This window comes from Streptomyces sp. WM6378 (assembly GCF_001279695.1).
GTDB lineage: Bacteria > Actinomycetota > Actinomycetes > Streptomycetales > Streptomycetaceae > Streptomyces.
The window spans coordinates 112,717-167,812 of the sequence record NZ_LGDD01000001.1 but is presented as its reverse complement, the minus strand read 5'-3'; the positions used below and the strand labels follow the sequence as shown (position 1 = coordinate 167,812).

The 55,096-nt window shown below is 71.6% G+C and carries 55 protein-coding genes and 1 tRNA gene (2 of these 56 running past the window's edge); 26 read left to right on the top strand and 30 right to left on the bottom strand.

The genetic code is table 11. The features are described 5' to 3' along the window. The 4 genes from mshC to ADK54_RS00770 form a co-directional block, all read right to left on the bottom strand. A protein-coding gene (mshC, locus tag ADK54_RS00785; protein WP_053723478.1) for a cysteine--1-D-myo-inosityl 2-amino-2-deoxy-alpha-D-glucopyranoside ligase crosses the window boundary here: on the bottom strand, positions 1–157 show its 5' end (the start). It extends 1,073 nt beyond the left edge of the window; only the first 157 of its 1,230 coding nucleotides appear in the window; it begins with the start codon at positions 155–157; the stop codon falls past the left edge of the window. 493 nt (positions 158–650) lie between these two features. Beyond that, positions 651–1,472 carry an SCO1664 family protein gene (locus tag ADK54_RS00780; RefSeq protein ID WP_053723477.1) on the bottom strand — a complete coding sequence of 274 codons (822 nt, stop codon included), beginning with the start codon at positions 1,470–1,472 and terminating at the stop codon, positions 651–653. After that, the gene (locus tag ADK54_RS00775) at positions 1,436–2,026 is read right to left on the bottom strand and encodes a DUF3090 domain-containing protein (protein ID WP_053723476.1); all 591 of its coding nucleotides are present in this window, start codon (positions 2,024–2,026) and stop codon (positions 1,436–1,438) included. The genes ADK54_RS00780 and ADK54_RS00775 overlap by 37 nt, the downstream gene beginning before the upstream one ends. Before the next feature lie 68 nt (positions 2,027–2,094). After that, positions 2,095–2,781, bottom strand: a complete 687-nt coding sequence (locus ADK54_RS00770) for a histidine phosphatase family protein (protein ID WP_053723475.1) — start codon at positions 2,779–2,781, stop codon at positions 2,095–2,097. Positions 2,782–2,840: 59 nt separating this feature from the next. Between ADK54_RS00770 and corA the strand changes: the two genes are divergently transcribed. Beyond that, positions 2,841–3,836 carry a magnesium/cobalt transporter CorA gene (gene corA, locus ADK54_RS00765; protein WP_107090432.1) on the top strand — a complete coding sequence of 332 codons (996 nt, stop codon included), beginning with the start codon at positions 2,841–2,843 and terminating at the stop codon, positions 3,834–3,836. On the opposite strand, the gene ADK54_RS00760 is transcribed toward corA, so the two are convergent. Both ADK54_RS00760 and ADK54_RS00755 read right to left on the bottom strand, forming a co-directional pair. Next, entirely contained in the window at positions 3,837–4,625 is a 789-nt protein-coding gene (locus tag ADK54_RS00760) for a hypothetical protein (RefSeq protein ID WP_053723473.1), read from the bottom strand. Between the two features lie 216 nt (positions 4,626–4,841). Beyond that, the gene (locus tag ADK54_RS00755; RefSeq protein WP_053723472.1) at positions 4,842–5,897 is read right to left on the bottom strand and encodes an LLM class F420-dependent oxidoreductase; all 1,056 of its coding nucleotides are present in this window, start codon (positions 5,895–5,897) and stop codon (positions 4,842–4,844) included. Positions 5,898–6,068: 171 nt separating this feature from the next. Between ADK54_RS00755 and ADK54_RS00750 the strand changes: the two genes are divergently transcribed. After that, a complete protein-coding gene (locus tag ADK54_RS00750; protein ID WP_053723471.1) occupies positions 6,069–7,052 on the top strand; it encodes an aldo/keto reductase in 984 nt (327 codons plus the stop codon). After that, a complete protein-coding gene (locus ADK54_RS00745) occupies positions 7,049–9,364 on the top strand; it encodes a helix-hairpin-helix domain-containing protein (protein WP_053723470.1) in 2,316 nt (771 codons plus the stop codon). The genes ADK54_RS00750 and ADK54_RS00745 overlap by 4 nt, the downstream gene beginning before the upstream one ends. A gap of 69 nt (positions 9,365–9,433) precedes the next feature. On the opposite strand, the gene ADK54_RS00740 is transcribed toward ADK54_RS00745, so the two are convergent. Further along, the gene (locus tag ADK54_RS00740) at positions 9,434–10,108 is read right to left on the bottom strand and encodes a hypothetical protein (RefSeq protein WP_053723469.1); all 675 of its coding nucleotides are present in this window, start codon (positions 10,106–10,108) and stop codon (positions 9,434–9,436) included. 47 nt (positions 10,109–10,155) lie between these two features. Here ADK54_RS00740 and ADK54_RS00735 point away from each other — a divergent pair, with 47 nt between their 5' ends. Next, positions 10,156–10,344, top strand: a complete 189-nt coding sequence (locus tag ADK54_RS00735) for a DUF5703 family protein (RefSeq protein ID WP_018535088.1) — start codon at positions 10,156–10,158, stop codon at positions 10,342–10,344. Positions 10,345–10,422: 78 nt separating this feature from the next. Here the strand turns inward: ADK54_RS00735 and ADK54_RS00730 are convergent, their stop codons facing one another. The 3 genes from ADK54_RS00730 to ADK54_RS00720 form a co-directional block, all read right to left on the bottom strand. Further along, positions 10,423–11,235 (bottom strand): chaplin, encoded by an 813-nt coding sequence (locus tag ADK54_RS00730; protein WP_053723468.1) that lies wholly within the window; start codon positions 11,233–11,235, stop codon positions 10,423–10,425. A 137-nt stretch (positions 11,236–11,372) separates the two neighbouring features. Further along, entirely contained in the window at positions 11,373–11,606 is a 234-nt protein-coding gene (locus ADK54_RS00725) for a chaplin (RefSeq protein ID WP_053723467.1), read from the bottom strand. Positions 11,607–11,789: 183 nt separating this feature from the next. Then, complete coding sequence (locus tag ADK54_RS00720; protein ID WP_053723466.1) at positions 11,790–13,121, bottom strand: M20/M25/M40 family metallo-hydrolase; 1,332 nt, start codon at positions 13,119–13,121, stop codon at positions 11,790–11,792. A gap of 187 nt (positions 13,122–13,308) precedes the next feature. Here ADK54_RS00720 and ADK54_RS00715 point away from each other — a divergent pair. Continuing rightward, positions 13,309–13,396: transfer RNA gene (locus ADK54_RS00715), tRNA-Leu, on the top strand. 81 nt (positions 13,397–13,477) lie between these two features. Here the strand turns inward: ADK54_RS00715 and ADK54_RS00710 are convergent. After that, the gene (locus ADK54_RS00710) at positions 13,478–15,004 is read right to left on the bottom strand and encodes a beta-ketoacyl-[acyl-carrier-protein] synthase family protein (protein ID WP_053723465.1); all 1,527 of its coding nucleotides are present in this window, start codon (positions 15,002–15,004) and stop codon (positions 13,478–13,480) included. A gap of 194 nt (positions 15,005–15,198) precedes the next feature. Here ADK54_RS00710 and ADK54_RS00705 point away from each other — a divergent pair, with 194 nt between their 5' ends. The 4 genes from ADK54_RS00705 (at position 15,199) to ADK54_RS00690 (ending at position 18,362) form a co-directional block, all read left to right on the top strand. Next, on the top strand, positions 15,199–16,149 hold the full coding sequence (locus tag ADK54_RS00705; protein WP_053723464.1) for a pseudouridine synthase: 951 nt from the start codon (positions 15,199–15,201) through the stop codon (positions 16,147–16,149). A 91-nt stretch (positions 16,150–16,240) separates the two neighbouring features. Further along, positions 16,241–17,185, top strand: a complete 945-nt coding sequence (locus tag ADK54_RS00700) for an aldo/keto reductase (RefSeq protein WP_053723463.1) — start codon at positions 16,241–16,243, stop codon at positions 17,183–17,185. Continuing rightward, the gene (locus ADK54_RS00695) at positions 17,182–17,496 is read left to right on the top strand and encodes an L-rhamnose mutarotase (RefSeq protein WP_053723462.1); all 315 of its coding nucleotides are present in this window, start codon (positions 17,182–17,184) and stop codon (positions 17,494–17,496) included. The genes ADK54_RS00700 and ADK54_RS00695 overlap by 4 nt, the downstream gene beginning before the upstream one ends. Further along, the gene (locus ADK54_RS00690) at positions 17,493–18,362 is read left to right on the top strand and encodes an amidohydrolase family protein (RefSeq protein WP_053723461.1); all 870 of its coding nucleotides are present in this window, start codon (positions 17,493–17,495) and stop codon (positions 18,360–18,362) included. The genes ADK54_RS00695 and ADK54_RS00690 overlap by 4 nt, the downstream gene beginning before the upstream one ends. 63 nt (positions 18,363–18,425) lie before the next feature. On the opposite strand, the gene ADK54_RS00685 is transcribed toward ADK54_RS00690, so the two are convergent. The 4 genes from ADK54_RS00685 to ADK54_RS00670 all read right to left on the bottom strand — a co-directional run bounded on the left by ADK54_RS00685 (position 18,426) and on the right by ADK54_RS00670 (position 23,411). Then, complete coding sequence (locus ADK54_RS00685) at positions 18,426–19,061, bottom strand: MBL fold metallo-hydrolase (RefSeq protein WP_053723460.1); 636 nt, start codon at positions 19,059–19,061, stop codon at positions 18,426–18,428. Next, a complete protein-coding gene (locus ADK54_RS00680; protein WP_053723459.1) occupies positions 19,061–20,146 on the bottom strand; it encodes an S-(hydroxymethyl)mycothiol dehydrogenase in 1,086 nt (361 codons plus the stop codon). Before ADK54_RS00680 ends, ADK54_RS00685 begins: the two co-directional genes overlap by 1 nt. A gap of 66 nt (positions 20,147–20,212) precedes the next feature. Further along, positions 20,213–21,856: an amidohydrolase gene (locus tag ADK54_RS00675; RefSeq protein ID WP_053723458.1), complete on the bottom strand. Its 1,644-nt coding sequence runs from the start codon at positions 21,854–21,856 to the stop codon at positions 20,213–20,215. A 61-nt stretch (positions 21,857–21,917) separates the two neighbouring features. Then, a complete protein-coding gene (locus tag ADK54_RS00670) occupies positions 21,918–23,411 on the bottom strand; it encodes an APC family permease (RefSeq protein ID WP_053723457.1) in 1,494 nt (497 codons plus the stop codon). Between the two features lie 117 nt (positions 23,412–23,528). Here ADK54_RS00670 and ADK54_RS00665 point away from each other — a divergent pair, with 117 nt between their 5' ends. Continuing rightward, positions 23,529–24,236, top strand: a complete 708-nt coding sequence (locus ADK54_RS00665) for a TetR/AcrR family transcriptional regulator (RefSeq protein ID WP_053723456.1) — start codon at positions 23,529–23,531, stop codon at positions 24,234–24,236. Positions 24,237–24,294: 58 nt separating this feature from the next. Here ADK54_RS00665 and ADK54_RS00660 read toward each other — a convergent pair whose 3' ends face one another. Both ADK54_RS00660 and ADK54_RS00655 read right to left on the bottom strand, forming a co-directional pair. Further along, positions 24,295–25,752 (bottom strand): amino acid permease, encoded by a 1,458-nt coding sequence (locus tag ADK54_RS00660; RefSeq protein ID WP_053723455.1) that lies wholly within the window; start codon positions 25,750–25,752, stop codon positions 24,295–24,297. A gap of 252 nt (positions 25,753–26,004) precedes the next feature. Then, on the bottom strand, positions 26,005–26,706 hold the full coding sequence (locus ADK54_RS00655; RefSeq protein WP_053723535.1) for a FadR/GntR family transcriptional regulator: 702 nt from the start codon (positions 26,704–26,706) through the stop codon (positions 26,005–26,007). A 160-nt stretch (positions 26,707–26,866) separates the two neighbouring features. Between ADK54_RS00655 and ADK54_RS00650 the strand changes: the two genes are divergently transcribed. Next, complete coding sequence (locus tag ADK54_RS00650) at positions 26,867–27,376, top strand: gluconokinase (protein ID WP_053723454.1); 510 nt, start codon at positions 26,867–26,869, stop codon at positions 27,374–27,376. Between the two features lie 12 nt (positions 27,377–27,388). Continuing rightward, entirely contained in the window at positions 27,389–28,795 is a 1,407-nt protein-coding gene (locus ADK54_RS00645) for a gluconate:H+ symporter (protein WP_053723453.1), read from the top strand. On the opposite strand, the gene ADK54_RS00640 is transcribed toward ADK54_RS00645, so the two are convergent. The 4 genes from ADK54_RS00640 to ADK54_RS00625 form a co-directional block, all read right to left on the bottom strand. Then, positions 28,781–29,446: a cytochrome b/b6 domain-containing protein gene (locus ADK54_RS00640; RefSeq protein WP_078966042.1), complete on the bottom strand. Its 666-nt coding sequence runs from the start codon at positions 29,444–29,446 to the stop codon at positions 28,781–28,783. The genes ADK54_RS00645 and ADK54_RS00640 overlap by 15 nt on opposite strands. Then, a complete protein-coding gene (locus ADK54_RS00635; protein ID WP_053723452.1) occupies positions 29,388–30,119 on the bottom strand; it encodes a molybdopterin-dependent oxidoreductase in 732 nt (243 codons plus the stop codon). The genes ADK54_RS00640 and ADK54_RS00635 overlap by 59 nt, the downstream gene beginning before the upstream one ends. A gap of 83 nt (positions 30,120–30,202) precedes the next feature. Continuing rightward, positions 30,203–31,792, bottom strand: a complete 1,590-nt coding sequence (locus tag ADK54_RS00630) for an APC family permease (RefSeq protein ID WP_078966041.1) — start codon at positions 31,790–31,792, stop codon at positions 30,203–30,205. A gap of 74 nt (positions 31,793–31,866) precedes the next feature. Continuing rightward, entirely contained in the window at positions 31,867–32,817 is a 951-nt protein-coding gene (locus tag ADK54_RS00625) for a hypothetical protein (RefSeq protein WP_053723451.1), read from the bottom strand. Positions 32,818–33,006: 189 nt separating this feature from the next. Between ADK54_RS00625 and ADK54_RS00620 the strand changes: the two genes are divergently transcribed. After that, positions 33,007–33,447 (top strand): ASCH domain-containing protein, encoded by a 441-nt coding sequence (locus ADK54_RS00620; RefSeq protein ID WP_053723450.1) that lies wholly within the window; start codon positions 33,007–33,009, stop codon positions 33,445–33,447. Here ADK54_RS00620 and ADK54_RS00615 read toward each other — a convergent pair. Beyond that, positions 33,444–35,099: an FAD-binding dehydrogenase gene (locus ADK54_RS00615; RefSeq protein WP_053723449.1), complete on the bottom strand. Its 1,656-nt coding sequence runs from the start codon at positions 35,097–35,099 to the stop codon at positions 33,444–33,446. The genes ADK54_RS00620 and ADK54_RS00615 overlap by 4 nt on opposite strands. 166 nt (positions 35,100–35,265) lie before the next feature. Between ADK54_RS00615 and ADK54_RS00610 the strand changes: the two genes are divergently transcribed. The 6 genes from ADK54_RS00610 (at position 35,266) to ADK54_RS00585 (ending at position 39,826) form a co-directional block, all read left to right on the top strand. Then, complete coding sequence (locus ADK54_RS00610) at positions 35,266–36,162, top strand: DMT family transporter (protein WP_053723533.1); 897 nt, start codon at positions 35,266–35,268, stop codon at positions 36,160–36,162. Positions 36,163–36,200: 38 nt separating this feature from the next. After that, on the top strand, positions 36,201–36,716 hold the full coding sequence (locus tag ADK54_RS00605; protein ID WP_053723448.1) for an NUDIX hydrolase: 516 nt from the start codon (positions 36,201–36,203) through the stop codon (positions 36,714–36,716). Between the two features lie 38 nt (positions 36,717–36,754). Beyond that, the gene (locus ADK54_RS00600; protein WP_053723532.1) at positions 36,755–37,147 is read left to right on the top strand and encodes a YidH family protein; all 393 of its coding nucleotides are present in this window, start codon (positions 36,755–36,757) and stop codon (positions 37,145–37,147) included. Next, on the top strand, positions 37,147–37,467 hold the full coding sequence (locus ADK54_RS00595) for a DUF202 domain-containing protein (RefSeq protein WP_053723447.1): 321 nt from the start codon (positions 37,147–37,149) through the stop codon (positions 37,465–37,467). Before ADK54_RS00600 ends, ADK54_RS00595 begins: the two co-directional genes overlap by 1 nt. 112 nt (positions 37,468–37,579) lie before the next feature. Next, positions 37,580–38,602: a phosphotransferase family protein gene (locus tag ADK54_RS00590; protein ID WP_053723446.1), complete on the top strand. Its 1,023-nt coding sequence runs from the start codon at positions 37,580–37,582 to the stop codon at positions 38,600–38,602. Positions 38,603–38,611: 9 nt separating this feature from the next. Further along, the gene (locus ADK54_RS00585) at positions 38,612–39,826 is read left to right on the top strand and encodes an acyl-CoA dehydrogenase family protein (protein ID WP_053723445.1); all 1,215 of its coding nucleotides are present in this window, start codon (positions 38,612–38,614) and stop codon (positions 39,824–39,826) included. 12 nt (positions 39,827–39,838) lie between these two features. Here ADK54_RS00585 and ADK54_RS00580 read toward each other — a convergent pair whose 3' ends face one another. From ADK54_RS00580 to ADK54_RS00570, 3 genes are all read right to left on the bottom strand, one after another. Beyond that, positions 39,839–40,435, bottom strand: coding sequence for a TetR/AcrR family transcriptional regulator (locus ADK54_RS00580; RefSeq protein ID WP_053723444.1), 597 nt, complete (start codon positions 40,433–40,435; stop codon positions 39,839–39,841). Between the two features lie 73 nt (positions 40,436–40,508). Continuing rightward, positions 40,509–42,161: a class I adenylate-forming enzyme family protein gene (locus ADK54_RS00575; RefSeq protein WP_053723443.1), complete on the bottom strand. Its 1,653-nt coding sequence runs from the start codon at positions 42,159–42,161 to the stop codon at positions 40,509–40,511. Next, a complete protein-coding gene (locus ADK54_RS00570; RefSeq protein WP_053723442.1) occupies positions 42,158–42,931 on the bottom strand; it encodes an SDR family oxidoreductase in 774 nt (257 codons plus the stop codon). Before ADK54_RS00570 ends, ADK54_RS00575 begins: the two co-directional genes overlap by 4 nt. 276 nt (positions 42,932–43,207) lie before the next feature. Here ADK54_RS00570 and ADK54_RS00565 point away from each other — a divergent pair, with 276 nt between their 5' ends. Together ADK54_RS00565 and ADK54_RS00560 are read left to right on the top strand one after the other, a co-directional pair. Beyond that, positions 43,208–44,431, top strand: a complete 1,224-nt coding sequence (locus tag ADK54_RS00565; RefSeq protein WP_053723441.1) for an exo-beta-N-acetylmuramidase NamZ domain-containing protein — start codon at positions 43,208–43,210, stop codon at positions 44,429–44,431. Positions 44,432–44,538: 107 nt separating this feature from the next. Further along, positions 44,539–45,855, top strand: a complete 1,317-nt coding sequence (locus ADK54_RS00560) for a serine-threonine protein kinase (protein ID WP_199826832.1) — start codon at positions 44,539–44,541, stop codon at positions 45,853–45,855. Positions 45,856–45,873: 18 nt separating this feature from the next. Here ADK54_RS00560 and ADK54_RS00555 read toward each other — a convergent pair whose 3' ends face one another. Beyond that, positions 45,874–48,708: a penicillin acylase family protein gene (locus tag ADK54_RS00555; RefSeq protein WP_078966040.1), complete on the bottom strand. Its 2,835-nt coding sequence runs from the start codon at positions 48,706–48,708 to the stop codon at positions 45,874–45,876. A 553-nt stretch (positions 48,709–49,261) separates the two neighbouring features. On the opposite strand from ADK54_RS00555, the gene ADK54_RS00550 reads away from it, so the two are divergent. Next, positions 49,262–49,873, top strand: a complete 612-nt coding sequence (locus ADK54_RS00550; protein WP_053723440.1) for a hypothetical protein — start codon at positions 49,262–49,264, stop codon at positions 49,871–49,873. Positions 49,874–50,022: 149 nt separating this feature from the next. After that, on the top strand, positions 50,023–50,730 hold the full coding sequence (locus ADK54_RS00545) for a 3-keto-5-aminohexanoate cleavage protein (protein WP_053723529.1): 708 nt from the start codon (positions 50,023–50,025) through the stop codon (positions 50,728–50,730). Positions 50,731–50,796: 66 nt separating this feature from the next. Here ADK54_RS00545 and soxR read toward each other — a convergent pair whose 3' ends face one another. Beyond that, a complete protein-coding gene (gene soxR, locus ADK54_RS00540; protein ID WP_053723439.1) occupies positions 50,797–51,258 on the bottom strand; it encodes a redox-sensitive transcriptional activator SoxR in 462 nt (153 codons plus the stop codon). Between the two features lie 198 nt (positions 51,259–51,456). Between soxR and ADK54_RS00535 the strand changes: the two genes are divergently transcribed. Next, positions 51,457–51,918, top strand: a complete 462-nt coding sequence (locus ADK54_RS00535; protein ID WP_053723438.1) for a MaoC family dehydratase — start codon at positions 51,457–51,459, stop codon at positions 51,916–51,918. Here the strand turns inward: ADK54_RS00535 and ADK54_RS00530 are convergent. The 3 genes from ADK54_RS00530 to ADK54_RS00520 all read right to left on the bottom strand — a co-directional run bounded on the left by ADK54_RS00530 (position 51,906) and on the right by ADK54_RS00520 (position 54,173). Beyond that, entirely contained in the window at positions 51,906–52,544 is a 639-nt protein-coding gene (locus ADK54_RS00530) for a TetR/AcrR family transcriptional regulator (protein ID WP_053723437.1), read from the bottom strand. The two genes, ADK54_RS00535 and ADK54_RS00530, sit on opposite strands and share 13 nt — an antisense overlap. Positions 52,545–52,651: 107 nt before the next feature. Continuing rightward, the gene (locus ADK54_RS00525; protein WP_053723528.1) at positions 52,652–52,939 is read right to left on the bottom strand and encodes a YiaA/YiaB family inner membrane protein; all 288 of its coding nucleotides are present in this window, start codon (positions 52,937–52,939) and stop codon (positions 52,652–52,654) included. A gap of 76 nt (positions 52,940–53,015) precedes the next feature. After that, entirely contained in the window at positions 53,016–54,173 is a 1,158-nt protein-coding gene (locus ADK54_RS00520) for an acyl-CoA dehydrogenase family protein (RefSeq protein WP_053723436.1), read from the bottom strand. Positions 54,174–54,230: 57 nt separating this feature from the next. On the opposite strand from ADK54_RS00520, the gene ADK54_RS00515 reads away from it, so the two are divergent. Both ADK54_RS00515 and ADK54_RS00510 read left to right on the top strand, forming a co-directional pair. Further along, entirely contained in the window at positions 54,231–54,911 is a 681-nt protein-coding gene (locus ADK54_RS00515) for a TetR/AcrR family transcriptional regulator (protein ID WP_078966039.1), read from the top strand. A gap of 81 nt (positions 54,912–54,992) precedes the next feature. Then, positions 54,993–55,096 carry the 5' portion of a DMT family transporter gene (locus ADK54_RS00510; RefSeq protein ID WP_053723434.1) on the top strand. The gene runs 904 nt beyond the window's last position, so the window shows 104 of its 1,008 coding nt (coding positions 1–104); the start codon lies at positions 54,993–54,995; its stop codon lies off the right edge, out of view.

Below are 55,096 nucleotides of genomic sequence, written 5' to 3'. Positions count from 1 at the left end.
TGTGGGTCGCGTCGTACGGGGTGATCCCGCAGACGTAGATACGGGCGACGGGACCGGGGTCGAGGGTGACTCGACCGCCGGTCGCGGTGTCGTGGATCCGGAGGTCGCGGCCCTTGCCGGGCAGGGCGGGGACCTCAGAAGCGGGCCAGGCATGCATGTCTTGAGCGTAACCGGACGCGGCTTCCGGATACGAACCGGATCCCGCGCTTGGCCGAATCGACCCTCTTGCGCCCCAGCGCCGGGAGGTGCTAACCAGCCTCCCCCTGCTGGGGCTCCGCCCCAGACCCCGGGAAGCCCCACCCCACCCCACCCCTTCCCGAAACCCTCCGGGGGTGGGGTGGGGTGACAGTGGCTCCTGGGGCCCCGCCCCCAGACCCCCGATCGCGCCTTAAGGGCGCTCGTCCTCAGACGCCGGACGGGCTGGGTGTTCCTGCTGAGCGGCACTCACGAAGCCGGTCGGGCCGGGGATGCCTGGTGGGCGGCGCGCAAGCTGCCGGACGGGGGATGCACCCTGGTCGAGCCAATCCTGCTGGGGGCGCGGGGAACTGCGCGACCAGCCACGCACGGTCCGCGGCCGACCGACGGCACACGGCACCCCACCCTCTCCCGTCCGCCGGAGGCTTTCGGGAAGGGGTGGGGTGGGGGAAAACTCAGACCGGCGGCCACGGAATGGCCGGCCACTCCCCGGAGGGGGCGGGGTGAACCCCGGTGGTCAGCAGGGCCTCCACCCGGGAACGCACCGCGTCCAGCTCCGCCGCCGTGATCAACCCGCCCAGCCGGACGGCCAGCGGCTCCAGGGGTAGAAGGGCCTCGGCCAGGCCCTTCAAGGCGCCCACCGCCTCCGAGGTGAGCGGCTCGCCCGCCCACCCCCACAGCAGCGTCCGCAACTTGTCGTCCACGTTGAACGTGACCCCGTGATCGATCCCGTACAGCCGCCCGTCGGGCGCGGGCAGCAGATGCCCGCCCTTGCGATCCCCGTTGTTGATCACCGCGTCGAGCACCGCGAGCCGCCGCAGCCGGGCATCGTCCGCGTGCACGAGGAGCGCCGTGCGGCCCTCGCCGACCTCCGCGAGCGCGACCGCCTTCCAGCCCTCGGCAGGCTCCTCGTCGTCGACGAGCGCGAGCAGCCCGGGGTCCCCCTCGACGGGCGCGATCCACAGCTGGACCATGCCCTCGCCGTAGGGCCCGTCGCGCAGCACGGTGGGCGGCACGAGGTCCCAGCCGGTCGCCCGCGACACCTCGTACGCGGCGACCTCGCGCTGGGCCAGCGTGCCGTCGGGGAAGTCCCACAGCGGCCGCTCGCCCGCGACGGGCTTGTAGACGCACTCCGCGCTGTCGTCCCCGTACGCGACGGAGCAGTACAGGACCGCGTTGGACGCCTCGCGGATCCGCCCGAGGACGGTGAGCTCACCCTTGGCGAGGAGCTCGGCGGAGGTCAGGCTCCGCGGCGGTATCCGTTCTGGCGCGGGCATACGTGTCCTTCCGGGTCGAGCGGCAGGCTGCACAGCGGGCACGGCGGCCGGCCCGCGTTCACGACGTCCAGCGCGCGCTTGGCGAACGCCCGGGCCTGGGCTCCGGTCAGGCGCACCCGCAGCATCGGCGGGCCGTTCTCCTCGTCCTGGAGCATCCGCTCCTCGGCCTCGGCGAGGTCGTCCTCGGTGTCCGCGTCGAGCTCGACGAGGGCCTGCGCCTCGATGATCATGCGCTGTTCGTCGCCGTCCCAGGCCAACGCCATGGTGCCGACCCGGAACTCCTCCTCGACGGGCGAGTCGAGCGGCGCGGAGTCCGTGACGTCGGGCGGGGCGACGGCAGGCACAGGAGCGTTTCCTCCGGTCCTGCGCACGACCTCGTCCAGCAGCTCGTCGATCCGCTCGGCAAGGGCCGCGACCTGAGTCTTCTCCAGGGCGACGCTGGTGGTGCGGCTGCCCGCGGACGCCTGGAGGAAGAACGTACGGCGCCCGGGCAGCCCGACCGTGCCGGCCACGAAACGGTCCGGCGGGTCGTAGAAGAACACCTGACGGGACACGTTCTGGTCTCCCTAGTTCGGAGTTGGAGCAGCGGTTTTCGGCGCGTCCACCCTACTGCGCGCGGCGATCACGGTGCTCCCGCACCGCCACCGACCTCGGCCTGTTCGTCGGGGGCTTTCTCGCGCGGGGCGAGCGAGGCGAGGTCGCCGGTGTCCCCGAGGCGTACGAGGAAGGGCCGCAGACGGGTGTAGCGGATGACGGTGAGGGAACACGGTTCCACCGAGATCCGCTGGAAGAGGTCGAGATGCATACCGAGGGCGTCCGCCACGATCGACTTGATGATGTCGCCGTGCGAGCACATCGCGTACACCGCGTCGGGGCCGTGCTCGGTCTCGATCCGGGTGTTCCAGTCCCGTACGGCCTCGACGGCCCGGGCCTGCATGGCGCGCATCGATTCGCCGCCGGGGAAGGCCGCGTTGGAGGGGTGTTGCTGCACGACCTCCATGAGCGGTTCGGCGGAGAGCTCGGAGAGTTTGCGGCCCGACCAGTCGCCGTAGTGACACTCGCCGATCAGGTCCTCGGGGTGCAGCGGCAGGCCGGGGCGGGCGTCCAGGAGCGGCTGCACGGTCTCGCGGCAGCGCTGAAGCGGGCTGGTGACGACGGCGGCGAGCGGCAGGGAGGCGAGCCGGGCGGGCAGGGCGGCGGCCTGGGCGCGGCCGCGCTCGTCGAGGGCGACACCCGGCGTCCAGCCGGCCAGCACCCCCGCCGTGTTGGCGGTGGAGCGTCCGTGGCGTACGAGGATCAACGTGGCCATGTGCGCCAGCCTAGGCGCCCGGCCGCCCTCGGGTGCGGTCGGCTCCCGATCAAGGGACAATGCCCGCAATGATCGTCGACTGTGCCATCTATCGCGAGGGGCGCCGCATCGAGGGCCCGAGGGACTTCTCGGACGCCCTCGACCAGGCGCGCGCCATCGGCGACAGCTTCCTCTGGCTGGGGCTCTACGAGCCGACGGAAGAGGAATTCGAGCTGGTCAGCAGCGAGTTCGGGCTGCACAGGCTGGCCGTGGAGGATGCCTTGAAGGCGCATCAGCGGCCGAAGCTTGAGGTGTACGACGACTCGCTGTTCATGGTGTTGAAGCCGGTCGTGTACGAGCCGCAGAGCGACACCGTGACCTCCGGCGAGCTGATGCTCTTCGTGGGCGACTGCTTCGTGGTGAGCGTCCGGCACGGCGAGGGCGCGCCGCTCAAGGCGGTGCGGCGCAGGCTGGAGGCCGAGCCGGAGCTCCTCAAGCACGGGCCGACGACGGTCCTGTACGCGGTGAGCGACGCGGTCGTCGACCACTACACGGACGTGGCGGCGGAGCTCCAGACCGACCTGGAGGAGCTGGAGGCGCAGATCTTCTCGCCGACCGGCGGCGGCGACACGAAGAACACCGCGTCGCGGATCTACACCTTCAAGCGGCAGCTCCTGGAGTTCCGCCGGGCGACCGGCCCGCTCGCGCAGCCCGTGCAGCGCCTCGCGAGCGCGGGCGTGCCGTTCGTGAACGCCAAGTCGCAGCCGTTCTTCCGCGATGTGGACGACCACCTGATGAAGACCAACGAGGCGGTGGAGGGCCTGGACCGCCTGCTCTCCGACATCCTCTCGGCCCATCTCGCCCAGGTGAGCGTCCGCCAGAACGACGACATGCGGAAGATCTCGGCGTGGGCGGCGATGGCGGCGGTTCCCACGATGGTGGCCGGCGTCTACGGCATGAACTTCGACCACATGCCGGAACTCCACTGGTGGTGGGGCTACCCGGCGGTGATCCTGCTGATGGTGGTTCTCGAAATCTCCCTGTACCGCCTGTTCAAGCGGCGGGGCTGGCTGTAGTCAGGCGTATCCGGGCGCGGGCACGGCGGGCCCGCCCAGTGCGTCGCGCCGCTCGGGCATGGTGAGGCTGACCATCCGCCGCCATCCGCCGAGCCGTTCGTAGGCGTACACCGCGTGGATGCCTGCCGCGAGGACCGCCGTCTTGGCGCGCGGCCAGGCGAGGATCCGCCCCATGTGGGCCATCACGGCGAGGCTGACGTCGCGGTACACGCGGATCTCGGCGAGCGCGCACTCGCGCAGTACGCGCTGGATCGTGGGGCCGTGTCCGGCGCGGGCCAGGCGCAGCAACTCCTCGTGGCAGTACGCCAGATGGTTGTCCTCGTCGTCGGAGATCATCCGCACCGCCCGGCCGATGTCGGGGTCCAAGCCGAAGTGTCGGCGCAGCAGCTCCATCTGTTCGGAGGCGCGCTGCTCGGTGACCCGGCTGTGGGCGAGGTAGATGACGACGTCCCGTTCGGTGAGGGGCGCCTCGCCCCGGAGCTGTTCGTGGCCGAGTCCGATGCCGTGCTGTTCGAGCAGCATCGTGTAGTCGGTGTCGGGCGGTACGTCGACGGGGCTCAGGCAGCGCCTCTTCAGCAGCGCGTTGAAGATCCGCCCGTGCTTGTCCTCGTCGGCGCCGTGCCGGGCCACCTTGGGGGCGAGCGCACGGCAGCCTTCGGGCAGGAGGGCGGCGATCCGGCCGTTCTCCCAGCCTCCCTGGGACTCGCCGCTGGCCGCGATGGAGCAGAAGAGCCGGAACGACTCGTCGTGGTCGAGGATCTCCTGGAACAGGCTCTTGGCCGAGAGCATCGCCGTACCTCCGGGGTGCGCACAGTGACCATGCGAAACCGAGTCAAATGCGGCAGACCACCGGCGGCAACAGGGGTCCGGCACCACTGGGCCGAACGAAGGAATGTGCGGTGCCCACACCGCCGTAACCGGGCGGCGTGTCGGGGCGTTGTCAGACATGACGGCCGTGGCGGGGAAGACCCCCGAGCCCCCACCACGGCCGCGGAGACGATCCCCTCAGACGAGGCGCGCGCGCTCCAGCGCCTCGGTGCCCGCGCGCAGCGAGGCGAGCCGCTCGTCGAGCGTGAAGCCGGCCGGGGCCAGGGTCAGCGTGGTGACGCCGGCGGCGGCGTAGGCCTGCATGCGGTCGGCGATCCGCTCGACCGAGCCGAGCAGCGTGGTCGAGTCGATGAGCTGCTGCGGCACCGCGGCGCCCGCGCCCGCCTTGTCGCCGGACAGGTACTTGTCCTGGATCTCGGCGGCCTCCTTCTCGTACCCCATGCGCTGTGCGAGCTGGTTGTAGAAGTTCTGCTTGCGGCTGCCCATGCCGCCGACGTACAGCGCGGTGTACGGGCGGAACATGTCGGCGAGGGCGGGCACGTCCGCGTCGGCGCCGAGCGAGATCGGCAGCGTCGGGCAGACGTCGAAGCCGTCCATGGTCAGGCCGGCTTTCTCGCGGCCCGCCCGGATGTGGGAGATCGCGGTGGCCTCGATGTGCTCGGCGGCCGGGAAGATCAGCAGCGCGCCGTCGGCGATCTCGCCGGTCTGCTCCAGGTTCTTGGGGCCGATCGCGGCGATGTAGAGCGGGATGTGCTCGCGCTCGGGGTGCACCGTGAGCTTGATGGGCTTGCCGGGGCCGCCGGGCAGCGGCAGCGTCCAGTGCTCGCCCTCGTAGGAGAGCCGCTCCCGCGTCATGGCCTTGCGGACGATCTCGACGTACTCCCGGGTACGGGCGAGCGGCTTGTCGAACTTGACGCCGTACCAGCCCTCGGAGACCTGCGGCCCCGAGACGCCGAGGCCGAGGCGGAAGCGGCCGCCGGAGAGCGAGTCGAGGGTGGCGGCCGTCATCGCGGTCATGGCGGGCTGGCGGGCCGGGATCTGGAGGATCGCGGAGCCGACGTCGATGCGCTCGGTCTGGGCTGCGACCCAGGCGAGGACGGTCGGCGCGTCCGAGCCGTAGGCCTCGGCCGCCCAGCAGACGTCGTAGCCGAGCCTGTCCGCCTCTTTGGCGACGGCGAGGTTGTCGCCGTCCATTCCCGCGCCCCAGTAGCCGAGGTTGATGCCGAGCCGCATGGCCGAATCCCCTTACTCGTCGGGACGCGTGGGTACGCGCCCGCACTCGCGTCTTACTCATGAGTAACGTTCCTGTGCCGGGGACTCTAGCGCGCGTGGGCGCGATGCGGCAGGGCCGAGTTGTCCACAGGCTCTCTCCCCGTGGGCCCTTGGCCAGTAATCTCAGCGCCCATGGAGCAGAGGCATCTCGGCCGCACGGGCCTGCGCGTATCCCGGATCGGGCTCGGCACCCTGACATGGGGCCGGGACGTCGGCGAGCAGGATGCCGCCGAACTCCTGAAGGCGTTCTGGGAGGCGGGCGGCACGCTGATCGACACGGCGGACGTGTACGGCGGCGGGGACGCGGAGTATCTGCTCGGGCAGTTGACGGAGCGGCTCGCGCCGCGCCGGGACCTGGTGATCGCGACCAAGGCGGGCAGCGTGCCCGACCCCGACCGCCGCTTCGACGGCTCGCGCGGCCATCTCCTGAGCGCCCTCGACGCCTCCCTTGAGCGCCTCGGAACCGACCACGTCGACCTCTGGCAGGTGCATGCCTTCGACTGCGGGACCCCCTTGGAGGAGACCCTCCAGGCCCTCGACATCGCGGTCAGCAGCGGGCGGGCGCGCTATGCGGGCATCTCCAACTTCAGCGGCTGGCAGCTCGCCAAGGCCGCGACCTGGCAGCTCGCCGCGCCCGGGGTACGCACCCGGCTCGCCAGCACCCAGATGGAGTACTCGCTGCTCCAGCGCGGGGTGGAGCGCGAGGTCCTTCCGGCCGCACTGGACCTGGGGGTCGGTCTGCTGCCCTCGTCGCCGCTCGGCCGGGGCGTGCTGACCGGGAAGTACCGGCACGGCACGCCGGCGGACTCGCGCGGCGCGTCGGAGGGCCTCTCGGCGTTCGTCGCGCCCTACCTCGACGACGCGGCGAGCCGGATCGTCGACGCCGTCTCCATAGCGGCCGACGGACTCGCCGCGACACCGCTTCAGGTGGCGCTGGCCTGGGTGAGGGACCGTCCGGGAGTGGTGGCGCCGATCGTCGGCGCGCGCAACGCGCAGCAGCTCGCGGCGGCATTGTCAGTGGAGGCCCTTAGTCTTCCTGACGAGATCTGCCAGGCGCTCGACGATGTGTCGGCGCCCGTGCACCGCTATCCCGATCAGGACTGGAGCACGCTGTGACTGCGCTTCCCCAGGGCTCGGCCCCTGGATCCACGGCCGACGAATCCGCCGAGGCGGAGGTGGCGCCCGAGCCCGCGGAGGGCACCGCCGCCGGCGACCTCTCGGTGGATGGCGCGGAGGCCGCGGCCACGGGCGACCCCGGGACGGCGACCGCCGATGAGCCCGAGCCGGAATCCCCCGGCGACTCCGAGACGCCCGACGCGAGCGCCCAGGAGACCGAGCCGGCTGCCGAGGAGTCCGAGTCCGGCAGCGAGACCGGGACCGCCGTGGCGACCGCCGAGGAGTCCGAGTCCGCCGCCGGTTCCGAGGCCACCGATGCCAAGGCCCCCGAGATCTCCGAGGCCGCGGCCGAGCTCGCGGCCCAGCGGGAGCTGCGGGCCAGGATCGAGCAGCGCAAGGCGGAGAAGGAGGCGCCGATCCCGGCCGGCACCAAGCTGAGCGGGCAGGCCGCCGACCTCCTCGCCGCCGTACGGGCCGTGGAGAGCGGCGAGAAGCCGGGCGCCGCGTTCTTCGGCGGCCCGACCCCCGCCCCGCGCAGGCCCGCCCCCGCCCAGCAGGCCGCTCCGGTACGTCCCAGGGCGCCCGAGCCCGCCCAGGCGCCCGCCACTTCGGCCGAGGCCCTCGCCTCCGTACGTGACGTGCTGGCCCGGGGCGGCGCGCCCGAGGCGCTGGCCGCCCAGGTCACCGGCGCCCTCGGCGAGCAGGCGGCCGAGCGGCTCGGCGCGGACCCCTGGCAGCTCCTCGCGGTGCCCGGGGTGCGGCCCGAGCAGGCCGACGGCTTCGCCCGGGCACTGCTCGGCGCCGAGTGCCGGCCGGACGACGAACGCAGGGCGGCCGCGCTGGTCGGCTGGATCCTGGAGCAGGCCGCCGCGCGGGGGCACACCGCGCTGACGGCCGACGACGTGCGCAAGGCCCTGGCCGCGCGCTCCGTTCCCGACCCGGACGAGGCGGTGCAGCAGGCCATCGCCGAGGGCGTGGTGCTGGTCTTCCAGGACGGCCTGGCGGACGAGCCGGAGCCCTCCGAAGATGCCGAGGACGCCGAAGAGGCGGCCGAGCCCGCGGAGCCGGTCGAGGTCCTGCTCGGGCTCGACCGGTACGCCCTGGCCGAGGAGAGCCTGGCCGACGGGCTCGCCCGGCTGCTCAACTCGCCGGTGCGGGACGACGGTTCGGTGTGGCCGGAGGGCGGCGAGCTGGTCCGCGCGGTCGCGGGCGGCGGCCTGGTGGCGCACACCGGCGGCGAGGCCGCGCGCGCCGAGTCGGCGGCGGTGGTGACGGCTGCCGCGGCGGCCGGACTGCGCGCCGCGGGCGCCGCGCACACCGCGGACGGCCGGCGCCGCCTGGCCCAACTGACCGGCCCGCTGGCCGCGTTCACCGTCGCGGGCCTGCTGTCCGGCGAGGGCCCCGGCCGGGATGCGGACGGGGCGCTCGCCCTCGACGTCCTGGTGGTGCAGGACGCGACACAGCTCGACGTGGAGACCGCGGCCGTGCTGGTGGAGTCGCTGCCCGACGGCTGCCGGCTCGTACTGAGCGGGGACCCCGGGGTGCTCGGCCCGGCGGGTGCCGGCCTGGTCTTCAACGACCTGCTGGCCGCCCGGGTCTGCCCCGTGGTGGCGTCGCGGCTGCCCGACCCCGGGCCGGTCGGCGAGCTGGTCTCGGGCATCGGCATCGGCGAGCTGAACCAGGTCGAGGCCCCCGGCAAGGAAGTCGTGATCGTCCCGGCGCGGGACGCGGGCGAGGCCGTGCACCGCTGCGTGCAGCTCCTCGCCGACTCGATCCCCCGGGCGATCGGCATCCCGCCGGAGCAGACCCAGGTGATCACGGTGGGCCACGGCGGCTCGGCGGGCACCCGCGCGCTGAACGCGGCGCTGAAGCAACGCCTCAACCCCGGCCCCGGCCGCTTCGGCGGCTTCGACCCGGCCGACAAGGTGGCGTACGCCGAGGCCCCGGGCCGCACGGTGATCGGCACGGTCGTCGGGGCGGACGCAGAAGGCCTGCGGCTCGACTGCGCAGGCACCCCCGTCCTCGTGCCCAAGGCGCGGGTCGAGTCCACGCTGCGGCACGGCTGGGCGCTGACCGCGCACCAGGCGGTCGGGATGCGGTGGCCCGCGGTGGTCGCGGTGCTGCCCGGAGACGCGGCGCAGGGGCTCAACCGGGCCTGGGTCTACACGGCGTTCGGCCGCGCGGAGCGGCATCTGTCCGTCGTCCACGGCGTGGACCAGGCGCTCCCCCGGGCCGTCGCGGAGATCCTCCCGGCGCCGCGCACGACCCGCCTGACGCCGCTGCTTCACGGCCTCCTGAAGACCGCCGAGTAGTACGTCGCACACGGCGGAGGCCGCGCACCCCCATGGGCGGGGTGCGCGGCCTCCGCCGTGAAGGCAGGGTCAGGGGGCCGGCCGGAGGTCCTCCTCGTCGAGGTCGTCCTCCAGGTCCTCCTCGTCGAACACGGCGCTCACATCGAAGCGGCACACCACGCGCTGGGGGTCGGCGTGGTCGAACGGCGTGCTCAGCCACTCGCCCGGCTCCGGGAGCTCGTCGGCGGCCGACACCCACAGGGTTGAGTCGCCCTCCTCCAGGCCGAACTCCTTGTGCCGGGAGGCGATTTCGTCCGGTTCGTACTCTCCGAAGAGCACACCGAGCGCGGCGTGGACACTGCCGCCGACGACCGGGGCCGTGCGCTCGCCCTCGTCCGGCTCCTCCGCCTCGGGGTCGAGATCGGTGATCCGCTGTGCCTGGGCGAGCAGTCGCTGGGGCTCGGCCACGGCGTAGTCGCGCCGGATGAGCACGCTCAGGGCGTTGGGTTCCTCGGGGCCCGCGTAGGGCGGCAGGGAGTCGTCGGCGCCGGGGATCTCGAAGGGGGTCACCTCGTCGTAGCGGTCGTAGAGCCGCTCGTCGTACGCCTCGGCGGCCGCCGCGAGTGCGTTGAACGCCTCGTACACGTCGGGATCGTCGTCCCCCGTGCGGCGTTCCACCGCATCGAGGTGACGGTCCAGCGCGGCTTTGACCGCCTCGGCGGCGGCACGTACCTCGGCAGCGGTGGGCTGCGCAGCATCAGACATAGTGCAGACGCTATCCGTACCGGGCCTCTGCTTGCACAATAGATGCGATGCCGGAATACGAATTTGTCGACGTGTACGTCCCGCGCGGGGTGTCCCGCAAGGAGGCGACGCGCCTGCTGACCGACCATGCCGAGTACGGACACTGGGAGTTGGACCGACTGAGTCTGCGCCGCGACGGCAGCCGCAGAGTGCGGCTGCGCAGGCGGATCATCCGCCAGGTGCGGGCCACATGGTGAGCCCGCGGTGATGACGGAGCGGGCCCCGCACCTGTGCGGGGCCCGCTCCGTCATGACAGCCGTGCGCGACGGCTTCGACTACTGCTGCGCGGCGCGTCCGCGGCGGTAGAGCACCGCTCCGCCGAGCACGAGACCGGCGGCGGCCGGGACGGCGAAGCCCATGCCCTCGGAGCCGGTGTGCGCCAGCGCGGCGGCCGGGGCCTTCGGCGCGGTCACGGTCTGGGTGACCGGGGCAGCGGGCTTGGCGGGCGCGGCGGGCTGCGCGGGCTTGGCCGGCTGGTGCGCGATCGGGCTGACCGGGTTCTGCGGAACCCCGGGGTGCCCGGGCTGCTGGGGGTGGTCCGGCTGCTCGGGCGGACAGGGCTTGTGCTGGCCCGGGTGGTGCGGCTTGCCCGGGTGGTGGGGCTGGCCGGGGTGCTGCGGGTGTCCGGGGTGGCCCGGGTGGTGGGGCTGGCCGGGCCGGCCGCTCTCGTCGTTGACGCAGTCGTTGCCGAACACCGGGTTGCCGACACCCACCACGTTCACGCTGTTCCCGCAGAGGTTCACGGGTACGTCGATGGGAGCCTGGATGGTGTTGCCGGAGCCCACACCGGGCGAGTTGCTGGTGTGGCCGGTCGCCATGGACCCACCACCCTGATGCCCGGCGCCGCCCTTGTTGGCACAGCGGTTGCCGAACGCCGGGTTGAGCGCGCCGATCACGTCGACGGTGTTGCCGCAGGCGTTGACCGGCACGTGCACCGGCACCTGGACGGCGTTGCCGGACAGTACGCCCGGCGAGTTCGTGGCACTGCCCTGCGCCGCCGAGTCGGCGTGCGCGGCACCGCTGCCCATGGCGATGACGCCGGTCGCGGCCGCCATGGTGATCAGTCCCTTGCGGGTGACCTGTCGCATAGATTCGTTCCTTGCCTTCTGCCTTCCGGAAAGCCCGGATGCCGTTGCGCCCGGGCTGAGATGCCCGGCGGCCCCGGAGTGCATGGCGCGCACTCCGGGGCCGCCCGGCTCAGACCCTCACGGGTTGAGGCACAACGTCACTTGTTGACGCAGGTGTTGCCGAAGGCGGGGTTCAGCAGCCCGATCACGGAGACCGTGTTGCCGCACACGTTCACCGGGATGTGGATGGGCGCCTGGATGACGTTGCCGGACGCGATACCCGGGGAGTGCACAGCAGCACCCTGGGCGCCCGCGTCGGCGACAGCCAGGCCCGCACCCGCGAGAACCAGACCACCAGTGACAGCCGCAGCAGCGACGACCTTCTTGATCATTACTTCCTCCTTGTTGGCAAATGTGCGGTCCCAGCCGCGGACCGCACACCCTGTAACGAGGAGGAAGTTATTGGGCTACGAGCATATGAGTGCATTCACTCTTCTCAGTCGGATACGTACGTTTAAACGATTAATGCAGCGTCGTTTCGGCACGCACCCGGTGCCCGGAGGCCGTTGCCGACCTCAGGACGCGTCGATGAACCGGTCGAGGACCCGCACGCCGAACTTCAGGCCGTCGACCGGCACCCGCTCGTCCACACCGTGGAACATCCCGGCGAAGTCGAGCTCCGGCGGCAGCTTCAGCGGCGCGAAGCCGAAGCCCCGGATGCCGAGGTCGTCGAAGGACTTGGCGTCGGTGCCGGCCGAGAGCATGTACGGCACGGCGCGCGCGATGGGGTCCTCGGCCTGCAGCGCGACCTGCATGGCGTCGACCAGGGCGCCGTCGAAGGTGGTCTCCAGAGCCTTGTCCGCGTGGACGTCCTCGCGCTTCACGCGCGGCCCCAGGATCCGGTCCAGATCGGCGAGGAACTCCTCCTCGTACCCCGGCAGGAAGCGCCCGTCGACATGGGCGGTCGCCTGCCCCGGAATGACGTTGACCTTGTAACCGGCGCCCAGCTGGGTCGGGTTGGCGGTGTTCTGGAGGGAGGCGCCGATGAGCTTGGCGATGCCGCCGAGCTTGGCGAGCGTCTCGTCCATGTTCTCGGGGTCGAGCTCGGTGCCGAGCGCGTCCGAGAGCTCGTCGAGGAAGTGCCGCAGCGTCTTGGTCACCCGCACCGGGAACTTGTGCCCGCCGAGCCGTGCCACCGCCTCGGACAGCTCGGTGATGGCGTTGTCCTTGTGGATCATCGAGCCGTGCCCGGCGGTGCCGTCCACGGTCAGCTTCATCCAGTGCATGCCCTTCTGGGCCGTCTCCACGAGGTAGAGCCGCAGCTTCTCGTTGACGGTGAAGGAGAACCCGCCGACCTCGCTGATCGCCTCGGTGACGCCCTCGAAGAGCTCGGGGTGCTTGTCCACGAGGAAGCGCGCCCCGTACGTGCCGCCGGCCTCCTCGTCGGCGAGGAAGGCGAGGACGATGTCGCGCGGGGGCTTGCGGCCGTTCCTGAGCCGGTCGCGCACGACCGCGAGGGTCATCGCGTCCATGTCCTTCATGTCGACGGCGCCGCGGCCCCACACACAGCCGTCCGCGATCTCGCCGGCGAAGGGGTCGTGGGTCCAGTCGTCGGCGTTGGCCGGTACGACGTCGGTGTGGCCGTGGATGAGCAGCGCGGGCCGCGACGGGTCCTCGCCCGCGATCCGGGCCACGGTGGAGGCGCGGCCCTTGTGCGACTCGAAGATCTTCGGCTCCAGGCCGACCTCGGCGAGCTTCTCCGCGACGTACTCCGCGGCCGCCCGCTCACCGGGTCCGGAGTGGTCGCCGTAGTTGCTGGTGTCGATCCTGATCAGATCGCGACAGAGGTCGACGACCTCGTCCTGACCGGTCACGCCGCCGGTCCGGGTCGTGCTCGACTCGCTCACGCTGCTTCCTCCCGCTGTCGCTCCGTGTGGTCCGCCCCCATCCTGCCCCCGCGCCCCCTCGCCGCCCAAGGGCGGCTTCCCGCCGACATCCCGTGTTCACGCAGGCCACGGGGGTGATCGAGCACCCCCGGATGTTTGCTATTGTTTTCCACGTCGGAACGGGCACGGCCCGCGAGACAGACACCTTGTCCGGGTGGCGGAATGGCAGACGCGCTAGCTTGAGGTGCTAGTGCCCTTTATCGGGCGTGGGGGTTCAAGTCCCCCCTCGGACACCAGTAGGAACCCCACTTCGGTGGGGTTCTTTCGCGTTTCCGGGGTGGTGGGCCGCCGGGTCGGCGCCGAGGGGCCCGCGCGGTTCACACCCGCCGGAACGCCACGACCGCGTTGTGGCCGCCGAAGCCGAAGGAGTTGCTCAGGACTATGTCGCCGCACGGCGGCAGCGGGCGGGGGGTGTCGCGGACCACGTCCAGGCCCAGGCCCTCCTCGGGGTGGTCGCAGCCGACGGTCGGGGGGATCAGGCCGTCGCGCAGGGTCAGGATGGTGGCGACGGCCTCCACCCCGCCCGCGCCGCCCTGGAGGTGGCCCAGGGCGCCCTTGTTCGCGGTGACGGGGATGTCGCGGGTGTGGCTGCCGAAGAGGCGGCCCAGCGCGCGGGCCTCGGTGCGGTCGCCGTCGACGGTCGCCGTGGCGTGCGCGTTGACGTGGGCGACGTCGGCGGGCGTGGCCCCGGCGTCCGCGAGGGCGGAGCGCAGCGCGGCCTCGACGCCGCGGCCTTCGGGTTCGGGGGCCGCCATGTGGAAGGCGTCCGCGGACAGGCCCCAGCCGGCCGCCTCGCAGTAGATGCGGGCGCCTCGCTCCCGGGCGTGCTCCTCGTCCTCCAGGATCAGTACGCCCGCGCCCTCGCCCAGCACGAACCCGTCGCGCGCCTCGTCGAACGGCCTTGACGCCCCGGCCGGTTGGTCGTTGCGGGTCGAGACCGCCCGCATCGCGGCGAAGGCGGCGAGGATCTCCGGGGTGATCACGGCTTCCGTGCCGCCTGCGACGACGAGGTCGACGCGGCCGGCGCGGATGGCGTCGATGGCCTGCCCGATCGCCTCCGTACCGGACGCGCAGGCGGAGACGAAGGTTCGGGCCTCGCCGCGGATGTCGAGGTCCTTGGATATCTGGGCGGCCGAGGCGGACGGCACGGTCATGGGCGTGGTGTGCGGGGAGACCGCTCTCGGGCCGCGCTCGATCAGCGTGAGCCGGCTCTCGACCATGACGGGCGCACCGCCGATGATCGTGCCCATCGACACCCCGGTACGGTCCGGGCGCAGGCCGCTGGCCACGGTTCCCGAGAGGTCGAGGCCGGCGTCCCGCCAGGCCTCGCGGGCGGCGAGCAACGCGAACTGGGCGGAACGGTTCATCCGCCGCGCCACCGGCCTCGGCAGCAGTTGGGCGGGGTCGACGGCGGCCCGGGCGGCAAGGCGGACCGGAAGCCCGTCGAAGTCCGGGCCCTCCATCACCGAAACCCCGGAGCGCCCTTCGAGCAGGCCCTGCCAAAGACCCGGCACGTCGCCGCCGAGCGGGCTGACGGCGCCGAGGCCCGTCACCACGACCCGGCGCCCTCGTGGCACGGCCCACTGCGACGGGTCCGGTAGATCGGCCGGGTCCACCCGCGTCGTGCGGACGACCTGGCGTTCGTAGCGCGGCAGCACGCGCTCCAGGTCGGGGCCGCCGGTCAGGGGGCGCAGTTGCAGCCGGGTCTTCGTCTCGGTCGCGGGCGCGGTGCGCACCACCACGAGCCAGGGGCCGTCCGGATCCGTCGCGATGACGTCCCCGGGCACCAGTTCGCTCGTGGTGAGCAGGACGCACTTGCCGCCCATAACCGACTCTTCGTTCATCTTTGCCTTTGCCTCATTTGTGGCAGATATGGATATTTCGCATTCAATCCCCCCAGGCAGCATGCCTCCCGATCGCGAAGAAAGCAGGCCCGGGAGGGCCGCCTCACCTGCCTTCCTTCGACCTCTGTTCCCCCGGGAAGGCGCTGACCTGGGAGTCTCTTGCATCTGCGGGACCGGTGGGGTTCTCTGGTTCCGTGAGACGCAGATCCAGGACGCCCTCCGCTCCGCTCGCGCAGCGCGACGGCATCGATCCGGTACGTGTGCGGCTGCCCGCGGATCCGGAGGGGCTCTGGACGACGGTCGGTGATCACCTGCTGGGCCGGTTCGAGGGTGCGGTCGGCGCGGAGCGGGTGACCGCGATGCTGCGCGAGGGGCGGTTCGTCGGGGCCGAGGGGGCGCTGAGCGGGGCGGAGGCCTACCGGGCCGGGATGCACGTGTGGTTCCACCGGGACTTCGCGCCGGAGGTGGCGGTGCCGTTCGAGATCGGGATCGTGTACCGGGACGAGCGGATCGTGATCGCCGACAAGCCGCATTTCCTCGCCACCACGCCGCGGGGCCGGCACATCACCGAGACGGCGGTGGCCCGGCTGCGGCGGGATCTGGCGCTGCCCGCCCTCCAGCCCGCCCACCGGCTCGACCGGCTCACGGCGGGCCTCGCCCTGTTCGTCGTACGCCCCGAGGACCGGGGCGCGTACCAGAACCTGTTCAGCGGGCGCCGGGTGCGCAAGGAGTACGAGGCGGTGGCGGCGTACGACCCCGGGGTGGCGCTGCCGGTGACCGTACACAGCCGGATCGTGAAGGAACGCGGGGTCATCGCCGCCCGCGAGGAGGCGGGCGAGCCCAACGCCGAGAGCCGGATCGAACTGGCCGAGCAGCGCGACGGGCTCGGCCGCTACCGCCTGCTCCCCGCGACCGGCCGCACCCATCAACTGCGGGTCCACATGCACGGGCTCGGGCTGCCGATCCTCAACGATCCGGTGTATCCGGTGGTCCTGCCGGAGTCCGCGCCGGACGACTTCGGGGCGCCGCTGCAACTCCTCGCCAAGGTCCTGGAGTTCACCGATCCGGTGGACGGGCGAGTCCACCGGTTTGAGAGCGGGCTTCGGCTGGCGGGATGGCCGAGCGTCCGGAGACCGGAAGGATAAGGCCAGACATCGGATCAATGCAGGCTCCCCGTAAGGAAATTGGGGGCTCAGGGGTGCCTGAACCCCGCAAAGGTCTGATAAATATGCGGGCATGCGTGCTACCTCGCTGGGTGCGGGCCGCTGTCCGGTGACCGCTCTGTCCTTGGGCGGTGCCGCCCTCGGCAACCTTTTCAGTCCGCTGTCCGACGGGACGGCCCGGGGTGCGGTCGACGCCGCCTGGGACGCGGGCATCCGCTACTTCGACACCGCCCCGCACTACGGACTCGGGCTGTCCGAGCGCCGGATGGGGGCCGCGCTGCGTGACCGCCCCCGAGACGCGTACACGCTCTCCACGAAGGTCGGCCGGATCCTGGAGCCCTGGGAGGGCGGCGGGGACGATCTCGCTCAGGGTTTCGCCGTGCCGGCCTCGCACCGGCGCCGCTGGGACTTCAGCGCGGACGGGGTGCGCCGCAGCATCGAGGCCAGCCTGGAGCGACTCGGGCTCGACCGGATCGACATCGCCTATCTGCACGACCCGGACGACCACGGCGAGCAGGCGCTCAGGCAGGCGTACCCGGAGCTGGAACGGCTGCGTGCGGAAGGTGTCGTACGGGCCATAGGCGTCGGCATGAACCAGACCGGGCTACTGGCGCGCTTCCTGCGCGAGTCGGACGTGGACGCCGTGCTCTGCGCCGGACGCTACTCGCTGCTCGACCAGGGCGCGGCCGAGGAATTGCTGCCGGAGGCCGCCGCGCGCGGCAGGAGCGTGGTGGTCGGCGGGGTCTTCAACTCGGGGTTGCTCGCCGATCCGCGGCCCGGCGCGACGTACGACTACGCGGCCGCGCCCCCGGAGCTCGTCGAGCGGGCGCTGAAGATCAAGGCGGTGTGCGCGGGGCACGGGGTCGCTCTGCGGGCCGCCGCGCTGGCGTTTCCGCTGCGGCATCCGGCGGTGGCGAGCGTGCTGGTCGGGGCGCGTTCGGCGGCCGAAGTCGCCGACAGCGCGGCCAGGTTCGCAACGCCGGTGCCGGACGCGCTCTGGGAGGAGCTGGGCATATGAGGGTCGCGCTGCACACGCGGGTCCGGGCCGACGGGATCGAGGAGTACGAGGCCGCGCACCGCGAGGTGCCGCCGGAACTCAGGGCCGCGATCTCCGCCGCCGGGGCCACGTCCTGGACGATCTGGCGCAGCGGCACCGAGCTGTTCCATTTGATCGAATGCGCGGATTACGGTCATTTGCTGAGCGAGTTGGCGGAATTGCCGGTGAATGTGACGTGGCAGGTTCGGATGGGCGAACTGCTCGATGTCGTGCACGATTATTCGAGCGAAGGTGCGTCGCAGGCGGGGCTGCCGGTGGTGTGGGAGCTGTGAGCGGGCCTGGTCTCGTCGACTCCCATCATCACGTGTGGGATCTGGCCGTCCGCGACCAGGACTGGATCACGGGGCCCCAACTCGCGCCGCTGCGGCGGAACTTCACGCTGGACGACCTGCGGCCCGAGGCCTCGTCCGCCGGGGTTGCGGCGACGGTGATCGTCCAGACCGTGACCGTGGCCGAGGAAACCCCGGAGCTCCTCGCGCTCGCGGACGGCAGTGATCTCGTGGCCGGGGTCGTCGGCTGGACCGACCTCACCTCGCCGGACATCGCCCATGAGCTGGCCCGGCTGCGGGGGCTGCCCGGCGGCGGACGCCTTGTGGGGATCCGGCACCAGGTGCAGGGCGAGAGGGATCCCGGGTGGCTGTTGCGCGCCGATGTGCGGCGCGGGCTGGAGGCCGTGGCATCGGCTGGGCTCACCTACGACCTGGTGGTGCGCGCGGACCAGCTGCCCGCCTGCGCCCGGGTCGCCGCGCTGCACCCCGGACTCACCTTCGTGCTGGACCACTTGGGGAAGCCGCCCATCGCCTCCGGGGCCCTTGAGCCCTGGGCCTCGGACGTTCGGGCGCTGGCTTCACTGCCCAACACGGTGTGCAAGCTGTCGGGGATGGTGACGGAGGCGGCGTGGGCGTCCTGGACCGTGGCGGACCTTCGACCGTACGCCGAGACGGTGCTCGACGCGTTCGGGGCGGGGCGGGTCATGTGGGGGTCGGACTGGCCGGTGTGCGTGCTGGCTGCGCCGTACGGGGGTGTGGTGGGGGCCGCTCGCGGGGTTCTGGCCGGGTTGGGGTTGAGTGCGGGTGAGTGGGGGGCGGTGTTCGGGGGGACGGCTCGGGGGGCGTACGGCTTGCGTCCGCCGGCCTAGCTTTCCCCCCACCCCGCCCCTTCCCGAGACCCTCCGGGGATGTCATTCGGGCGCGGCCCGGAGTCAATGACCCCGCGCCACCCACTCCCCAACGCACGGCGCCTCCGCGCCCACCGTCGTGGTGTCACCATGGCCCGTGCGGACAGCCGTCTCCGGCGGCAGGGTCAGCAACCGCTCCCTGATCGAGTCGATGATCGTCGGGAAGTCCGAGAAGGAGCGGCCCGTCGCGCCGGGGCCGCCCGCGAACAGCGTGTCGCCCGTGAAGACCGTGCCCAACGCCGGGGCGTACAGGCAGACCGCGCCCGGGGCGTGGCCGGGAGTGTGGAGTACCTCCAGCTCCACGTCCGCGATCGACACCCGCTCTCCGTCCGAGAGTTCGCCGTCCGGCGGGCGGTTCGGGTGCGTCTGCCTCCACAGGGGGAGGTCGGCCGGGTGCAGCAGAACCGGTGCTCCTGTCGCCTCCGACAGTGCCGGCGCCGCGTCGATGTGGTCGTTGTGGGCGTGTGTGCAGACGATCGCCTTCAGCCTGCGGCCCCCCAGCGCCGCCAGGATCGCCTCCGCGTCGTGCGCCGCGTCGATGACGACCGCCTCCTCGTCGTCCCCGACGATCCACACGTTGTTGTCGACATCCCACGTACCGCCGTCGAGAGCGAACGTGCCGGACGTGACCAGATGATCGATTCGTGCGCGAACGGTCATCAGAACTCCACCACCGAGCGCAGAACGTCACCTTCGTGCATCCGCTCAAAGGCCTTTTCGACCTCGTCCAGCGCGATCGTCTCGGTGACGAACGCCCCGAGGTCGATCCGGCCCTGCTGGTGCAGGTCGATCAGCATCGGGAAGTCGCGGGACGGCAGGCAGTCGCCGTACCAGGAGGACTTCAGGGCGCCGCCCCGGCCGAAGACGTCCAACAACGGGAGTTCCAGGGTCATTTCGGGGGTGGGCACGCCCACCAGGACCACCGTGCCCGCCAGGTCGCGGGCGTAGAACGCCTGCTTGTACGTCTCCGGGCGGCCCACCGCCTCGATGACGACGTCCGCCCCGTTGCCTCCGGTCAGCTCGCGGATCGTCTCGACGGCGTCCTGCGTACGGGAGTTGACCGTGTGCGTGGCGCCCATCGCCTTGGCCGTGGCCAGCTTGCGGTCGTCGATGTCGACGGCGACGATCCGGGCCGCGCCCGCGAGCTTCGCGCCCACGATCGCCGCGTCGCCGACGCCTCCGCAGCCGATGACCGCGACCGAGTCCCCCCGGCCGACGTTGCCGGTGTTGATGGCCGCGCCGATGCCGGCCATCACGCCGCAGCCCAGCAGGCCCGCCACGGCCGGGGACACCGAGGGGTCGACCTTGGTGCACTGGCCCGCCGCGACCAGCGTCTTCTCGGCGAACGCGCCGATGCCGAGGGCGGGCGACAGCTCCGTTCCGTCGAGCAGCGTCATCTTCTGCTTCGCGTTGTGCGTGTTGAAGCAGTACTGCGGGCGGCCGCGCAGACAGGACCGACAACTCCCGCACACCGCACGCCAGTTGAGGATCACGAAGTCGCCGGGCGTGACGTCGGTGACGCCCTCGCCCACCGACTCCACGATCCCGGACGCCTCGTGGCCGAGCAGGAACGGGAAGTCGTCGTTGATGCCGCCCTGCTTGTAGTGCAGGTCGGTGTGGCAGACGCCGCAGGCCTGGATCCGCACCACCGCCTCGCCGGGGCCCGGGTCGGGCACCACGATGGTCTCCACCCGTACGGGCTGGTTCTTCCCCGGTGCGATGACCCCTTGGACCTGCTGCGACATGCCGCCACTCCCTGTTCGTGCCGTCGGGCGTATTCGGGTGTACCTGGAATACACCTTATGAGGTGGCTACGAGGTGGCGTCGTGCACCTGTCGGCCTCCGACGTAGGTCGCGAGGACCCGGGTCGCGCCGATTTCCTCCGGCGGGGCCGCGTACGGGTCGCGGTCGAGCACCGCGAGGTCCGCGAGGGCGCCCGCGCGGATCGAGCCCGTGTCGTCCAGGTGGTTCACATGAGCCGTCCCTGCCGTGTACGCGGCGAACGCCGCCGTCAGGGTGATCCGCTGCGCGGGGAGGAAGGCCGGGCCCTTCTCGCCGGGGGCGATCCGGTTCACCGCCGTGTGGATGCCCTCCATCGGGTCGGGGCTGCTGACCGGCCAGTCGGAGCCCGCCGCCACGGTCGCCCCGGAGTGGAGCAGCGCCGCGAACGGGTACTGCCAGGCTGCCCTTTCCTCTCCGAGGAACGGGATGGTCAGCTCGTCCATCTGGGGTTCGTGCGAGGCCCACAGGGGCTGGATGTTGGCGGTGGCGCCGAGCGCGCGGAAGCGGTCGATGTCGTCGGGGTGGACGATCTGGAGGTGGGCGAGGTGGGGCCGGGTGTCGGTCCAGCCGTTGGTCTCGCGGGCCGCCTGCACCGCGTCGAGCGCCTCGCGCACGGCCCGGTCGCCGAGCGCGTGGAAGTGGGCCTGGAAGCCGAGCGCGTCCAACTGCGTGACGTACGAGCGCAGTTCGGCGGGGTCGACGAAGCTGGTGCCGGTGTTGGCGGTGGCGCAGCCGCAGGCGTCGAGGTAGGGGCCGAGCAGGGCCGCGGTGCCGGTCTCGGCGACCCCGTCCTGCATGATCTTCACCGATCCGGCGCTGAACCGGCCGTGGCTCAACTCCCGGCGCCGCTCGACCAGTTCGGGGATCTGCTCGGCGCCGCGCTCGCGGTCCCACCACAGCGCGCCGACGACCCGAGCGGTCAGCGAGCCGTCGCGGGCGGCGGCCACATAGGCGTCGGCGGGGTCGTCCATCGAGCCGAAGCTGCCGACGATCGCGTCCTGCCAGGCGGTGATCCCGTACGAGTGGAGGTGAGCCTGGGCGCGCAGCAGGGCGGCGAGCCGGTCGGCGGGGGTGGAGCGGGGGGTGAGCCGGCCGACCAGGTCCATGGCGCCCTCCTGGAGCAGCCCGGTGGGTTCGCCGGTCGCGTCGCGCTCGATGCGGCCGTCGGCGGGGTCGGGGGTGTCCCGGGTGATCCCGGCGAGGGTCAGGGCGCGGGTGTTGACCCAGGCTCCGTGGTGGTCCCGGTTGGGGAGGTAGACGGGCCGGTCGGGCACGACGCGGTCGAGGAGGTCGCGGGTGGGGCTGCCGCCCTCGAAGGCCTCCATGGACCAGCCGCCGCCGGTGATCCACTCCTGCTCGGGGTGGGCGTCGGCGTAGGCCCGCACGGCCGCCAGGGTGTCGGTCGCCGTGATGAGGCCCGTGAGGTCGCAGCGCGCCAGCTCGATGCCCGCCGACACCGGGTGGACGTGGGCGTCCTGGAAGCCGGGGACCAGCAGCTTCCCCGCCAGGTCGACGACTCGGGTCTTCGGGCCGATCAGCTCGCGCACCTCGTCGTGGCCGACGGCGGTGATGCGGTCCCCGGTGACGGCCACGGTGGTGGCGCGGGAGCGGGCGGCGTCCAGGGTGAGGACCGGGCCGCCGGTGAAGACCAGGTCGGCGGGGGTGTGGCGCATGTGCGGATCCTTTTCTGTCGGGGATGTCAGGGCAGGGATGCCAGGGAGTGGTACGGGTGATTCAGGCGGCTTCCGCGCCCAGCGGCGCCGGATCGCCTTCCATCGTCGAGAGGCCCGTGACGAAGTACGGGGATTTCCTTACCCACTTGGCCCAGGCCGCGGCGACGAAGCCGCTGAGCAGCATCACCGTGGGGCACAGGAGCATGAACCAGCCGTTGTCGGGGCTGACTTCGAAGTGGTCGGCGGAGGTGTAGAAGGTCCAGCCGAGGTAGCCGCCGAGGCCGAGCAGGAAGAGGGCGCTCAGGACCGGGATCACCACGGCGCGTACGGCCTCGCCCACGCTCTCCTTGAGCGCGCCGCGGAAGCGGCTCGCCGCGGCCAGGGCGGTCAGCGCGTAGTACAGGGACACGACGATCCCGATGGCGTTGACGGAGGCCAGGATCAGGTCGCCGATCTTGGGGATGAGCAGCGAGAGGACGGCGATGGCCGCCGCGACGCAGCCGATCGCGACCGTGCCCGCCGCCGGAGTCCCGTACCGGGGGCTGACCTTGAGCCAGAGCGGGCCGAGCGTGCGGTCGCGGCTCATCGCGAACATGCCGCGCACGGTGGGGATGACGCCGGACTGGAGCGAGGCGACCGCCGAGAACGTGAGCGCGACCAGGGGCAGGGCCGCGAGCGGCTGGGCGGCGAGCCGGTCGCCGAAGAAGGTGAGTCCCTGAGCGCCGTGGCCCACCAACTCGTCCTCGGAGAGCACGCGTTGGAACGCGAACGAGCCGAGCAGGAACAGGCCGAGCATGGTGAACAGGGTGATCAGTCCGGCCTTGGAGGCGTCCTCGGGGTCCTTGATCTCCTCGTTCACGCTGAACGTCGACTCGAAGCCCCAGTAGCAGAAGACGGAGAGCAGCAGCCCTTGGGCGAGGGCCTGGCCCGAGGGGATGGTGAACGGGTTCAGCCAGTCGAGGCTGAAGGGGTGCGGTCCCTTGAACAGTCCGTAGCCGCAGAAGCCGAGCAGTACCGCGTACTCGAAGACCAGGAGCCACTTCTGGAGGGCGGCGGCCGAGCGGGTGCCGACGACCGCGGTGAAGGTGACGGCGACCAGGATCACGATGCCGATGGCGGTGGACTGGGCCGTGGAGTCGGGGTCCAGGCGCAGCCCGCCGAGCGTGTGCAGGCCCGTCTCGCCGGCGAGTTGGATGAGGGCGGAGCCGGTGACGGCGGTCGTGTAGGAGAGGAAGACGACGGTCGAGACGATGCCGATCCAGCCGGTGAGGAAGCCCAGCCAGGGGCTGAGTGAACGGCCCACCCACACATAGCCGCTGCCCATGTTGGGCTCGACCTTGTTGAGCCGCGTGTACGCGCTCGCGATGCCCAGGATCGGCACGAAGGCGAGCAGCATGACGATCGGGAGGTGCAGTCCCACGGCGCCGGCCGTGACGCCGAGTCCGATGCCGATGCTGGTGGTGGCAGCCGTGGAGGAGGCCGCGATGGCGACGCCGTCCAGGACGCCGAGGCTCTTGCGCAGAACGGGTGGGTCACTGCCGTAGGGAGTGCGCACGGTCGCTCCTTCGCCGAGGGGCGCTTTTCGGCCCCGATGGCGGCACATCGAACTCCGGGTGAAGTCGGTGCGTCAACGCTGTTGTCATAACGGGCGCCGCTTCGTAGGGTGCGGCGCATGAGCGAGCGAGTCGTACCGGACGAGGAGCGGCGGCGGCGCCGGCCGACCAAGCGGGGCACGGTCCTGTCCGAGGAACTGATCGTCGAGACGGCGCTGCGGCTGATCGGCGAGCACGGCGCGGCGGCGCTGACCGTGCGCCGACTGGGCACGGCGCTCGGCGCCGATCCGAGCGCGCTCTACCGCTACTTTCACGACACCGACGACCTCTTGCTCGCGGTGGCCGACGAGCTCATCGGCCGCACCCTGAAGGTCTGGCGGCCGACCGGCGAGTGGCGGGCCGATCTGCGCTCCCTCGGGCTGCGCATCCACGCCGACTACCAGGCCCATCCGCAGGCGGCGCTGCTCACCTGCACCCGGGTGACGGGGCGGGTGCACGAGATGCGGTCGGTGGAGACGATCCTCGGGATCCTGCGCGGGGCCGGGTTCCCGGACGCCGAGGCCGTGCGGATCTACCACGTGTTCGTCGACCAGGCTCTGTCGTTCGCGGCCCTCGACGCGGCCGTGTTCACGCTGCCGAAGGAGTCCCGGACCCTGGAGGAGCGGACGTGGCGTGAGCGGTACGCGCGGCTCCCGGCGGACACCCATCCGCATGTGGCCGCGACCGCGCCGACGCTGGTGGCGGAGATGGGCCGCAGTGCCTATCCGGCGGCCCTGGAGATGGTGCTCGCGGCGGCCGCGTCCCGCTTGCAGCACGTACGCACGTGAGCACGAAAGCGGGCGGCACCCCCGTGACCAGGGGTGCCGCCCGCTTTGAAGTGCCGGTCTACTCGGCCGAGGCGATCGCGCCGACGCGCTTGCGGACGACGTACCAGCCGCCCACGAGCAGCGCCGCGATGATCGGGAGGCAGTAGATCGTGGTGCGGCCGACTCCCCCGCCGTACCACATCAAGAACGCCACGGTCGCGAGGAAGGCGAGCGTCACGAGCTGCGTGTACGGGGCCCAGGGCAGCTGGTAGGAGGGGCGCTGCAGGCGGCCCTGCTGCGCGCGGCGCCAGAACAGGAGCGAGCAGATCATGATCATCGCCCAGGTGCCGAGGATGCCGATGGAGGCGAAGTTCAGCACGATCTCGAAGGCGTCGCCGGGGACGATGCCGTTCAGGGCGACGCCGAGGACGCCGAATCCGGCGGTGAGCAGCACGCCGCCGTAGGGGACCTTGCCCTTGTTCATGACGCCGACGAACTTGGGCGCGGAGCCGGCGAGCGACATCGAGCGCAGGATGCGGCCGGTGGAGTACAGACCGGAGTTGAGGCTGGAGAGGGCCGCGGTGAGGACCACCAGGTTCATCACGCCGGCCGCACCCGGCACCCCGATCTTGTCGAGGACGGTGACGAACGGGCTCTGGTTCTCGGAGTACTCGGTGTACGGCAGCAGCAGCGCGAGCAGCACGACCGAGCCGACGTAGAAGATGCCGACGCGCCACATGATCGAGTTGATCGCCTTGGGCAGGACCTTCGCCGGGTTCTCCGTCTCGCCGGCGGCGACGCCGCACAGCTCGACCGAGGCGTACGCGAAGACGACGCCCTGGATGACGAGCAGCATGGGCAGCATGCCCATCGGGAAGATGCCGCCGTGGCTGGTGATGTTGGCGAGGCCCGGCGTGGAGCCGTCCACGTCGTGCTGGGTGACCACGAGGTAGATGCCGACCAGCATGAAGGCGACGAGGGCCACGACCTTGATGATCGCGAACCAGAACTCCATCTCGCCGAAGTACTTCACCGAGATGAGGTTGGCGGTGAGGACGACGGCGAGTGCGACGAGCGCGCAGACCCACTGCGGGACGCTGCTGAACATGGCCCAGAAGTGGGCGTAGGTCGCGGCCGCGGTGATGTCGGCGACGGCCGTGGTCGACCAGTTCAGGAAGTAGAGCCAGCCCGCCGTGTAGGCGCCCTTCTCGCCCATGAACTCACGGGCGTAGGAGACGAAGGCGCCCGAGGAGGGGCGGTAGAGCACGAGCTCGCCGAGGGCCCGTACGACGAAGAAGGCGAAGACGCCGCAGACCGCGTAGGCGATCGCGAGCGAGGGGCCCGCGCCCGCCATCCGGCCGCCGGCACCGAGGAAGAGGCCGGTGCCTATCGCGCCGCCGATGGCGATCATGTTGATGTGGCGGGACTTGAGGTCCTTGCTGTAACCGGCGTCACCGGCGTCGATGTGGGGGGTGCCCGTCGATGCCCCCGCGGGGGCATCCTGGGTCTCGGCCGCAGGCATGGTGCGGTCACTCATGGAGTAGTTCGCCTTTGTGAGGGGTCATGCGGTCGTGCGGGACCGGCCGTACCGGTGATGCAGGTCGTCACCTTGGCAGGGACTAGTCGTCACCTTGGCAGGGACTAGTCGTCACCTTGGCACGGACCAGCGGCCCATAGTCCCGGCTGTCGGCACAGTTTGGCAGTGTCCAATGTCACGTAGAGACAGATTTGAGGTGTTTCAGAGGTAACTAAAAGGTATCCGCTGAGCGTTTTTTGTTGCCTAGGGTACCTATGGAGCGAGAACGTCCAGTTCCTCAAGGGCGCCGACCGCGATCTCCCGGGTCAGCCGCTCGGCCTGTGCGGCGTCGCGTGCACGGACCGCCTCGGCCACCCGCACATGCAAAGTGACGGCCGCCGGGTCCGGGTCGGGGAACATCACCTGGTGGTGGGTGCGGCCCGTGAGGACCTCGGCCACCACGTCGCCGAGCCGGGCGAACATCTCGTTGCCGGACGCGTTGAGCACGATCCGGTGGAAGGCGACGTCGTGCACGAGGTACGCCTCCAGCTGGCGCCCGCGCGAGGTGGCGACCATGCCGAGGGCCTGCTCGGTGAGGTCGGCGCACTGGGCGGGAGTGGCCCTGAGGGCGGCGAGCCCGGCGGCGACCGGCTCCACGGCGGAGCGCAGCACCGTGAGCGAGCGCAGCTGGCGCGGCCGGTCGGCGCCCGCGAGCCGCCACCGGATGACCTGCGGGTCGTAGACGTTCCACTGCTCGGTCGGCCGCACGGTCACGCCGACCCGGCGCCGGGACTCGACCAGGTACATGGATTCGAGGACGCGGACCACTTCGCGGATCACGGTGCGCGAGACGTCGAAGCGCTGGGCCAGCTCGTCGGTGCGCAGCACGCTGCCCGGCGGGTACTCGCCCGCGGTGATCGCCAGGCCCAGGCTGTCGAGCACATGCGTGTGGAGCCCCCGGGCCTGAGTCGTCATGGGCCAAGCGTACGGGCCCCCGTCGAGGCGCTGGAGCCTCAGCACCGAGGCCACAAAAGTATGACTTTTAAATCACGACCTCTTGAATATGTCGTACCTAATGGGTTTGAGTGTGCGCGACGGACATCGATGTCGACGAAGACAGCGAGGCACCACCCGCATGAACTCCCCCCTGACCATCGTCGTGATGGGCGTTGCCGGGACCGGCAAGACGACCATCGGGCCGCTGGTCGCGGCACGGCTCGGCGTCCCCTATGCCGAGGGCGACGACTTCCACCCCGCGGCCAACGTCGCCAAGATGTCCGCGGGCATCCCGCTCGACGACGACGACCGCCGGCCCTGGCTCGACGCGATCGGCGCGTGGGCGCACGGCCGGGCCGGGCTCGGCGGCGTCGTCTCCAGCTCGGCGCTCAAGCGCCGCTACCGCGACCGGCTGCGAGCGGCCGCCCCCGGCCTCGTCTTCCTGCACCTGACCGGCGACCGCGCGCTCATCGAGCGGCGGATGGCCGAGCGCACGGGGCACTTCATGCCGGCCGCGCTGCTCGACTCGCAGTTCGCCACCCTCCAGCCGCTCGGCCCGGACGAGGCGGGCGTCGCCGTCGACGTGTCCGGCACCCCCGAGGACATCGCGGAGCGGGCCGCCGCCGCGCTGCGACCGCTCACCGACTAAGGAATCCCCACCGTGACCAGACTCAGCGTCGAGTTCCTGGCAGCGGACGCCACGCAGCCGATCACCTCGGCCGGCAACACCCAGCTGGGCATTGCCGTACTCGCGGGCATCGCCGTCATCGTCCTGCTCATCACCAGGTTCAAGTTGCACGCCTTCCTGGCCCTGACCATCGGCTCGCTGGCGCTCGGCGCCTTCGCGGGCGCCCCGCTCGACAAGGCCATCGCCAGCTTCAGCGGCGGCCTCGGCAGCACGGTCGCGGGCGTCGGCGTGCTGATCGCGCTCGGCGCGATCCTCGGCAAGCTGCTCGCCGACTCCGGCGGCGCGGACCAGATCGTCGACACCATCCTGGCCAGGGCCGGGAAGTCCGGCGGGCGGGCGATGCCCTGGGCGATGGTGGCCATCGCCTCGATCATCGGGCTTCCGCTGTTCTTCGAGGTCGGCATCGTGCTGCTGATCCCCGTCGTGCTGCTCGTCGCCAAGCGCGGCAACTACTCGCTCATGCGGATCGGCATCCCGGCGCTCGCGGGTCTCTCCGTGATGCACGGCCTGATCCCGCCGCACCCGGGGCCGCTCGTCGCCATCGACGCGATCGGCGCCAATCTCGGCGTGACGCTGGCGCTCGGCGTGGTCGTCGCCGTGCCGACGGTGATCATCGCGGGCCCGCTGTTCTCCAAGTACGCCGCCCGCTGGGTCGACATCCCGGCCCCGGACAAGATGGTGCCGACCCGGCCCTCGGAGGACCTGGAGAAGCGGCCCAGCTTCGGCGCGACCATCACGACGGTGCTTCTGCCGGTCGTCCTGATGCTGGCCAAGGCGCTGGTCGACATCGTGGTCGACGACCCGAAGAACCACGTCCAGCGGGTCACCGACGTCGTCGGCTCGCCGCTGATCGCGCTGCTCGCGGCCGTCCTGGTCGGCATCTTCACGCTGGGGCGGGCGGCCGGATTCACCAAGGAGCGGATCTCGACGACCGTCGAGAAGTCCCTCGCGCCGATCGCGGGCATCCTGCTCATCGTGGGCGCGGGCGGCGGCTTCAAGCAGACGCTGATCGACGTGGGCGTCGGCCGGATGATCCTGGACTTCTCCAAGGACTGGGCGATTCCCTCGCTGCTGCTCGCCTGGCTGATCGCGGTGGCGATCCGGCTCGCGACGGGGTCCGCGACCGTGGCGACGATCTCCGCGGCGGGCCTGGTGGCACCGCTCGCTGCCGACATGTCGACCGCGCACGCCGCCCTGCTCGTACTCGCCGTCGGCGCCGGTTCGCTCTTCTTCAGCCACGTCAACGACGCCGGGTTCTGGCTGGTCAAGGAGTACTTCGGGATGAACGTCGGCCAGACGGTCAAGACCTGGTCGGTGATGGAGACGATCATCTCCGTCGTGTCACTCGGCTTCGTGCTGCTCCTTTCACTCGTCGTCTAGTTCCGGCTCCCACAACGGGTGTTCGCGTTTCGCCCACGGCCGCTCGACCGACCCGGTGCGCATGCCACGGCGTGCCTCCGGGTCGCCGATCGCCATCCACACATGCCCGATGACGACGATGCCGACGGCAAGCGACAGCCAATCGTGCACGAACGTGGATCCGATCCGCACCTCGATCGGCGCCAGGTGCGTGAACCACATCAGCAGCCCCGTGCCCAGCATCACCAGGGCGGCCCCCGCGATCCAGCCCGCGTACACCTTCTGCCCCGCGTTGAACTTCCCGGCCGGGCGCGGCTCCCGCTCCCGGCGCAGCACGGTGCGCAGCCAGGTCCTGTCGTACGGCAGGAAGCGGTTGAGGCGACCGAGGTCCGCCCGGAAGGCCCGCGAGGCGAGGCCGAGCAGGACCGGCGCGGGCAGCAGCACCCCGCAGATCTCGTGCACCCGCACCACCAGCTCCCGGCGGCCGACGGCCTCGGCGAACTGCGGGACGTAGAGGATCGCCGCGGTGACCACACAGGCGCCCATCAGAGCGGCCGTGGTCCGGTGCACCCATCGCACCGCTGGCGTGAACCTCCGTACGCTGTGCGGGAGTTCAGGAGGTGGGGGTGTCTTCGCGTCCGTTGGACCGGCCGACCCAGGCGTCGGTGTCATAGCCTCGCTCCTCCCAGAATCCCCGCTCGACCTTTTCCGTCACGGTGATCCCGGACAGCCATTTCGCCGACTTGTAGAAGTACATGGGCGCCACGTACAGGCGGACCGGGCCGCCGTGGGCGTGGCTGACCGGTTTGTCCTGCATGCTGAGCGCGATCAACACGTCGTCGCGGCGCGCCTGTTCGAGGGTGAGGCTCTCGCTGTACGCGCCGTCGAAGCAGGTGAAGCGGACCGCCCCGGCGCCCGGCCGCACCCCCGCCGCGTCGAGCAGCCGGGACAGCTGGACGCCCGCGAACGGCGTGCCGGGAACCCGCCACCCGGTCACACACTGCACATCGCGCACCAGGCGGGTCTGCGGCAGCGCCCGCAGTGTGTCGAGGGTGTACGTGGCGGGCCTGGTGACCAGGCCGTCGACGGTGAGCCGGTAGTCGGTGGCGCTCCGGTTCGGCACGGAGGCGGCGACCGAGTAGTAGCGGAAGCCGCCGCCGTTGGGCAGCAGATTGGTGAGCCCGGTCGGGTCCTTGTCGGCGGCCGCGCCCAGGAACGACTCAAGGCCGCCCTGGACGTAGCGCGCCGAGGCGACCCCGGCCACGCCGAGGCCGAGCATGCCGAGCACGAGCCGGCGCCCGACGGGTGCGCCGCGCGTGGGCGGCGGCGTTGGTTCTGGTGTCACCCGACGATTCGAACACCCTGGGGCCGGTCCTGCCAGGGGCCCCGGCCGTCCGTCACCGTTCCGTCAGAATTCCCCGAGCCGGCTCACAGCTCGGCGGCGCGGCCCGACTCCCGCTCCCCGGACCGACGGCTGCCCGGCACCACACCGGTGCCGCGCTCGGCGGCGGCCGTCCGCTCCAGCTGGAAGGCCTCGTTGCCCAGGCCGATCCGGGCGTGCACCTCGGGCCTGCGCGCCCGCAGCACCAGGCCGTAGCCCAGGCCCGCCACCAGCGCGAGGACGATGATCCCCGGCAGCACCCAGTTGAGCGCGTCGTCCGGCCCCGCGCCGACCAGCACGTGGAACTGCTTGACGGTGTACGCGGCGATGCCGAGCAGCGCGATGCCCGCGGCGCCCGCGGCGAGCAGCCGCCACAGCTGGGCCCCGGCCGCTCCCCGGCGTACGAAGAAGACGATCACGGCGAGCGAGGCCGCGGCCATCAGGAGGATCACGCCGAGCGCGCCGACGTTGCCCATCCAGGTGAACAGGTGCATGACGGGGGCGGTCGGGTCGCCGGCCGGCCAGCGATCGGTCAGCGCGAAGGCCGCGACGACCACGACCGAGATCACGGTCTGGAGCAGCGAGCCGCCCGCCGGGGCGCCACTGGCGCTGCTGGTGCGGCCGAAGCCGGCGGGCAGCAGCCCCTCGCGGCCCATGGCGAACACGTACCGGGCGACCACGTTGTGGAAGCTGAGCAGTGCCGCGAACATGCCGGTCACGAACAGGACGTGGAGTACGTCGGTGAACGTGGAGCCGAGGTTCTTGTCGGCCAGCGCGAACAGCAGCCCGGGGCCCTGTTTCTGGGCGGAGTCGACGATGTCGCGCGGGCCCGTCGCCAGCGTGAGCGCCCAGGAGCTGAACGCGAAGAAGAGGGCCACGAAGCCGACGGCGAGGAACATGACGCGCTTGACGACGACGTTCGGGCGGCTGGTCTCCTCGGCGTACACCGGGGCCTGCTCAAAGCCGGTGAACGCGGCGATGCAGAAGCACAGGGCGATGCCGACGCTGCCGCCGCTCAGGCTGTGCGGGTTGAAGGCGTGCAGCGAGAGCCCGTCGGCGGCCGGTTTCGCCACGGCCGCGCCGTCGAAGGCGACGACCATCACGACCTCCAGGACCAGGAGCACCCCGAGCACCTTGGCGTTGAGGTCGATCTTCAGCCAGGCCAGCGCGCCGACGAGGGCGACCGCGAGCAGCGCGGGCACCCACCAGTCGATGCTCACGTGGAGGTAGGTGTCGAGCAGCCCGGACACCTCGAAGCCGAACATGCCGTAGATGCCGACCTGGAGCGCGCTGTAGGCGGCGAGGGCCACATAGGAGGCGGCGGCGCCCGCGGTCGGTCCGAGGCCGCGCGCGATGTACGCGTAGAAGGCGCCCGCGTTGTGCACGTGGCGGCTCATCTCGGCGTACCCGACGCTGAACAGGGCGAGGACCGCGCCGAGGATCAGGAAGAGCAGCGGCTGTCCGACCACGCCCATCGCGGCGAACGCGGTGGGCATCACCCCGGCCACGACCATCAGGGGCGCGCTCGCCGCGAGGACCGAGAGCAGCAGTCCCGGCGTGCCGAGGCGGTCGGCGCGCAGCGCCCGGTCCTGCCCCTTGTACGTTCTGATGTCGGTCTCGCTGGTCTGGCTCGGCATGCGGGGTCTGCCCTTTCGGTACTGCCTTCGGAACAGGACGGGGGTGGGGCCATGATGCGGGCCGGGGCCGCGAGCTACACGGAACCGAGCGCGGCGCTGCGCGCGGCGTGGAAGGCCCGGTACGGGTCGCGGTCGGGGTAGGACCAGGGCGCGGGGGTGATGTGGCGCCCGATGCGGTGGAACAGGGCGGCGGCCTCGGCGGTGCGGCCCTCGCAATGCTTCGCGTGGGCAAGGAAGTTGAGGTCGATGCCGGCCCTGGGGTGGTCCTCGCGCTCCCACTCCAGCCACCAGTCGAACGCGGTCCTGATCACCTGGCCGGCCCGGCGGCCGGTCCAGTGCCCGGACGCGGCGGGGTCGCCCGGCCGGCCCCCGGCCGCGGCGAGCACCCGGTAGCGCTCGGCGTGGGCGATCAGCGGGAGCAGGGCGAGCGGGGAGTCGGCGGGGGCCCGGGCGGCCGAGGAGACGGCGAATTCGTACACCTCGTGCAGCGGGTCGGGGCCCTCACCCGGGCGGCGTTCCGCGAGCCGAGCCGCCATCAGGTGGTGGGCGTGGTGGTGTTCGGGGTGGCGGGTGCGCACCTCCTCGAAGGCGCGCACCGTCTCGTCCTCGGTGCCGAACGCGCGGGCCAGCGCGAGCAGCGCGAGCCAGGGGGTGGGGTCGGCGGGGGCGCGCCCGGCCGCGGTCAGGCAGGCCTGGCGAGCGCGGTCCTCGGACTCCTTGCCGCGTAGGCACCGCTGGACGCTCGCGCAGGCGAACAGGGCCGCGGCATCCGCGCTGTCGGGTTCGGCGAGCAGCCATTCGCGGGCCCAGACGGCGCTGGTGGCGGGCTCGGCGAGCACGGTGAGCCGGTGGCCGCGGCGGTCCCAGTCGTCGCCGGTCGCGCCGAGCAGCGAGCGGACCCTGGTCCACCGGCCCTGCGCCAACTGGTCCCGGACCGTGGCGAGTTCGGTGTCGTCGAGGGCCGGGTCGAACGACCGGCTGCCCCGTCGGCGGGGGCGGCCGAGCGGGGGCGGAGGCGGGGACATCCGCGTACTTCCTGTGTGAGGTGATGCCGTGCGGGCACACATGTGAACGCTGAACACGTGCGCGATGGTCGCCGACAGCAAAGCGGTACCCAATGCTCCGCGTCAAGGCCGTTCGGCCCTTGTTTGATCAGCGAACGTGAGCCTTGTTCAAGGGAGTTGAGCCCACGGCGACCGACATAGGCTGGTCCCATGAGCGAACAACAGCCCTTGCCCGAATTTCTGTTGGCTTTTCCGGGTCCCCTGCGTGACCAGCTGGTTTCGGCGGTGCTCAGCGGCGCGAAGACCTCGACGACCGGGCTGCTCGCCGACTACGAGCACGCGGGCGATCCGCTGCCGTACGTCGGCGAACGCAGCCGCGTCATCGACTCGGCGGGCGAGACGGTCGCCGTGATCGAGGTGACCGACGTGCGGGTCCTGCCGCTGGCCGAGGTCGACCTCCAGCACGCGATCGACGAGGGCGAGGGGGACGAGTCCGTCGCCGGGTGGCGCGCCAACCACGAGAAGTTCTGGCACAGCCCGGAGATGCTGGAAGCCGTTGGCGACCCGGCCTTCGAGGTCACCGACGAGACCCTCGTGATCGCCACCCGGTTCCGGCTGGTGGAGCGGGTGGCCTCACCGGGTAAGTCCTAGGACACCGCCTTCGCCGCCGCCCTGCCCGCCGCTCGGCCCGAGAAGATGCAGCCGCCGAGGAACGTGCCCTCCAGGGAGCGGTAGCCGTGGACGCCGCCGCCGCCGAAGCCGGCCGCCTCCCCCGCCGCGTACACGCCCGGCAGGGGTTCGCCACCCGCCGTGAGGACGCGGGAGGAGAGGTCGGTCTCCAGGCCGCCGAGCGACTTGCGGGTCAGGATGTGCAGCTTGACCGCGATCAGCGGGCCCGCCTTCGGATCCAGGATGCGGTGCGGGGCCGCGGTGCGGATGAGCTTGTCGCCGAGGTAGTTGCGCGCCCCCCGGATGGCGGTGACCTGGAGGTCCTTGGTGAACGGGTTGGCGATCTCGCGGTCGCGGGCCACGATCTCGCGGCGCAGCGCGGCCTCGTCGATCAGGGGTTCCTTGGTGAGCGCGTTCATGCCGCGCACCAGCGAGGCCAGGTCCCTCTCCACGACGAAGTCGGCGCCGTGGTCCATGAACGCCTTCACCGGGCCCGGCACATCGGCCCGGGCCCGACCGATGACACCGCGTACGGACTTGCCGGTGAGGTCGGGGTTCTGCTCGGAGCCCGACAGCGCGAACTCCTTGCCGATGATCTTCTGGTCGAGCACGAACCACGTGTAGTCGTGGCCGGTCTTCATGATGTGGTCGAGCGTGCCAAGGGTGTCGAAGCCGGGGAAGAGCGGCACGGGCAGCCGGTTGCCGCGCGCGTCCAGCCAGAGCGAGGAGGGGCCGGGCAGGATGCGGATGCCGTGCCGGGCCCAGATCGGGTTCCAGTTCTGGATGCCCTCGGTGTAGTGCCACATCCGGTCGCGGTTGATGTGGTGTGCGCCGGCCGCCTCCGCGATGCCGAGCATGAGGCCGTCGACATGGGCGGGCACGCCGGAGAGCATGTGCTCGGGCGGGGTGCCGAGCCGCTGGGGCCACTGTGACCTCACGAGGCCGTGGTTGCCTCCGATGCCGCCGCTGGTCACGATGACCGCCTGCGCCGTAAGCTCGAAGGAACCGGTCACGGTCCGGGTGGACGCGGTCCCGCGCGCGGCGCCGGACGGCTCCAGGACTTCGCCGGTCACGGTGTCGACGGCCCCGGCAGTGCGCCCGAGGCCGGTCACGCGGTGCCGGAACCCGAACTGGACAAGCCCCCGGGCGGCGGCCTCCCGCACCCTCCGCTCGAACGGGGCCACGATGCCCGGCCCGGTGCCCCAGGTGATGTGGAAGCGGGGAACGGAGTTGCCATGCCCGTTGGCGTCGTAACCGCCCCGTTCGGCCCAGCCCACCACGGGGAAGAACCGGACTCCCTGGGCGTGCAGCCACGCCCGCTTCTCGCCGGACGCGAAATCGACGTAGGCCTCCGCCCACTTGCGCGGCCAGTGGTCCTCGTCCCGGTCGAAGCCCGCGGTCCCGTACCAGTCCTGGAGCGCGAGGGCCCGGCTGTCCTTGATCCGCATGCGGCGCTGCTCGGGCGAGTCCACGAGGAAGAGCCCACCGAAGGACCAATGGGCCTGGCCGCCGAGCGACTGCTCGGGCTCCTGGTCGAGCAGGATGACCTTCTTGCCGGCGTCCGCCAGCTCGGCCGTGGCCACCAGGCCCGCGAGCCCTGCCCCGACCACGATCACATCGGCGTCGTACGCCATGGGCCCGTCACTCCGCTCGTCCGCCAAGTTACCCGTGCGTCAGATCTTCGGCGGGCGGTCACCCGGCGTCAACCGCCCGGGTGCGGGCACCCAGGAGGCAGCCGCGCCCCCGGGGCGCTATCGTCGGCCAAGTCGGCTCCCCCCGGCCGTACTTGAGGTGTACGTCGTGTCGGTTCTGGTCCTCGTCCTCGCCGTGAGCGCAGCGTGTTGTCTGGGCTCGGGCTTCGTGCTGCAGCAGAACGCGGCGCAGCACGCCCCGATCGGCGACTTCATGTCGCCGCGGCTGCTGCTCGACCTGGTGCGGATGCCGCGCTGGCTGGCCGGGATAGGCCTGATGGTGGCGGGCATGGTGCTCAGCGCCCTCGCGCTGGGCTGGGGCGAGGTCTCGCTCGTCGAGCCGCTGGTGGCGACGAACCTGTTCTTCGCGATGTGGCTGTCCAGACTCTGGACCCGCCAGCCGCTGGGCCGCCAGGGCTGGGCGGGGCTCGCGCTGCTGGCGGGCGGGGTGACCGCGTTCATCGTGGCCGGCCAGCCGCACGGCAGCGTCTCGGAGGCGGGGGCGCTGCGGCACTGGCTGATCGTGGGCCTGGTGGTCGGGATCGCGCTGATGCTGGCGGGCCTCGCCAAACACGATCGGCTGAGCGTCGCGGCTCCGGTGATGCTCGCCATCGCCGCGGGCCTGCTGTACGGACTCCAGGACGCGCTGACCCGGATCAGCGGCCAGCGCCTGTCGGGCGGCGGCTGGCCGGAGCTGATGACGAGCTGGCAGCCGTACGGGGTGATCGCGCTCGGGGTGACCGGCCTGGTCCTGGTCCAGAGCGCCTTCGAGACGGCCCCGCTGCGGATGTCGCTGCCCGCCCTGACGGCCGCCCAGCCGCTCGCCGGGATCGCCTGCGGGGTCGGCTTCCTCGGCGACCGGCTGCGCACCGACTCGGGCGCGCTGGCCTGGGAGGCGGCCGGGCTCGCGGCGATCGTGGCGGGCATCGTGCTGCTCGGGCTGCATCCGGCGATGCCGTCGGGCACCGCGCCGCAGGAGGAAGCCCGCGACCTTCAGCCGCACTGAGAGGCAGGCGCCGCGCGAGTCGGTGATTTCATGGCCCCATGAATCCGGCTGACGAAATCCTGGACATCGTCGACGAGCAGGACACCGTGATCGGGCAGGCCCGGCGCGCCGACGCGTACGCCCGGAACATGCGGCACCGCTGCGTGTTCATCCTGGCCACGGACGCGGCGGGCCGGATCTTCGTGCACCGCCGCACCCCGCAGAAGCTCGTCTTCCCCTCCTTGTACGACATGTTCGTCGGCGGGGTGGTCGGCGCGGGCGAGTCGTACGACGCCGCGGCGCTGCGCGAGGCCGAGGAGGAGCTCGGGGTCTCGGGGCTTCCGCGGCCCGTGCCGCTGTTCAAGTTCCTCTACGAGAACGGCGAGCAGAGCTGGTGGTCGGCCGTGTACGAGGTGCGCTGCGAGCTCCCGGTGAATCCGCAGGTCGAGGAGGTCGCCTGGCACGACTTCCTGCCGCTCGCCGAGCTGGAGCGCCGGATCGGGGCGTGGGAGTGGGTGCCGGACGGCCTCGCGGCCTGGCGGCGGCTGCGCGCGTCGGGGGTCGGCCTGTCCTGAGAGCCCGTGTCCGGGTACCGCCGGGTAGGGTGCGGCGGGTGATCACGATCGTGCAGACCCTGCGGCTGTGGTTCGCGCCCCAGCGCATCGGCGAGGAGGGCGAGACCCCCGACTACCGGTTCTCGCTCGCCAACGAGCGCACCTTCCTGGCCTGGATCAGGACCTCGCTCGCGCTGGTCGGGGGCGGTTTCGCGGTCGATCAGTTCCTGCCCGACCTGCGCTGGGGCGTCCGGGTCGCGCTCGCCTTCGCGCTGCTCGCCGCGGGGGTCCTTTGCGCGCTGCGGGCGGTGAACCACTGGGTGCGCTGCGAGCGGGCCATGCGGCGCGGCGAGGATCTGCCGGTGTCGCGGTTCCCCACTCTCCTGAGCCTCGCCGTCGCGGTCGTAGCCGTGGTGATGGTGGTGGTCGTCGTCTTCGGCTGGGCCGGCTGATGCCCCCGCCCGTGCCCGCCCGGGACCCGGGGCTCCAGCCGGAGCGGACCCGGCTCGCCTGGCGGCGCACCACGCTGTCCTGCACGGTGGCCGCCGTACTCGCCGCCAAACAGGCGGTGCACAAAGGGAGTTCACCGCTCGGGCTCGTCGCGCTGACGCTCAGCGGCCTTGTGTGGCTCGGGTTCCTGGCCGTCGCGCACCGCCGCATCCAGACCCTGAGCCGCGCCGCACCGCCCCGGGTCCTGACAGTGCGCGCCGCGATCGCCACGGCCGCCTGCACGGTGGCCCTGGCCTGCTTCGCCCTCGCCATACTGTTCTGACACCCACCTCCTTCGGTACGCCGAAATCCGCGGCCCACCCTGGACGGCATACCGACTGGTCGGTAGCCTGTCTCCGGACAGGACGCCCGACCCCGTTCCGGAGGTGCCGAACATGAGCACAGTCCCCCCGCCAGGCCTCGACCCGGAGCAGCTGCGGACTTACCTCGACCGCGTGCGGCCGGGTCTGGTGAGCGGACCGCTCAGGGCCCGGCTGATCGAGGGGGGCCGCTCCAACCTGACGTACATCGTCACGGACGGAGTGGGCCAGTGGGTCGTGCGGCGCCCGCCGCTGGGCCATGTGCTCGCCACCGCGCACGACATGAAGCGCGAGCACCGGGTGATCAGCGCCCTGCACCCCACGGCCGTCCCGGTGCCCGAGCCGGTGCTCCTTTGCGAGGACGAGTCGGTGCTCGGCTCGCCGTTCTACGTCATGGAGTACGTGGCCGGGACGCCGTACCGCACCGCCGAACAGCTCGCACCGCTCGGCGCCGAGCGGACCCGGGCGGCCGTGCTCGCGCTGGTCGACACGCTCGTCGAGCTGCACGCGGTGGACCCCGCGGCCGTCGGGCTCGGCGACTTCGGGCGGCCCGAGGGCTTCCTCGACCGGCAGCTGCGCCGCTGGGGCAAGCAGCTCGAAGCCTCCCGCAACCGCGACCTGGCCGGCATCGACGAGCTGCACGCCGCCCTCGGCCGTGAGCTCCCCGTCTCGCCCACCCCGACCGTCGTCCACGGCGACTACCGCCTCGACAACGTGCTGATCGGCGACGACGACCGGATCAAGGCGGTTCTGGACTGGGAAATGTCCACGCTGGGCGATCCGTTGACCGACCTCGGCCTGCTCGTGATGTACAGCGCGAAGCTTGAAGTCCCGAACTCGCCGGTCTCCACCACGGCCGGCGCGGCCGGTCACCCCTCCCCCGCCGAACTGATCGAACGCTACGCGGCCCGCTCCGGCCGCGACACCTCCGCCATCTCCTGGTACACCGCGTTCGCCTGGTTCAAGCTCGCCGTGATCCTCGAAGGCATCCACTACCGCTACACCCTCGGCCAGACGGTGGGCGCCGGCTTCGACCGCATCGGCGAGCTGGTCCCGGTCTTCATCGAGCACGGCCTCACCACCCTTCAGGAAGGCTGAACGCCCCTCATGGACTTCGCATTCGACACCCGCACCGAAGAACTGCGGACCAAGCTCCTCGCCTTCATGGACACTCACGTCCACCCCGCCGAGGCGATCGCCGCCGAGCAGCGCGCCCTGCTCGCCTCCCCGTGGGACACCCCGCAGGTGGTGGAGGACCTCAAGGCCGAGGCGCGCAGGCAGGGCCTGTGGAACCTGTTCCTGCCCGACGCGGAGTACGGCGCGGGGCTCACCAACCTCCAGTACGCCCCGCTGGCCGAAATCACCGGCCGCTCCCCGCACTTGGCGCCCACCGCCCTCAACTGCGCGGCCCCGGACACCGGGAACATGGAGGTGCTCGCCCAGTTCGGCTCGGACGAGCAGAAGAAGCAGTGGCTGGAGCCGCTGCTCGCCGGGGAGATCCGCTCCGCGTTCGCGATGACCGAGCCGGAGGTCGCCTCCTCGGACGCCACCAACATCGAGACGCGGATCGAGCGGGACGGTGACGAGTACGTCATCACCGGGCGCAAGTGGTACATCTCCGGCGCCATGAACCCGGACTGCAAGATCTTCATCGTGATGGGCAAGACCGATCCCACCAACGCCGACGTGCGCCGCCAGCAGTCGATGATCCTGGTCCCGCGCGACGCCCCGGGCGTCGAGATCCGCCGCGCCATGCAGGTGTACGGCTACGAGGACCACTCCCACGGCGGTCACGCCGAGGTCGTCTTCCACGGCGCCCGGGTGCCCGCGAGCAACCTGGTCGGCGAGGCCGGGGGCGGCTTCGCGATCGCCCAGGCGCGGCTCGGGCCGGGCCGGATCCACCACTGCATGCGGCTGATCGGCATGGCCGAGCGGGCGATCGAGCTGATGTGCCGAAGGTCCGTGTCCCGTACGGCGTTCGGCAAGCCCATCGCCCAGCAGGGCGTGGTCCAGGAGTGGATCGCGGACGCCCGAGTCGCGGTCGAGCAGCTCAGGCTGCTCGTCCTGAAGACGGCCTGGCTGATGGACACCGTGGGCAACCGCGGGGCGCACACCGAGATCCAGGCGATCAAGATCGCCACCCCGCGCACGGTCGTCGGCATCATCGACGACGCGGTCCAGCTGCACGGCGCGGGCGGCGTCAGCCAGGACTTCCCGCTGGCCGAACTCTGGGCCGCGGCAAGGACGTTGCGGCTCGCGGACGGCCCGGACGAGGTCCACCAGCGCTCACTGGCCCGCCGCGAGCTGAAGAAGTACCTGTAGCGTCCGGATGGTTCAGGGACGCAGCGCGCGCAGCAGCAGGTCGGCCAGGTGATCGGCGACCTGCTGCTCGTTGAGGGGGCCGTCCGGGCGGTACCAGGTGGACAGGTGGTGGACCGAACCGAAGTGGTAGTCCACCACCAGGTCGGCCGGGGTCGCGGTGGAGAACACCCCGGCGGCCTGCCCCTCCTCGATGAGCGCGCGGAACCGCTCGTGATAGCGCCGCCGCTCGGCCCTGACCTGCTTGTTCTTCTCCGGACTGAGGTGGTGCATCGAGCGGAAGAAGATCGCCGCGTCGTCGAGGTTGTCGATGGTGGTCACCACCACGTCGGCGGCCGCCTCGCGCAGCCGCCGCTCGACGGGTTCGTCCGCGTCGGCGAACGCGTCGAGCCGCTCCTGCTGGAGCCGCAGCACCCGCGCGTACACCTCCTGGAGGAGGTCCTCCTTGGAGCCGAAGTAGTGGTAGAGCGCGCCCTTGGTGACTCCCGCCGCCTCGACGATCTCCTGCACGGAGGTGCGGTCGTAGCCGTTCTCCGCGAAGAGGCGGGTGGCGGCGGCGAGCAGCCGCTGGGGGACGGGGGTGGTGCCGCTTGTGTCCGTCGCCTTGGCCATCGCCGCCACCTTTCTCTCGTACGTGCGCGAAGCTGTGTGCTGGTCGTGCCGTGCTGGTCGTGTGTACCGGTCGCTACGCCTGGGTGCGCAGTTCCCGCCTGAGGATCTTCCCACTCGTGGTCTTGGGAAGCTCCGGCAGGATCTCCACCTCGCGCGGGTACTTGTAGGCGGCGAGCCGCTCCTTGCAGTACGCGGCGAGCTCGGCCGGGTCGGCCTCGGCGCCCGGGCGCAGGCTGACGTACGCCTTGACGCTCTCGCCCCGGTACGCGTCGGGGATGCCCACGACGGCCGCCTCGCGGACCGCCGGGTGGGTGTACAGGACGTCCTCGACCTCGCGCGGCCAGACCTTGAACCCGGACGCGTTGATCATGTCCTTCATCCGGTCGACCACGTAGAGCCAGCCGTCGCGGTCCATGAACCCGATGTCGCCGGTGCGCAGCTCGCCGTCGGGGAACGCCTCGGCGGTGGCGTCGGGGCGGCGCCAGTACCCGGGCACGACCTGCGGCCCGCGCACCACGATCTCGCCCTGCTCGCCGAACGGCACCTCGTTGCCTTCGAGGTCGATGATCCGCACCACCGTCTCGGGCCCGGGCACGCCGACCGACAGCGTGCCGGAGACCGGGTCGACGGGCGCTTCCTTCTCGGGCGGCACCGAGGCACAGGGGGCGGTGCACTCGGTCAGACCGTAGCCGTTGCGGATGTACGGTCCGAAGCCCTCGCGGAACTTCTCGACCAGTGCGGGCGGCAGGGGCGCGCCGCCCGACGAGATGACCTCGAAGGACGCGAAGTGCTCCCGGGTGACGCCGGGGGTGGCCGCGAGCGCCATGAAGGCCGTGGAGGGGCCGACGGTGTAGGCGGGGCGGTGTTCGGCGAAGGCGTCGAGGACGACACCCGGGTGGAAGCGGTAGGCCAGGATCAGGGTGCCCGCGTTGGCGATGCAGGCGGCGAGCTCGCAGACCATGCCGGTGATGTGGAAGAGCGGCGCGAGCGCGAAGTAGCCCGAGCCTTCTGCTATCGGATGTCCAGTGCGCTGCCTCTCCGCGTTGTAGGTGATGCCGCGATGGGTGTTCATCGCGCCTTTGGGGGTGCCGCTGGTGCCGGACGTGTAACTGATCAACGCCGTGTCGTCGGCGGAAAGTTCCCGCCCGGCAGGAGCCTTGAGCCCCTGCCGGGCGACGGCGACGAGGTCATCGGTGTCGCCGGGCGCAGGCACCCGCTCGAAGCCGAGCACCCTCTGGTCGTTCTCCGTCTGAAGATCGAGCTCGCAGGCGGTGAGGGCGATGCGGACCGGGGAGCCGGCGGCGGTGTCGCGCAGGTAGCTCTCCCAGGCGCGGTCGGCGCAGATCAGCGCGCTGACCTCGGCGTCGCGCAGCACGTGCGCGACCTCGCCCGATTTGTACATGGGGTTGAGCGGGACGACGGTGGCCCCGGCCTTCCACGCGCCGAGCAGGGCGATCACGAAGTGCGGGGTGTTCTGGAGCATGAGCGCGACGCGGTCGCCGCGGACCAGGCCCCGGGCGGCGAGGTGGCCGGCCACGGAGTCGGAGAGCGCGTCGGTCTCGGCGTAGCTGAGGCGGCCGTCGAAGTAGGCGAGCGCGGTGCGTTCGGGAGCGCGGGCGACGGCGGCGCGGAAGGAGTGCAGCACGGTCTCGGGCGGGGTGACGTCCGCCCGCTGGGCGTCGCTGAGCTGGGCGAGCCAGGGCTTGGCCGCGTAGATCGAGGTCATTCGGCGCTCGTCTCCCACTTCTGCTGGAGGTGGTTCATGCTGGTCAGCCAGCGGTCGGGGGTGGCGGCACGGGCCGTGTAGTAGTCGGCGACCTCGGGGTGGGGCAGCACCAGGAAGCGGTCGTCGGCCATGGCGGCAAAGAGGGCCTCGGCCACCTCTTCGGGCTCGATGGCGGTGGGCTTGAGCACGAGGTCGCCGGCGGATCCGGTGGCGTCCAGCATGTCGGTGCGCACGCCCTGCGGGCAGATCGCGTGGACCTGGATGCCGCGGTGGCGGTAGGTCAGCGACAGCCACTCCGCGAAGGCGAGCGCGCCGTGCTTGGTGACGCTGTAGGGGGCCGCGCCGATCATGGTGAGGAGCCCCGCGGCGGAGACGGTGGACACGAAGCGTCCGCTGCCGCGCTCCAGCCAGTCGGGGAGCAGCTCGCGGGCGGCCCTCACGTGGGCCATCACGTTGACGTCCCAGGCCGCGGCCCACACGTCCTCGGGCGCGGACTCCGAACCGCCGGATCCCAGGCCCGCGTTGGCGCAGTAGATGTCGATGGTGCCGCCGAGGGCGTCGCGGGCGGCCCCGACGATGGCCGACGCATCACCTGGCACGGCGATGCCGCCGACCTCCTCGGCGGTCTTACGGGCCTTGTCCGCGTCCAGGTCGTTGACGACGACCCGGGCGCCCTCCGCCGCGAATCTGCGCGCGAGGGCTGCGCCGATGCCGCCGCCCGCTCCGGTGACGACCACTGCGGCGCCCTTGACCGCCTGTCCCGTGCTCATGGAGACCCGCCTCTCTGCGTGCCGAATGCCCCGACAGACTAACCAGTCGGTATGTCCCCTGGGAAGGGCCCGCCCTCCTGGGGCTGCGCCCCTGGCAGGACCGGTGCCGACCGGTACTGGCATCTTCAGCCCGTCCGGCGTTTGAGGACGAGCGCCCTTCAGGCGCGAACGGGGTCTGGGGCGGAGCCCCAGGGCGTGGCCCGCCTCGGCGCGCCCCCGCCGCCCGCTACCGTGCGGGGGGGCATGACGGCCCCGTACGAACCCGGAGGTGTACGGATGACCCTGTCCAGACGCACCCTGCTCGCCGGCACGCTAGCGACGGGCACCCTCACCTCCCCCACCCCTTCCGAAGACCCGCTCCGCACCGGCTTCGCCCGCCTCGCCGCCGACGGCTACGCCCCCCTCGCCGGGCAAAAGGTGGGAATCGTCACCAACCCCACCGGCGTCACCCAGGACGTACGCCACATCGTGGACGTCATGCACGCCGACCCCCGCGTGCACCTGAGCGCCGTCTTCGGCCCCGAGCACGGCTTCCGCGGCACCGCCCAGGCCGGTGGTTCCGAGGGCCGCTACAACGACCCGGCGACCGGGCTCCCCGTGTACGACACGTACACGAAGAGCGGCCGGCCCCTCGCGGACATCTTCATCACCTCCGCCGTGGACACGATCGTCTTCGACATCCAGGACGTCGGGGCGCGCTTCTACACCTACATCTGGACCCTGTACGACTGCATGGAAGCGGCCGCACTCGCAGGCAAGCGCTTCGTGGTCCTGGACCGGCCCAACCCGGTGACCGGCCGCGCGGCGTACGGCCCGGTCCTCGACCCGGCGTTCGCCACCTTCGTCGGGCGACAGCCGATCGCGCAGGCGCACGGGATGACGGCAGCCGAGCTGGCCCGCCTGTTCAACGCCCAATTCCTGGGCGGCAAGGTCCAGTTGACCACGGTGGCCATGACGGGATGGCGGCGATCCGCCTTCTTCGACGACACCGGGCTCCCCTGGGTGCCGCCCAGCCCCAACATGCCCACCCCGGACACCGCTCTCGTCTACTCCGGCACCTGCCTCTTCGAGGGCACCAACCTGTCGGAGGGGCGTGGCACGACGCGGCCGTTCGAGCTGCTCGGCGCGGAGGGGATCGACGGCAAGTGGGCCGCCGCGCTCAATGAGCTCACCCTGCCCGGCCTCCGCTGCCGCGAGGCCTACTTCGCGCCGACCTTCTCCAAGTTCGAGGGGAAGACGGTCGGAGGGGTCCAACTGCACGTCCACAACAGGGAGTTGTTCGACCCGGTGCGCACCGGGATCGCCCTCCTCGTCACCGCCCGGCGGGTGTGGCGCGGCTTCGCCTGGCGGCCGGACAACTGGATCGACAAGCTCACGGGCTCGGCGCTGGTCCGCACGATGGTCGACGCGGGCGCCGGGACGGACGAGATCGTCGCCGCCTGGCAGCCGGGGCTCACGGCGTTCCGGACCGTACGCCGGAAACACCTGATGTACGACTGAGCCGAACCGAGGCCGCCCGGACCTCCTCGTGTCACGCATATGGCCAGCTCCGCGGTGCGGCGGGACGATGGGTGGCGCTCATCGTCGAGCGGACCGGAGGTCGGGCCATGACGGACATCGGAGTCGAGCCGTACCGGGAGATCACCTTCGACGCGGACGGCGACGCGGATCCCGCCGAGCGCGCGGCCCTGGTCGGCGTGGACGCCACGGACCTGGTGCTGTTCTGCCACGGCTGGAACAACACCCCGTCGGCAGCCCGGAGTCTGTACCAGGCCTTCTTCGCGGCGTTCCCCGCGCTGCTCGCGAACTCGCCGCAGGTGCGGCTCGGGTACGGCGGCGTGATCTGGCCGTCGATCCGCTTCACCGACGAGACCATCCCGAACTTTCCGCACGCCGCGGCGACGGCGGCCGTAGGGCCCGGGCTCGACGACGCGACCGTCGCCGCGCTCAAGGGCTTCTTTCCCGGCCAGGACGCGACCGTCGACCAGATCGCCGCGCACCTCGCCGGGCAGCCCGACTCCGAGGAGGCGTTCAACGACTTCGGGCGGCTGACCCGGCAGCTCGTGACGACGGCCGCCACGAGCGGGGCCGGGACCGTCGGCGACCTGGCGGCGGAGGACGGGCCCGGCGCCACGCCCGCGATCCTGACCGACGACATCCTGGCGCTGTGCCGGACGTTCACGGCCGCCCTCGCCGACACCGGCATGGACGTACAGCCAGGGCCGCCCGGCCCCTCGTTCTCGATCGGCGGCTCCCTCAAGCACCTGTGGGACGGCGCAAAGGAAGTGCTGCGCCAGACGACCTACTACGAGATGAAGCGCCGGGCGGGCAAAGTGGGGCAGCTCGGCCTCGGCCCGCTGATCGGTCAACTGGCCACCGCACGGCCCGAGTTGCGCGTGCACCTCGTCGGACACAGCCAGGGCGCGCGCCTGGTCGCGTTCGCGCTGAAGGGGCTGCCCGCGGGCGCGCGCAATCTGAAGTCGGTGACGCTGCTCGAAGGGGCCTTCTCCCACTACGTCTTCGCCGAGCGCCTGCCCGACGGACTCGCGGGCGCGGGCGCGCTGAGCGACGCGCAGGGCCGGATCGACGGCCCGGTCGTCTCCTGCTACTCGCACTTCGACACCGCGCTCGGCGTCATCTACCCGCTGGCGTCCGCGTTGTCCGGGGACTACGCGAGCGCGCTGCCCGGCCTGGACAAGCGGTGGTGGGCGATCGGCCACGACGGCATCCAGGCCGTCAGCCCCTGCACCACGCTGACGCTGGCCGAGGCGCTGCGCGACGGGGTGCCGGACTCGGGCTGCGTCAGCGTGGACGCGGCCGCCGTGGTGAAGGACGGCGGGCCGCCCTCGGGCGCGCACAGCGACATCTGCCACACGGAGCTCGCCCAGGTGGTGCTGGCCGCGGGCCGGATCGGCAGGACCTGACCCGCGGCCGTTCACGTCCTAGCGATGGCTGGGGAACTCGACGACCTGCTGGTACGTCGGCCGGTTCTGCCAGCTGATCGCGGACTGGGTGATGCCGCCGAGCGGTCGCTGCACGATGCTGTCGGCGCACCACTGGTCGCCGGCCCCGCAGCCGGCGTCACCCGGGTAGACCTGCGCCGGGGTCTTGGCGGCGGCCTGCTTGAGCGTGCCGAGCAGGCTGTCGCGGCAGGCGTCGAGCTTGCCGTCGCCACAGTAGGCGCGGGCCAGCGGCCCCTGCACGGGCTCACCCAGGACCGTACGCAGGTCCTTGTCGGCGTAGCTCCACCAGCCGTACTGGAAGGCGGACCCGGCGTGCGCACCGGTCGGGCCGTGCCCGGCCGAGGGCGCTTCGTCGATGCCGAGGTTGGCGGTCAGGGCGTTGTAGAGCGGGTCGCCCAGCCCGGGACGGAACTCGGCCTCGACGAGCAGCGGCCACCAGGCGTCCATCAGGCGCACCGCGTCGGGATGGGTGTAGGCGTGCGAGCCCTGCGAGGTCTCGCGGCGCTGGCTTCCGTCGGCCTGCCAGGCCTCCAACTGCTGTACCGCGGTGGCCAGTTGGGGGTCGGTGATCGGCGCGCTGCGCAGCACCTTGAGGAGCTCGGGCAGGACGTCCTCACCGCGCAGGTCGGTGACGGCGGCCTGGGCCATGGCCCGGGTGAGCGAGGAGCGGGTGACGCCGCCTTGGGCGACCAGCGCCTTCACGCGGTCGTCGAGGAGGTTGGCACGGTGCACGGAGCCGTCGCCGAAGCCGGCCGTGGAGTAGTCCTTGGCCTGCTTGTTGTTCCAGGAGACGTAGTAGTCCTGGCCGATCGACTGGGGGTGCTGGGCGGGCGGGGTGTAGGCGGCGGTGTTGTTCGCGGGGTCGAAGCCCTGCCACTCGTAGGCCTGCTCCGCCTTGGCGGGCAGCGAGGGGTCGACGTTCGGGTTGCGGACCGGGTTCAGGCCGCTGTTGTAGTAGGCGGCGGTGCGGGAGTCCGCGTAGAACCAGTTGAAGGTGTAGTCGACGTGCTGGGCCGCCTCCTGGAAGGTCTTGGCGTCCTTGACGTAGGAGGGGTCGTTCATCATCTGGAAGCCGATGATCGAATCCGCGTCGTGCCGGTAGGTGGAGCGCAGTGAGGTGTACGCGACGGGCTTGCCGCCAATGGTGGCGCGGGCGGTGACGATGCCGTAGTTGGTGCGCCACACCTGCATCCGGTAGGAGCCGGCCGCCGTGGTGTCGGCGACCGTCGGCTTCCAGGAGTTGGTCTTCTCCAGCTTCTCCATCGGGGTGCACACGCCCCGGTAGAGATAGTGGGTGGCGTCCTGGCAGAGCTCGACCGCGTACGTGTCGGTGATGTCCTGGCCCGCCGAGGTGGCCGACCAGGCGTAGTCCTGGCCGCGGCCGAGCTGGACGTACATGCCGACCCCGGCGAAGGAGGCGCCCCGGGCGCTGATGCCGGGGCCCTGGATCTCCTGGAGCATCAGCAACTGTGGCGCGAAATAGCCGGTTTGGGGACCGAACACCGCTACAGGGTTGCCGCTCGCGGTGTGCGAGCCGGACACCACGAGGGCGTTGGACATGCCGCGCGGCTTGCCGAGGTCGATGCCGGGCAGCACACCGTTGTCGTACACGCCCTTCAACGGCTTGAGCTGCTGGGGAACTTTCACGTCCGCCTTGGCATTGGTGTTCGCCGAGCCGGTGCGGTCGTAGACGAGCTGTTCGGGGACGACCGTGCCGGGGTCGGGCATCGCGGCGCCCTGCGCGTCGGCGGGCTTGCCCGCGTACGGGAAGCTGGTGCCGTCGTGAACGGTGAGCACGGACTCGGGGTCGTTGCGCTCGCGGAAGGACTCCCAGACCTTGGTGCCCTCGGCCACGCCGTACTTGGCCTGCGCGGCCTGGAGCGACAGTGCGGCCTGGACCTCGCCGCCCCCGCCGCCGCCGAAGAGCCCGCCCACCACGGAGGCGAGCGCGATCAGGTCGGTGAGCTTGAAGGGCTGGATCTCGCCCACGTTCGTAATGGAGTCGATCTTGCCGGTGAGGACGTACTCGCCGGGGAAGTAGCGACCGTCCTTGGACTGCTTGGCATAGGCGTTGATGCCGTCGACATAGGCCTGGGCGTCGGCCATGGCCCGCTCGCCGCGGGCTCCGTTGGCGGTACGGATGCGGTCGACCTGCGCCTGGAGATCGGCCTCGGCGTACGGGGCCTGCGGCCAGAACTCCTGCTCAAGGCCCTGGTTGGCGAGGGCGCCCCCCGCGAACGAGGTGAGCTCGCCGCGCCCGATGTGGCGGAAGAGGTCCATGAGCCAGAGCCGGTCCTGCCCGGCCGCGTACCCGGCGCCGTACTCGGTCCCGTACCGCGTGGTGCCCTTGATGTGCGGTACGCCCGTGGCCTTGTCGCGGGTGATGGTGACGTCGGGGCGGGGCGAAGTCGTGGACTCCACCTGCCCGTTCGGGACGCCGAAGGAGGCGTCGTTGAAGAAGCTGTTGAGCTTGTCGTCGGTGAGCGAGGACTGGCCGGCGACCAGGGCGTCGTACTTGCCGAGCTCGTCGTCGCTGTGTGCGGGGTGGGTCCCGAACACCTTGTTCCCGAGGATCTCGACGAGGGTGGCGTTGCCGTTGGCGCCGGGCGGCAGGATGTCGGAGCACTGCCCCTGGCAGAGGTCGCCGTCCGCGGGTTCGGCCGCGCCGGCCGGGACCGCGGGGCCGAGCAGGGCGGCGGACAGGGCGATGACGGTGGCGGCGCAGGCGGCGGCTCTGCCGCGTCCCGTGCCCGTCAGGCGTCGAAGTCTGCTGGTTTTTATGGCTGTTGTGAGCCTTGCGGTGCGTCGTCGCATGCGCGCTCCTAGTGGGGGCCGATGCGCCGGAGGCTACTTGGGGTAACACCGCGCCGTAAGGTGAACATGCGTCACCTTCTCCGAATCCCCACACGCCCGCCCGACCTGCTCCGCGATCACGGCGGGCCGGTCGGCGAGCCGGCTGCGGAAGCTGTGCCCTTTCGGCCTCCGCCGGCACGCGTATTCCTTCCGGGCTCCGCAGGGTTATGTGGGACGGGCGAATACCGGCCGTGCCACTGGTTCCCAAGTGCCCATAGGGGCCAAACCGGTTGAAGGGATTCCGGATGTGACCGAGGGCCTGATCCTTTGTCGGCCTCGGCGCTCCCCCGGCACCGCCGCTGCCTGGCCTCTTGCACCGTTCCAGCAGGTCGGCGGGGGGAACGGTCCATACGGGCCACGTTCTGAGGAGTTCATGAGAATGGGATTCCAACGGTTGGGACAGGGTAGGCGAATCCCCCGTAATGGACGCCATCGGAATTTCGATGGAGCCGGATCGCCTTCGGGCACGTCCATTCCTCGACGCCGAAGTACGAGCGACGGAGGTGGCAGGGCCATGGCTGGTTTCCGCAGTCTGGCGAGACAGGTGCGCGACCCGAGGAACGACCTCGCGTTGCGGCGCTATTCGCTGCGCAAGTGTCTGGAGCGGTTCGCCCCCTACGGGCACAGGGCGACCTGGGACCATCTGTGCGGCAGGCACCGCATCGGGCCCGAGGACCGGGCACCCGATCCGGCGCGGCTGGTGGCCGCACTGGAGGAGCTGGAGGCGGCCAGGGCCGTCTGGCTCGCCTACGAAGTGGAGTTCGCGGAGCGCAGGAAGCGCGAGAAGCACGCGGGGCTGCGGCGCCCGGGCTCCTTCGACGACTGGCACCGGCGCACCTGGGGCGGTTTCGGGGTGGCCTGGTGCGACGATCCCACGACACATCCCACCGAGCCGCTGGCCGAGGTGCTCGGCCGCATGATCGCGGCGCTGCGGGCCGCGCCCGGCACGGTGTGCCCGGTGTGCGGGGGGAGCCGGCTGGTGTGGAACCAGGATCTGACCCACGAGCCGTGGTTCGGACCGGTCTGCTCGGGCTGCGGGATTCTGGTGCCGCGCCCGGTGCTGACCTCCGAGGCGGTGGCACGGGCCAAGGCGGCACGGCGCGGAGAACTGGCATCGGTGGCGTGAGCGGCGCGGGGGCGAGCCGACTCTCCCCCGCGTTGCCAGAGGGGCTTCCATCGGCGGAGTCCTCGCTATCGGCGGAGCCCGCGTTGCCGGTGGAGCCCGCACTGTCGGTGGAGTCCGCGTTGTCAGTGGGCTCTGGCACCATCGAAGGCATGATCCAGGTCTGCCTGAACGGCGTACGAAGTGCTCAGGACGGGTCGGCGGTGCCGCTGTCCCCGGCCGCCCTGGCCGAGTCCGCGGCAGCGGCCGTGGCCGCCGGTGCCGCCGAGGTCCATGTCCACCCCAAGACGCCCTGCGGAAGCGATTCGCTCTCACCACGCGTGGTGGGCCCGGCACTTGAGGCGATACGGGCCGCGGTGTCGGTGCCGGTCGGGGTGACCACGGGCGCCTGGGCGGAGCCGGATCCGGCCCGCCGGCTGGAGCGCGTCCGGTCCTGGACGGTGCTGCCCGACTACGCGTCGGTCAACTGGCACGAGGACGGCGCCGACGAGGTGGCGGCCGCCCTGCTCGATCGGGGCGTGGGCATCGAGGCAGGCATCTGGTCCGACACCCCCGCCGCCCAGCGCTTCCTCAACTCCCCCCATTCCTCAAGGGTGTTGCGCATCCTCGCCGAGGTGATCGGCACGTCCGCCGAGGCCGCCGAGCCGACGGCCCACGCGCTGCTCACCGAGCTGGGCACCGCGCACGGCAGGCCCATCCTCCTGCACAGCCATGACGGAGGCACCTGGCCGGTGCTGCGCCTGGCGCGCAGGCTGGGGCTCGACACCCGAATAGGGCTGGAGGACGTGCTGGTACTGCCGGACGGCGAGCGGGCCGAGTCCAACGCCCAGTTGGTACGGGCGGCGCTGGCCTGCTCGTAACCCGTAGGGCGTCGCGGGCTGCCCGTACGGGGGCCGGTGCCTGCTCACAACGGGCCGGGGCGGCACTCAGGCCTTGCGCTCGGCGAGCAGCCGGGAGCCGGTCAGGCTGTCGCCGAAGACGTCGTCCGGGTTGGACAGCACGCAGTTGTCCAGGGACAGACAGCCACAGCCGATGCAGTCCGAGAGGTGGTCGCGCAGCCGGCCCAACTGTGTGATGCGCCGGTCGAGTTCGGCGCGCCAGTTCTCGGACAGGCGGGCCCAGTCCTCCTTGGTGGGGGTGCGCTCCTCGGGGAGTTCGGCCAGGGCGTCCCGGATCGTGGCCAGCGGGATGCCGACGCGCTGCGCGGCCCGGATGAAGGCCACGCGGCGCAGGGTGTCCCGGCAGTAGCGGCGCTGATTGCCGGAGGTCCGGCGGCTGCTGATCAGGCCCTTGGACTCGTAGAAGTGCAGGGCGGACACGGCGGCCCCGCTGCGCGCGGACAGCTGCCCGACCGTGAGCTCGTGGATCTTCTCTGGAATCTGCGGCACCCCTCGAACCCTACTGGCCCCCGCCCCGGCCCCGCCCGGGCGCCCTACGCGACGGGCCCGGCCCCCGCCCCCCGTACGTCGTTGACAGGACCGGCGGCCCCAACCATGCTGAGCTAGCTGAGCAAGCGCTTGTACAGGTGCTTGCGCATGTACTTGTTCATGACTGCGAGAGCGTCGCGAGAGGCAGGGACCAGGGACATGGCAGAGCCGAGGATCTTCACGTCCGCCGAGGAGCTGAAGGCCGGGGTGGGAGAGCAGCTCGGGCACAGCGACTGGCTGGAGATCGACCAGAAGCGGATCGACCTGTTCGCCGACGCCACCGGCGACCACCAGTGGATCCACGTCGACCCGGAGCGCGCCGCGGCCGGCCCCTTCGGGACGACCATCGCGCACGGCTATCTCACCCTGTCGCTGCTGCCGACGCTGGTCCCGCAGGTGCTGCGCGTCGAGGGCATGAAGATGGGCATCAACTACGGCACCAACAAGGTCCGCTTCCCCTCCCCCGTGCCGGTCGGCTCGCGGCTGCGCGCCACGGCGGTCCTCACGGAGGTCGTGGAGGCGGGCGGCGGCGTCCAGGTCACGGCGAAGGTCACCGTCGAACGCGAGGGCGGCGACAAGCCGGTGTGCGTGGCGGAATCGGTCTCGCGCTACTTCTTCTGAGCCCCCACCATCCGCAGCACGAGGCCGGCGTACAGCGCGCCGACCTCGTCGGGCGTGCGGCGGCCCTCGGTGTTGAACCAGCGGGCCACGTCGATGCAGAGCGACAGGACGGCGAGCGTGGTGCCCGGCACGTCCGGCACGTCGAACTCGCCCGCCGCCACGCCCTCGTTGAGGATGCGGCGCACCGCGGCGTCGCTCTGCCTGCGCAGCTCCACGATCTCGGTGCGGTGCTCGGCGCCGAGCGCGTCGAGCTCGTACTGGACCACGCGGGCCGTCATGTGGTGCCCCGCGTGCCAGCGGACGAAGGAGCGCACCGCGGCGGAGAGCCGCTCGGCGGCGCTGCCTTCGCCGTCGGCCGCGGACCGGAGGATCTCCAGAGCCTTGTCGTGGCCGATCCGGCTGATCCGGTGGAGCAGCTCTTCCTTGGTCTTGTAGTGGATGTAGAGCGCGGCCGGGCTCATGCCGGCCCGGCCCGCGATGTCCCGGGTCGTGGTCGCGTGGTACCCGCGCTCAGCGAAGGCCTCGACGGCGGCGACGAGCAGTCTCCTGGCAGCCTCGGGCGTGACCTCGCCCCACGGCTTCTCCTCGCCGCCGGCCGTCTCCTCAGTCACGTCAGCCGTGCCCATCGCTCGCCCCTTCCGTCCGTCCGCACTTCCGTTCAGCAGGACGAACACCATACCCCGAGGGTGAGCAAGCGCTTAGGCCCTGTCCGGCGGGTCTGGTCGCCGTCGGCCTAAAGCTTCTGGAACGGGTCGTGTTCGGCCAGGAGCTTCTCCAGGCGGGCCTGGTCGACGCGGCTGACGATCTGCCCGGCCTCCTGCCGGTCCCTGATCACCTTGGCCAGTGTGAAGGCGGACGTGACGAGGTAGAGGACCGCTATGCCGAGGAAGGCCCGCACCCAGGCGTCCGCCTGGAGGCGGAGGATGCCGATCGCGGTGGCGACGAGCGCGATCGAGAAGGCGGCGACGGCCTGTCCGTAGTACGCCGCGGTGTTCTGCTGCTTGACCGGTGTCTCACTCATGGCGCACAGCATGGAGCGGATGTGGCGCGCGCCACATCCGCTCTCGTACTCAGTACGTACTCAGACAGCCGGGGGGTCAAAAGGCCGAGACCCCGGTCTCCGCGCGGCCGATGATCAGCTTCTGGATCTGGCTGGTGCCCTCGTACAGGGTCATCACGCGGGCGTCGCGCAGCAGCTTTCCGACCGGGTACTCGTCGATGTAGCCGTAACCGCCGAAGACCTGGAGGGCGTTGTTGGCGGAGCGCACCGCGGCCTCGGAGGCGAACAGCTTCGCCTTGGACGCAGCGGTCGCGAACTCCTCGCCCCGGTCGACGAGATCGGCGACCCGCCAGGTCAGCAGCCGGGCCGCGTCCACGTCCACCGAGATGTCGCTGATCAGCTCCTGGACGAGCTGGTAGTGGGCGATCGACCTGCCGAACTGTTCGCGTTCACCGGCGTACTTGACGGCCGCGTCCAGCGCCGCCTGAGCGATGCCGACGCAGCCGGCCGCGACCGACATCCGCCCCTTGGCGAGCGCCGACATCGCTATGGAGAAGCCCTTGCCCTCGGGGCCGAGCAGCGCACCCGCCGGGACCCGTACGTCGTCGAGGACGAGCTCGGCGGTCGCCTGGCCGCGCAGCCCGAGCTTGCCGTGGATGGTGCGGCGCGTCAGGCCCGGGGTGTCGGTCGGGACGAGGAAGGCGGAGACGCCGCGGTGGCCCGGGGTGTCGTTGGTGCGGGCGAAGAGCAGCACCACATCGGCCCAGGTCCCGTTGGTGATGAACATCTTGGCGCCGTTGATCACGTAGTCGCCGGACGCGCCGTCCCGGACGGCCTTCGTGGTGAGGTTCCCCGCGTCCGAGCCCGTGCCCGGCTCGGTGAGGCCGAAGCAGCCGATGGCGTCGCCGGAGGTGAGGCGCGGGAGCCAGGCGCGCTTCTGCTCCTCGCTGCCCCAGGACGCGATCGTCTTGGTGACCAGGCCGAGCGAGACGGAGACGATGCCGCGGACCGAGGAGTCGCCGCGGCCGAGTTCCTCGGTGACCAGGCAGTAGGCGAGGTGGTCGCCGCCCGAGCCGCCGTACTCCTCGTCGATGGTGAGCCCTAGGAAGCCGAGCGCGCCCAGCTTCTTCACGATCGACTTGTCGATGTTCTCGGAGCGGTCCCACTCGACGACGTGCGGGGCGATCTCGCGGCCGACGAACTCCTCGGCGAGCTGCCGCACGGCCGTCTGTTCCTCGCTCAGCTCCAGGTTCATTTCGGCTGCACCCCAGATTTAATTACCACTGCTAGTTTTTGGTTGGCAGGCCCTACTATGTGCCGCATGGCCCGACCGCGCAAGCCCCTCCTGAGCACCGACCGCATCGTCACGGCGGCGAGCGCGCTCGTGGACGCGGAGGGCCTGGCGGCCGTCTCGACCCGCCGCCTCGCCGCCGAGCTCGGGGTCAGCGGGCCCTCGCTCTACAACCACTTCCGCACCAAGGACGAGATCCTGGAGGCCGTCGCGGACGCCACCTCCGCACAGGTCGACCTGTCGATGTTCGACCCGGACGACGACCGCGACTGGCGTACGTCCCTGCGCGACTGGGCGCTCGCCTACCGCGCGGTCCTGACCCGCCACCCCAACATCGTTCCGGTTCTCGCCCAGGGGCCGGGCCGGCGCCCGGCCGGTCTGCGGCTCGCGGACGCGGTGTTCGGCGCGATGGTCGCGGCCGGCTGGCCACCCGCCCAGGCGACCCGGATCGGCGCGCTGATGCGGTACTTCATCATGGGCTCGGCGCTCGGCTCCTTCGCCCGCGGCTTCGTGGACGACGAGACGGCGTACGACCCGGCGGACTATCCGCATCTGGGCCAGGCGCACCTCCTCGCCGAGCAGCAGGAGAAGATCGACGAGAGTGCCTTCGAGACGGGGCTGCGGGCCCTGCTCGACGGGCTCTCGATGCAGTACCGGGCGCTGGGCAACCAGTCGGCTCCGGAGGCCCAGGTCCCCTCCTGATCGTTTCCCGATCATTCGGGAGCCCGGGCCCGGCACGATAATTCGGCCGGCCCCCGGCCTCCCTGCGCCTACTGTCCTCGCATGACCATGACCAACCCCTCCGCCGAGCGCCACTCCGCTCGGCTCGCCCTGGCCGCGGTGGCCGTCTCCGTCGTGCTGTGGGCCTCGGCCTTCGTGTCGATCCG

Coding starts and splice junctions, on each gene's coding strand:
- ADK54_RS00625 (WP_053723451.1), bottom strand. CDS start 32,817: ATGTCCCCGCCTCCGCCCCCGCTCGGCCGCCCCCGCCGACGGGGCAGC.
- corA (WP_107090432.1), top strand. CDS start 2,841: ATGCCCGCAATGATCGTCGACTGTGCCATCTATCGCGAGGGGCGCCGC.
- ADK54_RS00770 (WP_053723475.1), bottom strand. CDS start 2,781: ATGGCCACGTTGATCCTCGTACGCCACGGACGCTCCACCGCCAACACG.
- ADK54_RS00520 (WP_053723436.1), bottom strand. CDS start 54,173: ATGAACCTGGAGCTGAGCGAGGAACAGACGGCCGTGCGGCAGCTCGCC.
- ADK54_RS00655 (WP_053723535.1), bottom strand. CDS start 26,706: ATGACGACTCAGGCCCGGGGGCTCCACACGCATGTGCTCGACAGCCTG.
- ADK54_RS00550 (WP_053723440.1), top strand. CDS start 49,262: ATGGCTGGTTTCCGCAGTCTGGCGAGACAGGTGCGCGACCCGAGGAAC.
- ADK54_RS00680 (WP_053723459.1), bottom strand. CDS start 20,146: ATGTCGCAGCAGGTCCAAGGGGTCATCGCACCGGGGAAGAACCAGCCC.
- ADK54_RS00695 (WP_053723462.1), top strand. CDS start 17,182: ATGAGGGTCGCGCTGCACACGCGGGTCCGGGCCGACGGGATCGAGGAG.
- ADK54_RS00755 (WP_053723472.1), bottom strand. CDS start 5,897: ATGCGGCTCGGCATCAACCTCGGCTACTGGGGCGCGGGAATGGACGGC.
- ADK54_RS00735 (WP_018535088.1), top strand. CDS start 10,156: ATGCCGGAATACGAATTTGTCGACGTGTACGTCCCGCGCGGGGTGTCC.
- ADK54_RS00710 (WP_053723465.1), bottom strand. CDS start 15,004: ATGAACGAAGAGTCGGTTATGGGCGGCAAGTGCGTCCTGCTCACCACG.
- ADK54_RS00555 (WP_078966040.1), bottom strand. CDS start 48,708: ATGCGACGACGCACCGCAAGGCTCACAACAGCCATAAAAACCAGCAGA.
- ADK54_RS00750 (WP_053723471.1), top strand. CDS start 6,069: ATGGAGCAGAGGCATCTCGGCCGCACGGGCCTGCGCGTATCCCGGATC.
- ADK54_RS00535 (WP_053723438.1), top strand. CDS start 51,457: ATGGCAGAGCCGAGGATCTTCACGTCCGCCGAGGAGCTGAAGGCCGGG.
- ADK54_RS00685 (WP_053723460.1), bottom strand. CDS start 19,061: ATGACCGTTCGCGCACGAATCGATCATCTGGTCACGTCCGGCACGTTC.
- ADK54_RS00760 (WP_053723473.1), bottom strand. CDS start 4,625: ATGCTCTCGGCCAAGAGCCTGTTCCAGGAGATCCTCGACCACGACGAG.
- ADK54_RS00730 (WP_053723468.1), bottom strand. CDS start 11,235: ATGCGACAGGTCACCCGCAAGGGACTGATCACCATGGCGGCCGCGACC.
- ADK54_RS00575 (WP_053723443.1), bottom strand. CDS start 42,161: ATGACCTCGATCTACGCGGCCAAGCCCTGGCTCGCCCAGCTCAGCGAC.
- ADK54_RS00565 (WP_053723441.1), top strand. CDS start 43,208: ATGACCCTGTCCAGACGCACCCTGCTCGCCGGCACGCTAGCGACGGGC.
- ADK54_RS00740 (WP_053723469.1), bottom strand. CDS start 10,108: ATGTCTGATGCTGCGCAGCCCACCGCTGCCGAGGTACGTGCCGCCGCC.
- ADK54_RS00570 (WP_053723442.1), bottom strand. CDS start 42,931: ATGAGCACGGGACAGGCGGTCAAGGGCGCCGCAGTGGTCGTCACCGGA.
- ADK54_RS00615 (WP_053723449.1), bottom strand. CDS start 35,099: ATGGCGTACGACGCCGATGTGATCGTGGTCGGGGCAGGGCTCGCGGGC.
- ADK54_RS00515 (WP_078966039.1), top strand. CDS start 54,231: ATGTGCCGCATGGCCCGACCGCGCAAGCCCCTCCTGAGCACCGACCGC.
- ADK54_RS00700 (WP_053723463.1), top strand. CDS start 16,241: ATGCGTGCTACCTCGCTGGGTGCGGGCCGCTGTCCGGTGACCGCTCTG.
- ADK54_RS00640 (WP_078966042.1), bottom strand. CDS start 29,446: ATGACACCGACGCCTGGGTCGGCCGGTCCAACGGACGCGAAGACACCC.
- ADK54_RS00650 (WP_053723454.1), top strand. CDS start 26,867: ATGAACTCCCCCCTGACCATCGTCGTGATGGGCGTTGCCGGGACCGGC.
- ADK54_RS00530 (WP_053723437.1), bottom strand. CDS start 52,544: ATGGGCACGGCTGACGTGACTGAGGAGACGGCCGGCGGCGAGGAGAAG.
- ADK54_RS00660 (WP_053723455.1), bottom strand. CDS start 25,752: ATGAGTGACCGCACCATGCCTGCGGCCGAGACCCAGGATGCCCCCGCG.
- ADK54_RS00595 (WP_053723447.1), top strand. CDS start 37,147: ATGCCCCCGCCCGTGCCCGCCCGGGACCCGGGGCTCCAGCCGGAGCGG.
- ADK54_RS00545 (WP_053723529.1), top strand. CDS start 50,023: ATGATCCAGGTCTGCCTGAACGGCGTACGAAGTGCTCAGGACGGGTCG.
- ADK54_RS00605 (WP_053723448.1), top strand. CDS start 36,201: ATGAATCCGGCTGACGAAATCCTGGACATCGTCGACGAGCAGGACACC.
- ADK54_RS00725 (WP_053723467.1), bottom strand. CDS start 11,606: ATGATCAAGAAGGTCGTCGCTGCTGCGGCTGTCACTGGTGGTCTGGTT.
- ADK54_RS00590 (WP_053723446.1), top strand. CDS start 37,580: ATGAGCACAGTCCCCCCGCCAGGCCTCGACCCGGAGCAGCTGCGGACT.
- ADK54_RS00620 (WP_053723450.1), top strand. CDS start 33,007: ATGAGCGAACAACAGCCCTTGCCCGAATTTCTGTTGGCTTTTCCGGGT.
- ADK54_RS00675 (WP_053723458.1), bottom strand. CDS start 21,856: ATGCGCCACACCCCCGCCGACCTGGTCTTCACCGGCGGCCCGGTCCTC.
- ADK54_RS00780 (WP_053723477.1), bottom strand. CDS start 1,472: ATGCCCGCGCCAGAACGGATACCGCCGCGGAGCCTGACCTCCGCCGAG.
- ADK54_RS00665 (WP_053723456.1), top strand. CDS start 23,529: ATGAGCGAGCGAGTCGTACCGGACGAGGAGCGGCGGCGGCGCCGGCCG.
- ADK54_RS00560 (WP_199826832.1), top strand. CDS start 44,539: ATGACGGACATCGGAGTCGAGCCGTACCGGGAGATCACCTTCGACGCG.
- ADK54_RS00580 (WP_053723444.1), bottom strand. CDS start 40,435: ATGGCCAAGGCGACGGACACAAGCGGCACCACCCCCGTCCCCCAGCGG.
- ADK54_RS00585 (WP_053723445.1), top strand. CDS start 38,612: ATGGACTTCGCATTCGACACCCGCACCGAAGAACTGCGGACCAAGCTC.
- ADK54_RS00630 (WP_078966041.1), bottom strand. CDS start 31,792: ATGCCGAGCCAGACCAGCGAGACCGACATCAGAACGTACAAGGGGCAG.
- ADK54_RS00525 (WP_053723528.1), bottom strand. CDS start 52,939: ATGAGTGAGACACCGGTCAAGCAGCAGAACACCGCGGCGTACTACGGA.